The sequence below is a fragment of the Cryobacterium sp. M15 genome (assembly GCF_002929675.1).
In the GTDB taxonomy this organism is placed as follows: domain Bacteria; phylum Actinomycetota; class Actinomycetes; order Actinomycetales; family Microbacteriaceae; genus Cryobacterium; species Cryobacterium lyxosi.
Map to the genome: position 1 here is coordinate 228,351 of NZ_PJJW01000038.1, position 56,780 is coordinate 285,130.

Below are 56,780 nucleotides of genomic sequence, written 5' to 3' on the forward strand. Positions count from 1 at the left end.
CCGGGCGCGTACGAGGCGAGCCACGGCCGGTGCGTGAAGGTCACGACAACTCCCGGGTGATCGCGGCCACGAACATGTCGACGTCGTCTTCGGTGGTGTCGAAGCCGCACATCCAGCGCACCTCGTTTTTGGTGGCGTCCCAGTCGTAGAAGCGAAAATGTTCGCGCAGCCGGTCGGCGACGCCGGCGGGCAGGGTGGCGAAAATGGCGTTGGCCTGCGTGGTCTGGCTGAAAGCCAGCCCGGTGATGGTGCCCTGGGAGATTGCGCTTTCGAGCGCGTCGCGCAGACGGGCGGCCATCGCATTGGAATGGGAGGCGTTGTGTAACCACAGGTCCCCGTCGAGCAGCGCGATGAGCTGCGCCGAGATGAAACGCATCTTGCTGGAGAGCTGCATGTTCGACTTGCGCAGAAACTTCAAACCAGTGGATGCAGCCGGGTTCAATACCACGATGCACTCACCCAGCATCATGCCGTTCTTGGTGCCGCCGAAGCTGAGTACGTCGACGCCGGCATCGCGCGTGAAGGCACGCAGCGGCACCCCGAGGCTCGCCGCCGCGTTGGAGATACGAGCACCGTCCATGTGCAGCGTCATGCCTTTGGAGTGCGCGTGATCGGCGATCGCGCGCACCTCGTCGACCGTATACGCGGTGCCAAGCTCGGTGGTCTGGGTGATGGCCACGACGAGCGGCTGGGCGCGGTGCTCATCGCCCCAGCCCCAGGCTTCCTGATCGATGAGTTCGGGGGTGAGCTTGCCGTCTGCGGTGATCACCGGAAGAAGTTTGAACCCGCCGACGTGTTCCGGAGCGCCGCCCTCGTCGTTGTGGATGTGCGCGGTGGCTGTACAGATCACGGCGCCCCAGCGTGGCAGCATCGACTGGAGGCCGGTGACGTTGGCCCCGGTGCCGTTGAACACCGGAAAAGCTTCGACGCCCTCGCCGAACTGTCGGGCGAAGACCTCTTGCAGCCGGGTCGTGTAGACGTCTTCGCCGTAGGCGATCTGGTGGGCACCGTTGGCCTGGACAATCGCCTCCAGAATTTCCGGATGGATTCCAGAGTAATTGTCGGAGGCGAAGCCGCGGGAAGACAGATCATGGAGTTGGGTCACTCGTCCATCCTCCCGCATTCGGCTGGGCGATTCAGGCTCCCGGTATTTTCCCGCGGTTCGTTGCGCATCGACGCCTCGCGCACGAGCAACCTCTATGGTCATGGCCGGTTCATCATTCGTTTGCCGGGCGGACACAGAGTGCGGATAAACCGTAAAGCTATACGCCGTCGCGTAGCTTCCTCCGCTCGGAAAGAGACCCCATGTATTTCAGAGTTGCCGCTTCGGCCCTCATCGCTCTCGTCGCCGTCACAACCGTCACCGGTGCCTCCCCACGTGTGGCGGAGGCGCCGTCGCGTGTCGTCCTTGGCACCCCGCAGGATGCCGCCCATGCTCACAATGACTACGAGCATGACCGCCCTCTCTTCGATGCCCTCGAACAGGGCTTCACCAGCGTGGAAGCGGATGTCTGGCTTGTGGGCGGTGAACTTCTCGTCGCCCACGATCTCGTGGATGTTCAACCGGGGGTCACCCTGGAAAGCCTCTACCTCGATCCACTGTCCGAACTTCTGCGCGGGCACGGCCGCAGCGTCTACCCCGGATGGGATGGCAGCTTCCAACTGCTGATCGATATCAAGAGCGACGGTGAGAGCAGCTACGCCGCAATCGAGAAAGAGCTGGCGGGGCACCGTTCCATGATGACCCGGTACAGCAACGGCAAGACACAAACTGGACCGGTGATCGCCGTCGTCAGCGGCAACCGGCCCCTGGAAACCATGCAAAATCTGAAGTCGCGGTTCGCCTTCTACGATGGGCGTTCCACCGACCTGGCATCCGGGCTACCGGCCGATCTTATGCCGCTGGTCAGTGAGAACTGGAACAAGCTCTTCGCCTGGCAGGGCGCGGGTCCCATGCCGGAGAGCGAGAAGGTCAAGCTGCGCGACTATGTGGAGCTGGCGCATGCCAACGGTTACCGCGTGCGCTTCTGGGGAACCCTGGACGTGCCCGGCGCAGCCCGCGAGGCCATCTGGACCCAGCTGCACTCGGCTGGAGTTGACCACATCAACACCGATGATCTCGCCGCACTGGCGGAGTTCCTCGGGAGTCGAAACTAGCGAGCCGGTGCGCCTCGGCCTCCCGCTAGCTTTTCAGGGCGTCGCGCAGCGACACGCGGGCTCCCATGCGCAGCAGCGCGTTGGAGTAGATGCGCGACCCGATCAAAATCACCACCATTGTCGACAGTGCCAGCACGACCAGGGAGAGCACGGGTTCCCACCATTCGGCCTGGCCCAGAAAGATGCGCACCGGCATCCCGACCGGCGCTGAGAACGGCACATACGACATGATTGCCAGCACGAGCGGGTTGTCGTTGAAGAAGACCACCATGAAATAAGGGATCATGACGAGGAACAGCACCGGTGAAGTCGCTGAGCCCACGTCTTCCTGACGGGACACCATCGAAGCCGTTGCCGCATAGAGCGCGGCGAGCAACACGAATCCGAAGGCGAAGAACACGGCGAACCAGACGATGGCCGGGCCGACGTCGGCCAGGAGCAATCGTTGCCCGGTCACCGCCAGGCCGATCGACACCAACAGGCCGATGGATACGATCTGTCCGAACGCCATCAAGCTGTTGCCGAGCACCTTGCCGGCCAGCAGCGCCCGCACCGAGATGGTCGACAGGAGAATCTCGACGATGCGTGTTTGCTTCTCTTCGACCACACTCTGGGCGATGGTGGCGCCAAAGGTGGTCGCCGACATGAGAAAGATGATGCCAAAGCCGATGGCAACGAGGTAGGCGAGAAAACCGTCTTGCGAGGCCGGCTCGAGAATTTTCACATCGGGGCTCACGCTGAGCGTGCCGAGAACATCGCGCGGCGCCGAATCCAGGGCGATCACCGTGATGCCGAGCAGCGAATCGGCACTGTCCGAGGGCACTACGGCCGCGTCGACGGTGCCGTCACGCACGAGCGCTTCGGCGCCTGTGACAGTGTCGGATTCGACGATATCGAAGGCTTTGGTTTGTTCGACAACGCTGATGGCCGTGCCGACAACGGCCACCTTGGTGAGGCTTTCATTCTGGCTGGCCAGACTGCCGACGATGACCGACGCCACGGAGATGAGCAGCAGAATGCCGGTCGCGATGAGAAAGGATTTGCTGCGCAGGCGTGCCGTGATCTCGCGGTTGGAAACCAGCCAGACGCTCTGGGCGAAGGTGGACGCGGTGTGCACCGGACGTGTCACGTTGCTCATGCGATGACTTCCTTGAAGATGGTGGCGAGCGAAGGTCGCTGCTGGCTGAAGGTGTGTACCGCGCCGAGCGCGATCGCACGCTGCAGAACGGCTTGGCTGGCGGCATCCGTTTCGCTTTCGAAGACGGCGAAGTCGCCGTCGAAGTCGATGACGGTGATGCCGGGTTGTGAGCGGATCCAGCCGGTGTCGCCCGCGGTGCGAATCTCAAAACGAGGGCTGCTGTGCTGCTCGCGCAGGGCCTCGCGGGAGCCGTGCGCGCGAATCTCGCCGTCGGCGATGATGACGAGGTCGTCGCAGAGCCTCTCGACGATATCGAGCTGGTGCGAGGAGAACAGCACGGGCGCGCCCTGGGCGGCGTAGCCGGTGAGCACGCTCATCACCACCTCCACTGCGAGCGGGTCGAGGCCGGAGAACGGTTCGTCGAGCACGAGAAATTCGGGGTCGTGCACGAGAGCAGCGGCGATCTGAGCGCGCTGCTGGTTGCCCAGCGAGAGTGATTCGACGGTGTCACTGGCGCGTTCGGTGAGGCCGAGGCGTTCCAGCAGATCGTCGGTATTGCGCCGGGCGAATGCTGGTGCCAGCCCGTGCAGGCGGGCCAGGTACACCAGCTGTTCGGCAACCTTCATCTTCGGGTAGAGGCCGCGTTCTTCGGGCATGTACCCGAACCGGCGGCGGTCGCTCGCCGTCACCGGCACTCCGTCGATGAGGACGGTGCCGGAATTGGGCGACAGCACGCCGAGAATGATGCGCATAGTGGTGGTCTTACCGGCGCCGTTCGCTCCGACAAAGCCGGTCATGCGGCCATCCCCGACCGTGAAACTCACGTCGGTGAGCACCGCTCTTGTGCCATAGCGCTTGGTGACTCCCCTGATGTCGAGCATTCCCGCCCTTTCGTCGTGCGTGCCTTCACGGTAGCGCGGACCAGCGGGCGAGTAGGTATCAGGTTTCGGGGGCCTCAAGAGCCAGTACAACCCGGCTGGCATTGACGGATGCCGCCGCCTCATCCCAGAGACGAGTCACGCCGGTAGCCAGCTCTATTTCCAGGCCGTCCAGGGAACGTACGACGAAAATCACTGCCGCGGCGGTGTCGCCGGCCTTCGCAAAGCCTTGACCGACCGCGCGCACCCACGTTTCGGCTGCTGATTTCGCCGCCGCGTAATTCGCGCCGCCCGCCGAGGGCTGGTCGACCGACACGCTCGACACGATCGCGAGCCGCCCGGCCGAAGAAGCCAGCAGGTCGGCGTTGAACGCCCGGGTGGTGTTTCGCAGCGTGGTGACCACGTGCGAGTGCAGAAAAGCCCAGTCTTCGTCGCTCTGGCCGACTAGGCCGCCGCCGCCCCGCCAGCCGCCCACCAGATGAATCAAGCCATCGATTGGGCCGGTCGCTGAGGCGAGCGCGGTCACCGCATCAAAGTCTGAAAGATCGCACTCGTAGAGCGCCGCGTCCGGTGCCACGACCAGCACCGACTGAAGGCGTTTGAGATTGGAGCCGACGGCGACGACTCGCGCGCCGGCCTCCGCTAGTGAAGCGGCGACGGCCAGACCGGCCGTGCTGGTCGCCCCGGCGATCAGCACGGTGCGACCAGCGACGGCCAAACTGGCACCCATTAGTCGACCGCGCTGCCGGTGATGCCGGCCGTGGACTCGATGACCGTGCGCATCTTCTTCTCGAGCGCCTCGAAGAACATCGACAGCGGAAATTCGTCGTCAAGAACCTGGTCGGTGTAGCCCTTGGGCGCCCCGGCGAGCACCTCGAGCGGCAGCCCGCGGGCCCAGGCCGAGGCCGGATTCGGTGTGAGGGTCTTCGAGATCATCTCGTAGGCTGCGAGCCAGTGCGCCTTCTTTGGCCGATCGATCGACGCCCAGTACAGCTCGTCGATCTGCGCTCCGAGCGCGATCACGACGTCGGGCACGGCTTCCCAGTCGAAGGTGAGCCGGGTGTCGGTCCAGTGCAGCACGCCGTGCTGGTGCATCCAGGCGAACAACAGTTGACCGCCGAGGCCGTCATAGTTACGCACCCGGTTGCCGGTGATCGCGAACCGAAAGATGCGGTCGAAGATGACCGCGTACTGCACCAGTTTCGCGTGCCGACGTGCCTCTGGGCTCGCCAGCTCACTGCGCTCGATCGTGACCGATTCACGAAAAGCGGTCAGGTCGCAGCGCAACTCCTCGAGCGAGTAGAGAAAGAACGGCATGCGTTGCTTGATCATGAACGGGTCGAAGGGCAGGTCGCCGCGCATGTGCGTGCGGTCGTGGATGAGGTCCCACATCACGAAGGTTTCTTCAGTGAGATGCTGGTCGTCCAGCAGTAGGGCCGCATCGGCCGGCAGCTCGAGCCGGGTGATCTCGGCGGCCGCGCGTACGACCCGGCGAAAACGGGCGGCTTCGCGGTCGGCGAAGATCGCCCCCCAGGTGAACGTGGGAATCTCGCGCATCGCGACCGTCTCGGGAAACAACACGGCCGAGTTGGTGTCGTAGCCGGGGGTGAAGTCGAGAAAACGAATCGGCACGAACAGTTTATTCGTGTACCCGGCTTCGAGTTCGCCGACGAATTCCGGCCAGATGACCTCGATCAGCACGGCTTCGACCAGGCGATTGGCGCTGCCGTTTTGCGTGTACATCGGGAACACCACAAGGTGGCGCAGCCCGTTTACCCGGTGTTGCTGCGGCTGGAAGGCCAGCAGGGAGTCGTAGAAGTCGGGTACGCCGAACCCGTCCGACGTCCAGCGGTCGAAGTCCACGATCAGGGCGGTCAGGTACGCGGCGTCGTGCGCGAAGTGCGGCGCAAGGTTGGTGACGGCCGCGGTGATGCGCGCAACGGATGCCGCGGCATCCGCGTGCCGGCCCACGTCGGTAATGGAGCCGTCTTGCGACTGCACCGCCTGCAGCGAGGTCGCCGCTGCCTTGAGGCTGAGCCAGGAGGGGTGTTGCGCGAGGCCGTCTTCGAGAACCTCGGGCTCTCCGACCAGAGCGTTAGCTACGTGTGTTTTTTCAACAGATATCGACATGGGAACCTCCGATTCGAATGAGTGTCGCGGTTGCGGCGGGCGTGCCACTTCAGAATATCGGGCGATGCCCGGCGTTTTCTTGCGATTTCTCGCAACGAATCGTCGCTTGTGGGGCGTAGCGGCGCGCAAATTCACCGCGACCTGTCGAATGGCGAGCCGAGACACGACGACGCTATTCGATTGTGACTCGCAATCGGCCAACTGATCGAGATGCGCAACCTGAGTAACAAGAACAACATCAACTTCGCCAACACGAACAAGATCACGCGGTTCCAGGTGGAGGCCCCCGGTTTCTCCCGGTGCTTCGCCGACACTCAGCCGTACTCCGTTGAGCAGTGGGCCATCACGAACGAGTCGGGAGGTTGGTTCCACCCGCTACACATTCACCCTATCGACGGCAAGATCATCGGCCGAAACACCAACGGCGGCAAGCCGTTCTCTTGGGAGGGCGGGCCGAAAGACGTCTTCTAGGCGGGAGAGAACGAATCCATCACTGTGCGGATGCAGTTCGACACCGGTGCGCACACTGGCGGGCGGTACATGGTGCACTGCCACAACTAGGTGCATGAAGATCACGACATGATGGTGCAGTTCCCGGTGGGCGACTGGCCAAACAACGACCCGGTCAGCTCGGACTATCCGGTCGTGGTCACCACCGCCATGAATTCGTATCCGCCGGTGCACCGGCCGGGGTTTGCCCCGGGAACCTGAGATGAACAACGCCACCAGAATGGTCACGGCGTTTCTCATTGCGTTCGCACTGAGTGGATGCCCACGCTCGGATGGCCGCTCGGATAGCCGCTCGGGTGGCCTCTCGGCCGTTCAGGAACCGGAGAGCACGACGCCGCTGGTGACGTGCACTGGAATCTTTTCCAGTGGCGAGGGCGCGGGGCCATCGAGTACCTCGCCGGTGGCCGTGTTGAAGCGTGACTGATGGCATGGGCAATCGAATTCACCGTTGCCGGGTTTGACGACACAGCCCTGGTGCGTGCAGATGGCGCTAAAGGCAATGACGCTGCCCTCTTTCGGCTGGGAAACCAGGATCGGTTTCCCGTCCAGGGTGGCTGAAATGGAGCCTCCGACCGGGATGTCGGCAAGTTTGGCGACCTCTTGGGGCGCACTCCCGCCCGCGGGCGTCGGCGTCTGGCTGCCAGCATCCACTCCGGCGGATGCGTCGGTCGAGCAACCGGCAAGCGCAGCAGCGGTACCCGCGCTTCCGATCAAAATAACGGCGCGGCGGGAGAGATCGGTGGCCGGTGTCATGGTCGTCCTCGGATTCGGCATAGTGACTAGATGGTCAATGTTCGGCATAGCAACAAGGTGGATCATATAGCCGGTACCGGCAGTATTGCCCGAAGATGCCCAAATACGGCTTGGTCCTGCTCCACGGTGAAGCAGTTGGACCAAACCGTATCCTTCGCTCCGCGTCGCACGCCGGGCTGGTCGCCCCCGCGTTGGTGACCGCAGTGACCGCGGCCTGACCGAGGTGCGCGGCGCCCTACTCGCCGATCAGCCGTAGCCCGTTGTACCAGCAGACGGCGCGCAGCCAGTCGTCGTCGAGGCGCGGTTCCCGGTCACGCAGGCGTTCGAGCGACTCCAGCTGGTGCGCGTACGGGTACGGAATGTTGGGAAAGTCGGTGCCCAGCACTACCCGGTCGGGCAAGTCGGCCAGCCGTGACAGCAGCGCGGGGTCGAACGGCGCGAGCCGCTCGAAAAAGTCGGTGAATGCCATTGTGGTGTCGAGGTGCACCCACGGATAGCGTTCGGCGAGATCGAGAAACTCCCCGTATTCCGGGGCGCCGAGATGGGCGACGACGGCCGTCAACAGGGGATGCCGCGCCAACACCCCCGCAAGCTTGTCCGGCCCGGTGATCCCCGGCCGCGACACCGGCCCGCTGCCGACATGGATCACGACCGGAATCCCGGCGTCTGCGAGCAACCCCCAGACCGGATCGAGCAGGGGTTCGCGCAGGTCGAATGCGCCGATCTGCGCGTGAATCTTGAATACCCGAGCGCCGCGGTCGAGGGCGGATTGAACCTGCTCGAGCACGCCCTCTTCCGGGTAAAACGTGGCACTCGGCACGCAATCGGCGTTTTCGGCGGCCAGACCGAGCGAGAAATCGGTCAGGGAAGCCGCCATGCCCGGTCGATGCGCATAGGACAGCGCGGTGAATCGGCGCACGCCCAGCCGGCGCATCGTCGCCAGCCGCGACTGTTGATCGTCTCGGTACTGGATCGGCCACTCGTGACCGATCAACGGTTTGATCTCGTCGAAGTGGGCCCACACGCGCCGCAGCATCCGTTCGGGTAAAAAGTGGGTGTGCAGGTCGATTAGTCCGGGCAGGCCGAGGCGACGCCACCAGGCCGGGACATCGTTGTCGGTGAGCATCATTTCGTCCAGTCTGTCAGAACGCCTCGTGCCGAGCGGATGCCCGGGGCTGTCTTCTCGCGCCACTCGATCTTTTTGGGACTGGGCGTGGGGCAGAGGCTATGACCGGCTCGAGGCGGGACTCGCCCAACTCCTGGTGACCCGCTAACTCAGGGCGGGCATGACCTCCCGCTCGAACAATTCAATCCCCGACCGGTCGTAGGCGGCTTCTGGAAAGTAGTGGATCGCGTAACCGAGGCCGCGCTTCTTCATCGCGGTCAGGCGCTCGACGATCTGTTCCGGAGTGCCAACACCCTGTGCGTCACCGTCACGATACTCGGCCATGAACGCGGCGGCCCCCTCAGCCCCGAGATAAGGGGTCACCCGGGTCTCAATCGCCTCGAGTCGCTCGGCAACCTCGGCCTCGGTCGCACCGATCACCGTGTTGTAGTTCGCCGAGCGAACGATGCGATCGAAGTCGGTGCCCTGGGCCGAGCAGTGCTCGGCCAACAGCGCGCTTTTGTGTGAGAAGCCCTCGGGCGAGCCGTCAAAGTTGGTGTAGTCGGCGTACTGCGCGGCAATGCGCAGGGTGACCTTTTCGCCGCCGCCGGCGATCCAGATGGGAATGCCGCCCTCTTGCAGTGGGAGCGGCTGAAAGATGGCGCCGTCCATCTGGTAGTGCGCACCGTCGAGGGTGGCTGTGCCCGTGGTCCAGGCCTGTTTCATGATTTGCACGCCCTCGTCAAGGCGGGCCAGGCGCTCGCCGGCACGGGGATAACCATAGCCATAGGCTCGCCACTCGTGCTCGTACCAACCGGCGCCGATGCCCATTTCGACGCGTCCGCCCGAGATGATGTCGGCGGTTGTGGCGACCTTCGCCAGGTATCCCGGGTTGCGGTAGCTCATACAGGTGCACATCTGTCCGAGGCGCACCCGTTTCGTCGTCGCCGCGAAAGCGGACATGAGCGACCAAGCCTCGTGGGTGGCCTGCTCGCTCGGCACCGGAACGGTGTGAAAGTGGTCATAGACCCAGATCGATTCCCACGCACCGGCATCAGCGTGGGCGGCTAGGCCACTCATTGTCGCCCACTGCGCGGCCGGTTCGATTCCGACCAGATCGTGTCGCCAGCCCTGAGGTACAAAGAGTCCAAATCGCATGGATTCAGCCTAGAGGCCCGTCGGTGCGAAGCTAAACGATACGCTTTAGCCATCGGGGTAAGCGCCGCGAGCAGACGATAGACAACGGACGGCGGTGGCAGTGCACGCTCTCGACTTCGCCGGTATTATGAGCGAGATCCTCACTTTCGTCGGCCTCATCATCGGAGCGCTCCTTTATATGGTCGGCCTGTCCGTGCGCGGCATCAGTGGCCGCTGGACTCGCTCGACCGCCGTGATTGCCGCATCGAGTCCGGCCGCATCGAGTACGGCCGCATCGGGGCCCGCCACGGTCATCCGCTGGTTTGATAACGACGGCGATGTGCACGAGTGCCCGGCCGACACCCACGAGACGCAGCATCTCGTGGCGGGCGATGACGTGCGCGTCTGGTTTCGCGATCGCCGGCCGGAGAAGTGCCGCACGCACGACCCCGACCTCGATGGCAAGGGACTGCGCCTGATCGGCCTGGTACTGCTGGGCATTGGCGTTCTCGCCGGTGTGGCCGGCATCGTGCTGATGTTCCTCTAGCCGCCCGTAGGCCCAGAAACGGATGCCGCGCGCGGCTGGGCAGGTCAGGCCGGCGCAACGGATGCTGCGCGCGGCGTGGCCCGTCCGCTCGCCACCGCGGTCACAGCGATGGTCACGAGCGCTCCGAGGAGCAGGGCCGCTGCCTCCCCGGGGGCGAGCACCTGCAGCTTGGTGCCGATGGTCGCGGCCGCGATCGGAATGCCGAGCTGCGCGGCTGAGAGCATTCCAAACGACAGCGGGAGGCCCAGCACGCGCGTGGTCGCGTGGGTGAGCAGGGTGGCGACGCCGAGCACGAGACCGAGCGCGATCATCTGCGGGTGGTCGGCGAGGTCGCCCAGGGCGAGGGAGGCGCCTAACCAGACGAAGAAGAGGGGTCCGAAGAATCCGTCGGCGAGGGCGAAGAGCTGCCGGGCGAGGCGGCGCGGTTCGCCGACGGCCGCGACGGCGAGGCCGAAAGCGAACCCGGCGAGCATGACCGAAACGTGGCTGAACACGGCGACCGCTGACAGGGCGAACAGAATGGCCAGCTGGATGCGCAGTTCGAGGGCGAATTTGCGGTTCGCCGACAACGTGTGCAGTCGCAGGCGGTAGCCGTTTCGTTCCAACCAGGCCAGCACAACGTAGAGCGCGACGGCCAGCAGCGCCACGAGCGCGGCCCCGAGCGCGGCGCGGCCGGCATTCGGCGGGTCAATGGCCAGCGGCAGCGCCACGATCGCAGCAATATCGGCGATCGCGACCTGCGCGGTGAGCTCGAGCACCGATCGGCCACGCAAACCCAGCGAATGAATAAGAGGCAGCACGAGCGCGGCCGACGAGGAGGCGATCAAGACTATATATAGGAGTGCATGATTTGTGCCAAAGATCAACGCGATGGCCACGCCGAGGGCGATCGCCGAGAGGGTCACCAGAATTGCCCGCACCAGGCCGGTCGCCAGTGCTGCGCGAATTGCGCCGGAGCGAACAGGCACGTGCGTGCCGGCCACGAACATGATCAACGCGAAGCCGATATCCGCTAGAAGGGTCAGTGTGGGGTCGCTTGCGTCGACAAAGCCGAAACCGGTGCGGCCGACGATCACACCGGCGCCGAGCTGACCGATCACGACGGGAATGTTCCACCGGCGCGGTGTCGCCAGCAGCGGCCCGAGCAGTGCGATCACGGAGATGATCGCGAGGGTATGAAAGTCCATCGGCACCTCCCCGATTCTGCTGCTAGCCCGAGCGTAGTCCCGCAAGAGAAGGCGCAGGCGGCATGATGGAGGTATGAGTCGAACCGTAGCCGGAGCCCGCGTGCTGATTACCGGAGCTGCCAGGGGAATGGGCCGCTTGTATGCCGAACGCTGCGTCGCCGAGGGGGCGAAAACCGTCATCCTGTGGGACCGCGACGGTTCCGCGCTCGCCGCGACCACCGCCATCCTGACTGAACGTTCCCACGGACGCACGCGGGTCGCCCCCTACGTCGTCGATATCGCCGACCTCGGCGCCATCGCGCAGACCGCTCAGCGGGTGCGTACGGAGATCGGCGACCCCGACGTGGTCATCAACAACGCCGGCATCGTGCGTGGCAAGTATTTCTGGGAGCACGACAACGGTGCAGACACCCGCCCGACCATGCAGATCAATGCGCTTGCGCCCATGTACATCGCTCGCGAGTTTCTGCCGGCGATGATTGCGAGCGGATGGCGTGAGTCACGCATCGTGAACATCGCGTCGGCCGCCGGCACCCTCAGCACCCCGCGGATGAGTGTCTATGCCGCCTCGAAAGCGGCCATGATCGGCTGGAGCGATTCGCTGCGGCTCGAACTGGTGCAGCAGGGGCACGGCTATGTCAAGGTGACCACGGTCTGCCCGAGCTACATCGACACCGGCATGTTCACGGGGGCCAGCGGGCCGCTGCTCACCCCGCTGATGACGCCGGAATACGTCGTTGATCGGGTCTGGCGGGCGATGCTGGCCGGCAAGCCGCAACTGCTGTTGCCGTGGACGGTGAACCTGTCGAAGGTGCTTCGCGGCGTACTGCCATTGGCCGCCTGGGACGCCGTGGCTGGTCGCGTTTTCGGTGTCTACCGGTCAATGGACCGCTGGGTCGGTCGCGGGTAGCTGCCCAGTTTCGGTGAGGGTGACAGGCTCGAGGTAGACCAGCACCGGTGCCGAACCGATTTGTTCGTCGCCAAACCATCGTCCGGCGTCACTTCAGCGTTGACGCAAGCCGAAACAAATGGGGACTCTGGGTTGACCGCCGTTGGCCTGCTCGAGTCGGCCTGCTCGAGTCGGCCTGCGCGAGTCGGCCTGCTCGAGTCGGCCTGCGCGAGTCGGCCTGCGGTTGCCGCCGCCGGTCGAGACTCCGTCAACGAAGGCGAAACGGTCTCAAAACGCGAATAATGTCCCGAATATAACTTCGTATCGAAATCTAAAATACACTGAGATTTCCTCGACTGACAGCCTTGATTTTGGTAGAATTCAAGCATGAGCCAGAGCGGCGAGACCCCCCAAGCGGGCTCAGTCGATTCCGATTCCGATTCCGATTCCGATTCCGATTCCGATTCCGATTCCGATTCCGATTCCGACTTCGACGGCGATTCCGACTTCGACGGCGTGTCCGAGGGAGAATTCGCCGAGTGGTCGTTCTCGGTAGAAGACCGCGCATTCTTTGACGCGTTTCGGCTGCAGTGCCTGTCCGAGTGGCAGGCCGAAGACGAAGTCGAGGCACAATCTGCCGCGACCGTTGCGGTAAAAATCCGGCAGGACTTGCAGCTCGCCGACGGTCCGACCATCCCAGCCGACCTCGACCTGGCTGAAGTGTTCGCCGCCGTCCCGCCCGAGCACCTGTTCGACGAGAACCTCCGCGAGGAGTTTCTCTTCGCCGAGTACAACGCTCGTCAGCTCCGTGCTGACCCGCCCGCGCAGGACTTGCCCGCGCAGGACTTGCCCGCGCAGGACTTGCCCGCGCAGGACTTGCCCGCGCAGGACTTGCCCAGTGACGTGAACCCGTTCCAGCGCCGGCAGGCGCAGTTCGTCGACCGGGTGCTTTATCTCGAGAGGGTCATTGCCTGGGCGCAAGCGAGCAAGGCCGAGGTTCTAACCGAGGCGTGGGATTACACCACCAACACCGCCGAGACCGGCCGACCGCAGGCTGGGCTGCAACACGAACACGACTGGGATGCCACCTTCGCCGCCCAGCAGGGTTTGGTCGCGGAGATGGCGTGTGCGCTGCGCATCCCGTCCGGCACCGCGTCCGGTCTTCTGCACGAGAGCCGCGTGTTGGTCGAATCGCGTCCGCAGACCCTTGCTGCGCTTCGCGCGGGGAAGATCTCCCTGCGTCATGCGCGGCGGGTGCTCGACCAACTCGACTCCGTGCCCCCGCCCGCCCGGACCGAGCTGGAGGCGGTGTTACTGCCGCACGCCTGCACGCTCACTCCGGCACAGTTCGACGGTAAGGCCCGAAAACTGCGTGAACGATTCCACCCCGACAGCATCACCGTTCGCCGTACCAAGTGCCTGGCCGACCGCAAAGTCATGTTTTTTCCGGACAAAGACGGCATGGCCACGCTCTGGCTGCGCGCCGCCGGTGAGGACCTCCACGGCATCTATACCCGCGTCACCGACGTCGCCATCAGTCTGCAGGGCCCCGACGAGCCCCGCACGCTCAGTCAACTCCGCGCCGATGTCGCCGTCGACCTGCTCGCCCAAGGCGTCACCAGCACCGGTCTCGGCGCCGGCCTGACGGCCAACGTCAACATCACTGTGCCGGTTCTCACACTGATGGGGAAGAGCGAGGAGCCGGGGGAGCTCGAAGGGTACGGGCCGATCGAACCGGAGACCGCCCGCCGGCTGGCGGGAACCGCGACGAGTTTTCTGCGCATCCTCACGCATCCGCACACCGGCATCGTGCTCGACGTCAGCGCAGAACCGTTCCGAGTGCCAGCAAGCCTGAAGAAATACCTGCGCCTGCGTGATGGAACGTGCCGGTTCCCTGGCTGCAACCGCTCCGCCGGGCATAGCGACCTCGACCACACCCGCGACAAACAATTCGGCGGGCCCACCACCGCCACCAACCTGCACTTCCTCTCTCCCGCCCACCACAACCTCAAGCACTACTCGGCGTGGACCGTCATCGCCGACCCCGACGGCACCCTGAATTGGACCAGTCCGGCGGGCAAGCACTACGCCACTGATCCCGCCACCCGCATCAGTCCACCGCGACAACAGACCGACACATCACCACCGCGACCTGGGTCCACCGCCGACCCGACCACCGCTAACCCGACCACACTCGACCCGACTCCGCCCGGTTCTACCCCGCCCGGTTCTACCTCGACCGACTCGACGGCCTCTGCTTGGGACATAGTCGACCCCGACCCGCAGCCGTTCTAGGTGCGGGGCTCGTAGCCCCCGCCCGTTTGGAAGACCGGTCCGATCGTGAACCACGTGCTGGGCGCAATCGCTCGGCACCGTGCGGCACCACACCACACCACACCACACCGAAGGGCACGACCTGGCAGGGCGCAGCACAACAGCACGGCTTGGCAGGGTGCAGCACAACAGCACCGCCCGGAACAGCGCAGCACCGCCCGGAACAGCACCGCCCGGAACAGCGCAGCACTGCCCTGCACCGCACTGCCCGGCACAGCGCAGCACTGCCCTGCACCGCACTGCCCGGCGCAGCACCGGCCGTCTACCGCAGCGCACTGATGCGCAGGGTAACCGACTTGAGGTTCGCGATGCGCTGTTCGTAGCGTGCAGCGAGCACGATAAGCAGAAGACCGCCACCACCGAGCCAGAGGAACCACGGAATCACACTGTAGGCGAGGGCGATCCACGGCCAGAGCTGGGCGACACCGTGGATGAGCAGCACGACAGCACCGATTACGAACGGCGCTTGCAGTCGCCTCGAGCTACCGATCACAAGCACAATGATCGCTGCAATTCCGAGGCTGACGATGCGCCACAGGTCGTTGTACGTGAGATCGAGCAGCAGCGACGGCACCAGCAGCAAAGACAGTCCCGGACCAAACCAGGGCCAACTGCGCGCTCGTGGATTGCTGTGCAGGCGCAGCCAGCCCGATCCGATCAGCGCCAACGCTACCGGTACGGTGACGAGTTCAAACGGGTCGACCTTGCTAGAGCTGGCTACCGTGATAGCGGCCAAGCCGGCCAGCCCGAGTACGCTCCAGGCGGTGATTGCCCCTAACGGCGCTCGGGGCTGCGCGAGGGCGATCACATGCACCGCAGAGAGAGCAAGCACGAGCAGAACGGCCCGGGGTGTTGACAGCCCGGCATCTGCGGGGGCGCTGACAACGGTGAGTTCGACCCAGGTCAGAACGGATGCCCACACCAGCACAAGCGCGATGCCCGTGCCGCGTCGAAGTGCCGTGGTTTCAGCATCCGTTTGGCGAACCAGCAAAACCGCGGTCATAATCGCCGCCATGGTGGGAAGTACCAGCCAGAGCTCGAGTCGCCCATCGGGGGCGCCGGGCGCCCCGACCAGGCGCTGCGTCTGTGCGAAGGCTGTGACGACGAGAGATATCGCGCCGGCCAGACCGGCCGCAGCCAGATACGTTGACGACGGCGGAGCCCATCGCACCAGTGCGGCGCCGATCATGAGGGTCACAGATACGAGGGCCAGCACGATGGGGCGCGCCAGCGACCCCGACTCGGACGACACGGCGAGCGGTACCAGAGCAATGAGCAGCGCGGCGAAAGTCAGCACGCCGGCCACCGGACTTGCTTCGCTCAAGCGATCGGTTGTGCCAAAGCGGCGAATCAGCGCGGCCGTGGTGAGCACGATACCGGCGACTGGCAGCACATACGGTTCGAGTGCCACGATACCTGCCTGATCGAGGCCCAGCCAGAGGCCGGCCGTGCCGAGCAACAGGGCAAGCCAGCCGAAGTGGCGGCGATTGGACCGGGAGCCGAACAGCCCGTCGGCCGCGATCGCCATGATGAGCGCCACGATGCCGGCGAGCACGATCACGAGCCAGCCGAGGGAACGGAACGTGACTACCGTACCTACAGCGGCGAACACGGCAGGCACGAGCACAATCGCGGAGCCGATTTCGAGGGCAATCCGGTCGCGACGGGCCGTCGAATCCACAGCCAGTGTGCCCGTCGCACCGATGGCAGCGGCGCTGGCCGTGACGCGGCCAGCACCGCCGTCACGGTTTGTACCGCGCAACAGCGCGAGTGAGCAGACTACGAGGGCGACAGCCGGTGCGGCGAGTATGAAATCGGAGGTGACGGCAGCCGTTAGGAAGAGAACCTCGCGTGTCAATAAATACACCGCCGGGGCCAAGGCGATGGCAGCGATTGTACGTTCCAAGTGCAGCCCGCCATGGTTGGCGCGCAGAAAGACCCACGAAGCGCACGCGGCGACCAGGATACTGGCGCGCAGGATGGATCCGAGTGGTTCGGGCTGCAGCAGGGATTCGCCGGCGGCAAGCGACCACATTCGAATCGGAAGGACGAAGACAACCACGCTCGGAACGAGGAGGGTGAAGAATGCCCAGCGCCGATCGAGAAGAGAGAGCGCCGTTGGCCGAAGTGCTGCCGCAGCGACGAGCAGGTGCAGGAGGGCCGTTGCGAGGGCGATGGCTGCCGTGACGTTGGCCAGATTGATCGCGTCAAACCACTGCTGTTCCGGCGCGAGGGCCAGCGGAACGTGACCAACCCCGACCAAGGTGATCACGATCGCCGCGGCCAACAGAGCTCCGCGGGCGTGAGCGTGGGCGGCACTCGCGAGTGCTGGGCTGGTGAGCGCGGGGTTTGTAGCCCTGTGCGTGACCAACAGGCGGGCAAACCAGAGCGCGACTACGAGCGAGACCGTGCCGAACCACCAGGTTGTGGGGTGTGCCCAACTGATGACATAGCCCAACGTCTCGCCGACGACCAGAAACACGATGGTGGCCGGTGCCAGAAAGCCGAGCGAGAACCGACCGGCGTCATTGACTGTGGGCGGCACTGAAGTTGGCTCAGGTGATCGAGCGAGGAGCAGGCTGATGAGTGCGCCGGCGCCCAGCAGCAGGTAGAGCGCGACGATAACCCCGATGGAGGGGGAGAGCGGCACGGCGAGAATGACGACGGTCAGTGCGAGCGCGGTCACGATCTGGCGCCGGGCGCGCAGCAAACCGCCCAGGGCCCAGCCGATGAGCAGTGTCGCGCCGACCCCGCCCAGCGCGAGCACTGCCCAGACGTTGTCGGCGTTGGCAAGGTCAAGGACGACCTCATGGCCGCGTAGCCCGCTTGCTATGGCCTGGATGAGTGGCCAGGCAGCATACCCGGCAGTGAGAAGCAGCAGAATGGCCGCGACCGTGCCGGCCGAAAGGGCTGCCACCAACCCGGCCATGCGTGCGGCTGAGGACGCAGCAAGGTGACGTGCGAACAGTTCGAGTGCTACGGCCAAAGCGGTGGCGACGAGGAGGGGCACGGTGAGTGAAAACGGCAGACTGTCGGAGCGACCGGCAACGACCGGCGCGATGCCAGCCGCCGCGAACGCGGCCAGAGACGCCGCCAGATAGGCGAAAGCTCCGTATTCCCCCATGAGTCGGGCCGGCTGCGCCACGTCGACGCTCTCGACGATCAGCGCGGACCGCGGCGTCCTCAGTACGAGTACGGCGTGGGCCGTGGCAACAAGCGCGACCGCGCCGAGGGACCAGACCGGCGCGATCAGGCTGCCGGACTCTACAAAGACCGCGACGACGGCCGCCGTGACCAGGGCCAGCGCGCCCAGCGCGAGCAGCAGTATCCGCTCGGGGAATCGATCGAAGGCCGGCGAGCGGCGCCCATCCGCGGGCCGGGACAACGTTGCACGATGCAGCAGGGCTGCGATGGCGGCACCGAGAAAGCCGACGAAAACGCGAGTGAGCGTGTTCTGGCCCTGCAAGAGACCGGCCGCGAAGAGCCCGACACCGGGAACCACGACGACGAAACCGGCGATACTGCCCACGCGCAGGTTTGATCGGGCGTGCCAGCCGAGAAAGAGCGTCGCGCACACTATCAGGGCGACTCCCCAGTAGAGCGCCCCATCTCCGGCGGCGAGACCGAAGAGGTTGTTCTGCCGCATGCCCCAGACGTCGAGAAGCACGAGTACCACTGCGAAGCTTCCGATTCCCTCGGCGGTGGATGTCAGCCGCGAACGACGCATCCGGGCGGCGACCACGAGAGCCGCCACGGTCAGCAGCGCGACGACAACAAAGCGGAATCCCAACCCGGCGACGATCCACGCAACGGTGAGAAAGAAGATCGCAGCAACCGAGACCAAGAGCACACCGATGGAGAGAAGTACGACCTGCACGTTGGAACGCCGCGGCTTTGTGGGCAGGGTCGGCAGAACCGGCAGAACCGGCAGAACCGGCAGAACCGGTGACGCCAACGTCGTGGCGACTGAATTGAGGGAGCTCGAATCAGCAGTGACCGAATATGTACTGAAAGGACGGGGTATGGCGACCCGGCCGGTCTTCGTTTCGTAGCGGATGCGCCCGATCAGCTCGGCGCGACGCTGCAGCGCTGCTGCGGCATCCGCTGAACTAACCAATAATTCGGCTGCGGCCCCGTGCTGCAGGTCGAGTCGGCAACTGGAACAGACCGGCGACCTCAGCGGTGTGTGGCAAGCCGGGCACAGCGCCGAGTCGATAAGGTCCCTGGCATTGCGCGGCCAAATAATGCGACCGGCATGCCGGAGGTAGAATTCTCCGCTCTGGACTGGCTCGTGCTCTGACATCGATCTCCCCGCGGTCGGTCACTCTGCCCACAGGGTACCGGGCACAGAAAACCTGGGCAGACCCCGCCGCAGGGTGTGGACAATTGCCGCAGGGTAGGGCGGGGGAGGAGACGGAAGGATCAGAGGCTGTTGGTCGCGAGCCAGCTGACCAGCACGCGCTGGAATTCCAGCGGATGCTCGACGCTCGGCAGGTGAGCGGTGTCGCGGAATGTGCAGCCGCTGGCCTGCGGCAGCATTTCCAACAAAAATTCATAGTGAGCTAGCGACGACGTGACGTCGAGCTCACCCACGGTCACCAGCGCCGGAACGTCGATGTCACTGACCCGGTCCAGCGCGGCTGGCTCGAGCGGAATCGGGATCGGCGCTTCCGTGGCGTGGATGACGTTGCGCAGATTGAGCTCCTGCGCGAGGGCCAGAAAAGCGGGGTCGACGTCGGCCGCCTTGCGTGTCGGCCCGACCGCCCACAGTGCAACTTCGAGCCGCGCCAGCCGCGGCCATTGACGGCCGGCGAAGGCCACATCCAGCTTGTCGAACAGGGCGTCTTCACGTTCGGTGAGCTCCACATCGGGAAATCCGCTGGGTCCTGACCCGATCGTGACCAGGCCCGCGACGCGCTCGGGGCTTTCCACGGCAAGATCGATCGCAATCGTGCCTCCGCGCGAGCACCCGATCAGGGTAGCCCGAGCTACGCCGAGATGATCGAGCAATGCCGTGGCATCCGCTCGGTTGGAGAATTCGACATTCTCGGTCGTCGTCTGGCCAAAACCACGGGTATCGAAGCGGATGACGTAGTGGTGGGCCGAGAGGGCGGCGACCTGCGGGTCCCACATGCGCAGGGTTGCGATGCCCGCGTGGAACAGGAGCAGGGCTGGCGAGTCGGGGTCTCCGTGGGTCTCGTAGTAGAGGGAAGCGCCAGAAACGTCGAGTCGGGGCATGCGTTGAGCGTAGCAACGTCGATCGCGCGGCCGAAAGGGCCGCGCCGGTTACTGCTCGGGCAAGCCTTAGGCTCGTCAGAATGGGCGGTGTTTTGATCGGTTTTTCGATTATCGGGTTTGTGATCCTGATCGGGTACTTTGTTGAGCGGTTCGGTATTGTCGGGGCGGGCGCAGGCCGAATACTCAACCGGATGGCCTTCTTCGTCGCAACTCCCGCGCTGCTGTTCACCGTGCTCTCCCACGCGGACGTGTCGGTGCTCTTCTCTGAATTTCTAGTCGCCATCGTCTGTACCATCGTGGTCGGGGTATTCATCTACCTCGTCCTCGCGCGGCTGTTCTTTCGAACGCCGCTGGCCGAGACTGTGCTCGGTGCGTCGAGCGCGACCTACGTCAACGCCAACAACATCGGTCTGCCCGTGGCCATCTACGTGCTCGGCAGCGCCCAGTATGTGGCTCCCGTGCTGCTGCTGCAGCTAGTGATCCTGGCACCTGCCATCCTGGCCGTGCTCGACATGGCCACCAGGGGACGGGCCTCGTTCGTGTCGATCGTGACGCAGCCGTTTCGAAACCCGATGATTCTCGGCTCGCTAGCCGGCGTACTCGTGGCGGCCTTCGGGATCACGGTTCCAGCCCCGATACTCGCACCGTTCGAACTGATCGGCGGAGCCGCCATTCCCCTGGTGCTGCTGTCGTTTGGCATGTCGCTGCACGGCCAACGACTGCTGAAGGCCGGAACCGGGCGCAAACAGGTCGTGGCAGCCACCCTGATCAAGGTCGTACTGATGCCGACCATCGCGTTTCTGTTCGGACACTTCGTCTTCGACCTTGATGGCGCCGAACTGTTCGCCGTAGTCGCCGTGTCGGCGTTACCGACCGCGCAGAACATCTTCAACTTCGCCTCGCGTTACGATCGAGCCATTGTCGTCACCCGAGACACCGTTTTACTCACCACGATTCTATCGATGCCCGCTTTGCTCGTGATCGCGGCTCTGCTCGCCTGAGTCCCGAAAGGACCGCATGTCTACTTCTGGCCCGTTCATGGCACCCGAACCCACGAGCTTGCCGATCGTTGGCTCGGCTGAGCGCTTCTATGTGCACCGGGTGTACTGCGTCGGCCGCAACTATGCCGAACATGCCCGGGAGATGGGCAATGACCCTGAGCGCGAAGCGCCGTTCTTCTTCGCCAAGCCGGCCGACGCCGTGTTCGCCGTCGACGAGGGCGTTCCCGCGTACGGTGTCGCTCCGCACACGGTTCCTTTTCCGTCAGAGACAGACAACCTGCACTACGAGATGGAACTCGTGGTCGCGATCGGCGTCGGCGGCGCGGATATCGTCAGAGCGGATGCCCTCACCCACGTCGTCGGCTACGGCGCCGGCGTCGACCTCACCCGGCGCGACCTGCAGGATGCCGCCAAGGCACTGCGTCGCCCGTGGGATCTCGCCAAGGGCTTCGATTTCTCAGGACCCTGCACGCCGCTCGTTGCCGCCAGCGCTATCGGCCATCCCGCTTCGGCACGCATCTGGCTCCACGTCGACGGTGAGGCCCACCAGGACGGCGACCTTGCCGACCAGATCTGGCCCGTGCCCGACGTGATCGCCGCCCTATCGCGGTTTGTCACCCTGCGGCCCGGTGATCTCATCTTTACCGGCACTCCCGCCGGTGTCGGCCGAATTGAGCCGGGAAGCACCGTCACCGCAGGCATCGACGGGGTCGGTGACCTCACCTTTCGCGTGGTCTGAGCGCAATCTCGGTCGCAGTCAGCAGGGAATCAATGCCCACCAAATCGGCGGCGTCGGTCGGGTCGGCGTCGATCAAGGCTGCAGCACGCATGAGTCGTCTTTCGGTCGGTGAAGTCCGCCTTCATGCCGGTTTGGGTGGACAAATGGAGAGAAGGAAATGGTAAAAAGCCCGGATTTCTGTGAGACTGACCCCTTTAGCCTGCCCGTACTCCGGGCAATCACGTCCTGTACGTCGGGCATCCCAACAAAGGAATCCCATTGACGGATCAAACATTTCAGATAATCGCGATCGTTCTCTATCTCGCTGGCATGGTGGCCATCGGGTATTTCGCTTTTCGACAGACCAAAGATCTTGACGACTATATGCTCGCCGGCCGAGGCCTCAAACCCGGTACCGCTGCGCTGAGTGCCGGCGCTTCCGATATGTCCGGCTGGCTGCTGCTCGGACTTCCCGGAGCCATCTACGTGTCCGGCCTCGTCGAGGCCTGGATCGCGATCGGCCTCACCATCGGTGCCTGGCTGAACTGGAAGTTCGTTGCTCCGCGGCTGCGCTCGTACACCGAGGTATCGAACAACTCGATCACCATTCCGAGCTTCTTCGAAAACCGGCTGAAGGACACGTCTCGCCTGTTGCGCGTCGCCTCCGGCATCATCATCCTGGTGTTCTTCACGTTCTATGTGTCGTCCGGCATGGTGGCCGGTGGCGTGTTTTTCGAGGAGTCCTTCGGTTCCACCTTCCTCACCGGCATGCTGATCGTTGCCGGCGTCACCCTGCTCTACACGCTGTTTGGCGGCTTCCTCGGAGCGACGCTCACCGACGTCGCCCAGGGACTTCTCATGCTCGTCGCCCTGATTGCGGTTCCGCTGGTGGCGCTCAACGCCACTGGCGGCATCACCGCCACCCTCGACTCCATCCGCGAAGTTGACCCGAACCTGCTCTCCCTCACGGCCGGCGGATCCGTGCTGGGCGTTATCTCGGCCGCAGCCTGGGGTCTCGGCTACGTAGGTCAGCCGCACATCATCGTGCGGTTCATGGCCATGCGCACCCCGCAGGATGCCAAGGCCGGTCGCCGCATCGGCATCGGCTGGATGATTCTCACCGCTCTTGGTGCTGTCGCCACGGCGCTTATCGGCATCGCGTACTTCCAGCAAAACCCCGACCTGTCGCTCGCAAACCCGGAAACGGTCTTCCTGCTGCTCTCGCAGACCCTGTTCCACCCGTTCATCGCCGGTCTCGTGCTGGCTGCGGTGCTGGCCGCCATCATGAGCACCATCTCCTCACAGCTGATCGTGTCATCCTCGGCACTGGTCGAGGACCTGTATCGAATCGTCGGCAAGGAGGCCTCCCCGAAGCAGTTGGTCTCGTTCGGACGTCTCGGTGTACTGCTCGTGGCGGTCGTTGCCGGACTCATCGCACTGCAGCAGAATTCGACGATTCTTGACCTGGTCGGCTTCGCCTGGGCCGGTTTCGGTGCTGCCTTCGGACCGGTCGTCCTCCTCTCGCTGTACTGGAAGAAGCTGTCCACCTGGGGCGCCCTGGCATCCATGGTCACCGGTGCCGTCGTCGTGTTCATCTGGGGCAGCCTGCCGCTCGGCGATATCCTGTACGAGATCGTGCCGGGCTTTGCTGCCAGCCTGATCGTCGCCGTCGTGGTTTCCCTCGCGACTTACAAGCCCAACGCCGACATCGACGCCGAATTCGACGCCGCTGCCGAGCAGGCACGCCCGAAGTACCGGGCGCCGGAGAAGATCTCGGCGTAGCAGGCATCCGGCCGAAGGGTTTAGAAAATCATCGGGCGATCGTCGTCATCGCCCCCGAGGTCGAGGTCGACGAGCACCGGCACGTGGTCGCTCGGGGCGTCGCCCTTGCGTTCGTTGCGGTGGATGCTGGCATCCGTCACAAGGTCGGCAAAGGCTGGTGAGCCGAGGATGAAGTCGATGCGCATGCCCTCGTTGCGCGGAAACCGCAGCTGCTTGTAGTCCCAGAAGGTGAAACCCTCCGGCACGATCGGCCGCACGACGTCGGTCAGGCCGGCCTGCTCGAAAGCGTCGAACGCTGCGCGTTCCTCCGGCGAGATGTGGGTCGAGGTGCCGGGCACGAAGCTCGGGTCACCCATATCTTCGTCGCGGGGCGCGACGTTCCAGTCGCCCATCATCGCCAGGGCGAGCGCGGGGTGCCGGCTGAGTTCCTCGGCCGCATGGGCCTCGAGGGCGTTCAACCAGGCCAGTTTGTAGGAGTAGTGCGGGTCGCCGAGAGCGCGCCCGTTCGGCACGTACAGGCTCCACAGCCGCAGGTCATTCACGGTCACACCGAGCGCGCGCGCCTCGAGCGGCTGATTTGGACCGACGGCACCTTTTTGGAAGCCGGGCATATTCGGAAAAGCGGTGACGACATCCGTCATCGGTTCGCGGCTGGCAAACGCCACGCCATTCCACTGGCTCAGACCGTGAATGGCGAGGTCGTAGCCGGCGTCTTCGAACACCTGGAACGGAAACTGTTCGGGCTTGCACTTGATCTCCTGCATGGCGAGAACGTCGATGTCCTCGCGTTCCAGCCAGTCGACGATACGCCCGGAACGAGCACGAACGGAGTTGACGTTCCAGGTGGCAATGCGCATGCTTCCAGCCTATAAGGCGCCGAGCGGATGCCGCCCCGCGGTATCGAATGCAGTTCTCCTCAGGGTGCGATTGAATGGGGTGCGATCGAATGGATAGAGAATCTTTTGGCGCAGGAAGGGCACAATGACGCAGTTGCAGATTGGCTACGCGGCCATGTTGGAGCAGTTCGCACCGGCTGAGGCGGTCGCGCTCTCGGCGTACGCCGAGGAGCATGGTTTCACCGGCGTCATGGCGGCCGATCACTTTCAACCGTGGGTACCGGCCCAGGGCCAGTCGAGTTTCGTCTGGAGCGTCCTCGCCGCGATCGCCGAGCGCACCACGGGCGACTTCGGTCCCGGCGTGACCGCCCCGACTTTTCGCTGGCACCCGGCCATGGTGGCCCAGGCCTCCGCGACCCTCGCCTCGATGTATCCCGGCCGGCACTGGCTCGGTCTCGGCAGCGGTGAGGCCCTGAACGAGCACATCGTTGGTGGATACTGGCCGGAAGCCCCCGAGCGCATCAACCGCATGTTCGAGGCAATCGAAATCATCTCGAAGCTGTTCGCCGGGTCGATCGCGGGCAAGGATGTCAAGCACTCCGGCCAGTTCTTCAAGCTCGAGTCGACTCGGCTGTGGACCATGCCCGAGGTGGCCCCCGAGATTTTGGTCGCCACCGCCGGCCCCGTCACCGCCAAGCGTGCCGGTAGGCTCGCCGACGGCCTCATCACGGTCGGTGCCCCACTGGAGAAGATCTCGATGCTGTTCGGCAAGTTCGACGACGGTGCCCGCGAAGCCGGCAAGGATCCGTCGATCATGCCCAAGGTGCTGCAGCTGCACATGAGCTGGGCCGAGACCGACGAAGAGGCCATGACCAGCGCGTTGCACGAGTGGCCGAACGGTGGCATGAAGTTTCCGAAGGGCGACATCCGTTCGCCGTTCGAGTTCGAGCAGATGGCCAAGCTGGTACGTCCGGAAGACTTCGAGGGTCGCATGATCATCTCAGCCGACCCCGACGAGCACCGCAAGTACATCCAAAAGTTCGTCGACCTCGGCTTCGATCGCATCTACCTGCACAACGTGGGCCGCAACCAGAAACAGTGGATCGACGTTTTTGGGGCATCCGTTCTGCCGAAGCTCGTTCGGTAGATGGTGCACGATTCGCAGCCCGACGCTGCCGTCGCCGAAGTGGGCGCTATGGAACTGTTCGGCCTCAAGGTGTTCACGCTCGGTGGATTCGGCGAGATCCAGGCCGGCGACGACCTTGCCGGCCTGATCGCGGACGCGGCGCAGTCGCGCCTGCTCGACGGCGACATTGTGGCGATTACCAGCAAAATCGTCTCAAAAGCCGAGGGTCGCGTCGTCGCGGCAGTGGACCGGGAGCAGGCGATCACCGACGAGACGGTGCGCGTCGTGGCGTCGCGGGCGTACCCCGGCGGGGTCACTCGTATCGTCGAAAACCGCCAGGGCCTGGTCATGGCCGCAGCGGGCGTCGACACCAGCAACGCGCCCGATGGCGTGGTGCTGCTACTGCCGGTTGATCCGGATTCATCCGCGCGCATCATCTGCGCGGCCCTTCGTGAGCGCACCGGGCTGCGGCTCGGCGTGCTGGTGACCGATACCGCCGGGCGCCCCTGGCGGGAAGGCCAGACCGACCTGGCCATTGGCGCAGCCGGGTTCGCGGTACTCGACGACCTGCGCGGCACAGCGGATACCTCCGGCCGCCGCCTCGACGTCACCGTCGCGGCCGTCGCCGACGAGATCGCTGCCGCTGCGGATCTGGTCAAGGGCAAGACCAGCGGCAACCCGGTCGCCGTGGTACGCGGACTCGGCCGCCTGGTCGGTGACCTGGCGCTCCCCGGCGCTCGGGCGCTGCAGCGCCCGAGCGACAGCGACATGTTCCGTCTCGGCACGGCGGAGGCCTGTGCCGAGGGGTATGCCGAGGGGTATGCCGAGGGGTATGCCGCCGGGTTCGCGGCCGGAAGGGCCTAGATCGAGATCGTGAGGGCCTCGATCAGGCCGCTCTCGGCGTGCAGCGTGAAACGGTAGTTCAGCTCGACGCTGCGGCCTGGAAAGTTGCCCTCGACGCGGGTGACGATGGTCGACGGATGGAGGCAGTCGACCCTTGAGGCTGTCGCGCGCCGAGTGTGGACGACGCTGCTAGCGTTTTGCTATGGACCAGACCCGCGGCGCAGTCGACCGAAGGCCGTCGCCACTACCCGGCACGGCGAGCTGGGTGATCGTCGTTCCTATAAAGGGCAGCCCGGACGCGAAGAGCCGACTCGGGGCTGGGCCCCAACGGGCAGCGCTCGCCGATGCGTTCGCGCTCGACACGGTGGCGGCACTGGTGGCAGCATCCGCTGTGGAACGCGTGTTCGTGGTGACCCCGAGTGCTCGTGTGGGCGCGCTGCTCGCCGGGCTCGGCGCGGTCATCGTGCTCGAGGCGCCGGGAGCCGAAACAGGGCATGCCCGGTTGAATACTGCGATCATGCAGGGCATCGCTGCCGCCCGACTCAGCCAGCCTGACGCGCACCTGGCCGTACTGACCGGGGACCTGCCCGCCCTGCGCCCGGCCGACCTCGACGACGCTTTCACGCTCGCCGCCTTGCACCCCCGGTCCGTCGTGCCCGACGCCGAAGGCGTGGGAACGACGAGTCTGTTCGCCCGTACTGGCATCTTGTTCACGCCGCAGTTCGGTGTCGGCTCACGCGCCGCGCACCAGGCCGCCGGGCACGTTGTGCTCGACCTGTCGTCCACCTCGACGCTGCGTCACGATGTCGATACCGTCGTCGACCTCGACGTGGCCCGGGCGTTCGGGTTCGGCCCGCACACGAGCGCGCTGCTCGCCGGGCTCTAGTTCGCCGGGCTCTAGTTCGCCGGGCTCTAGTTCACAGGGCGAGCACGGCGGCGGCCATCGCGGTCGTGGCGTTCAGGTCCTTCATCCACAGTGGCGCAGCAGTTGAGCGGATGCCGGCGGCCGCCAGCGCGGGCAGCGCCGCGGCATCCGTTTCATCGACGAGCCAGGCGTCGAGCAGCCCACCTCGATTGCGGGAGCCGTAGTGCAGTCCGACGGCGAGGGCGCTCGTTTCGACTCCGATCGTGCGCAGGCAGGCATCGGCCATACCGCGCACGGCCGCGCCGCCGATGATCGGGGATACCCCGACCACTCGGGCGGTCGTGGAACGCAGGGCGTCGCGAACGCCGGGCACGGCCAGAATTGTGCCGATCGACACGACTGGGTTTGAGGGCGGAAGCACGATGAGGTCGGCCGTTCGGATGGCTTCACGCACGCCGGGGGCTGCGACCGCTTCGGCCAGCCCGCGCTGCTTGAAACCGGTTACGGCCACCTGCGCCCGGTAACGCACCCACCATTCCTCAAAATGAATATAGTCACCGGCTGCGTGCTCATCTACATTCTCAGCGAGGCATACGTAAGTCTCGACGGGTTGGTCGCTCATCGGCAGCAGCCGCACTCCGGGCTGCCAGCGTTGGCAGAGAAACGCGGTCGCTTCGCTCAGGGTTGACCCGTTTCGCAGCAGATCGGTACGCACGATGTGCGTGGCGAGGTCGAGATCGCCGAGGGTGAACCACGACCAGCCCCGGCCATAGGCGGCGATCTCCGAGGAAGTCCGCCGGGTTTCCTCGGGACGGCCCCATCCCTGTTCCTCATTGATGCCGCCGCCGAGGGTGTACATGACGGTATCGAGGTCGGGGCAGATACGCAGCCCGTCGAGCCACATGTCGTCGCCGGTGTTCACGATCACCGTCACGGCTGCGTCGGGGGCGGCTGCGGCGAGGTGGGCCAGTAGCCCGCGGGTGAAGCGCGCACCGCCGACGCCGCCGGCCAGCACGGTCACGTTCCTCATGAGTTGCCTTTCGACGTGGCGGCGGAATACACGATGACCGGGTGCCCGCCGCGCGGGTGTTGCAAAATGAAGCAGTCCACGCCGTAGACGGCGCCGATGATCTCGGGGGTGAGCACCTCGTCGGGGGTGCCCGTGGCTACGAGCCGGCCGCCATCGAGTAGCAGAAGCTGGTCGCAGTACGCCGACGCGAGGTTGAGGTCGTGCAGGGCCATGATCGCCGTCACTGCGAGCTCACGCACCTGCCCCAGCAGAGCGAGTTGGGTGCTGACGTCGAGGTGGTTGGTCGGTTCGTCGAGCAGCAGCAGGCTCGGCTGCTGCGCCATGGCCCGGGCAATCTGCACGCGCTGCTGCTGCCCGCCGCTCAGGGTCTGCCAGTACCGGTCGGCCAACGGTGCCGCGCCGACGGCGTCGAGTGCGCTGAAGGCGACGGCGTGGTCGTCGTCACCGCCGAACGATCCCATCAGCTTGGTGCGGTGGGGGATGCGGCCGAGTAGCACGACGTCGAGCACGGTCAGTTCCACGCTGGGCGCCGCATTCTGTTCGAGCAGCGCGATACGGCGGGCCGCTTCGCGCCGGGACAACGACCCGACCGAGGCGCCGTCGAGGGTGACGGTGCCGGTATCCGCTTTGTCGATGCCGGCGATCAGCCGCAGCAGGGTGGATTTGCCGGCACCGTTCGGCCCGAGCAGACCGGTGACGCTGCCGGTGGGCAGTGACGCCGAGACGTCCCGCAGTATTCTGGTGTCGTCGATGGCGAACGACAGCTGGTCGAGGTCTACGCCCATAGGTGCGACTTCTTTCTCTTGATCAGCAGAATGAAGACCGGCACGCCAATGAACGCGGTGATGATGCCCACCGGAAGTTCGCGCGGATCGAACACCGTGCGTGCGAGCGTGTCGGCGATGACCAGAAACAGCGCGCCGCAGACCGCTACCAGCGGCAGGAGCCGGCGGTGCCCCGGGCCGCTGACGCCGCGCACGAGGTGGGGCAGAATAAGCCCGACGAATCCGATCGACCCGCTGACGGCCACCATCGCGCCGGTCAGCAGCGCGACCGATCCGAGCAGCGCCCAGCGGGTGCGGTTCACGTCGATGCCCAGGCTTGCCGCCGAGGTGTCACCGAAGGCAAAGGCGTCCAGCCGGGTCGCCGACAGCAGGATGCCCGTGCCCACGACGGCCACGGCCGTCGCGGCGATCGCAACGCTCTGCCAGGTGGCGCCGGCCACCGAGCCGAGCAGCCAGTTGAGGATCTCGCGGTAGGAGTCGCCCTTGGCGGCCCAGAAGATGATGAATGACGTCAGGGCGCCGGCGAGCTGCGCGATGGCGAGCCCCGCCAATACGGCTCGCACCGGGGTGATAGTGCCGCCGACCTTGGCGATGCTCAGTGTCGCTACGAGGGCGAGTAGAGCGCCGGCAAAAGCCGCCGCCGGCAGAAAAAAGCCGATTCCGAGAATCACAACGCAGACCGCGCCGACGGATGCCCCGCTCGAAAGCCCGAGCAGGTACGGGTCGGCGAGGGGGTTGCGCGTCACGCTCTGCATCACGGCGCCGCTCAGCGCAAGGCCGGCGCCGACTAGCGCAGCCGTGAGAACGCGCGGCAGTCGCAGCTGCCAGACGATCGAGTCGATGAGGATCGGAACCGGTTCCGTCGCGAAGCCGAGGTGGGCGCCGATGCTGCCCATGACCTGTGCAAAGGACACGGCGGCCGGCCCAATGGTCACCGCCACCCCGCACCCCAGAATCAAAGTGATGGTGGCCGCGAGAAGCCACCCGAGGTATCTGCTCCGGGTCACCGCAGTTCCCGACTGGACCAGATCACTCGTTCAGGTCGGCTAGCTGGGTGATCGTGGAGGACGCCGCTTCTACATTGCGGATGCCGGCCTCGGTCGAGGCAAACGGCAGGATGATGTAGCGCTGGTTCTTCACGGCATCGAGCACTTGGGTGGCCGGGTCCGATTCGAGGTGGGCGATCTTCGAGGCGGCCGTGTTCCACGTGGCGTCGACCAGCACAATGACACTCGGGTTGGCCTCGATGACCGATTCCCAGCCCACCGAGGTCCAGGTGTCGCTCACGTCAGCGAAGATATTGCTCAGGCCGGCGGCCTGCATGATCATTTCCGGCGAGCCGATGCCGGCGCCCACGTAGGGCGTGGTGGTGCCGCTGGAGTACCAGAGGGCGGAGGTGTCCGTGGAGGTCGGTTCGAGCGCAGCCAATTCGTCCTTCAGGGCGTTGACCAGGTCGGCAGCGACGGGCGCTGCCCCAAAGATTGCGCCGGCCTCCTCAATTTCGGTGAACACGGTGTCGAAGGTGAGGGGGTTCGGCATCCGCTCGCCCTTGCAGGCCGCGGGGGAGACGTAGGTGCTTACGCCGAGCGCCGTGAGGGCGTCACGTTCTCCCGCACCGTCCGCAGTGAAGTTGGATTCCCAGCCCCCGTAGATGAAGTCGGGGTTGAGCGCGAGCACGGCCTCCTGACCCGGCAGGAAGTCGCTGATCACGTTGAGGTCGGCGCCTGTCGTTTCGAGCGACTCTGGCAGCGGGCCGTCGAGAAAGGCTGAACCCACGATGCGGTCACCGACGCCGAGGGCCAGTAGCAGTTCGGTCGCCGACGATTTGATCGACACGATGCGTTCGGGGGCGGCCGTGACGGTAACGCTCGTGCCGCAATTGTCGACCGTGATCGGGTAGTTCGCGCTGGCTGCCGGCGCGTCAGTGCTGGTGGCGGCGGGGGCGACCGTGGCGGCGCATCCGCTGAGCAACAGGGATGCGGCGGCCAGCGCAGCGAGGCGCACGACAATTCGTGGCATGGGGTTTCTTTCGACTCTGTGCGGCCCCATGCTCCAGGCAAATCAGGCGCAAACTGGCACGCTGTTGGTGACACAGCAGTGATGGACCTCAGCCCAAATCCAGGCCAGCAGAACCGGTCAAAGCAAACCGGTGGTCTGCCTCAACCCTAGGCCCCCGGCAGGGCTACGACCAGCGCGCAGCGACCGGGTGCACAGCGGCATCACGCGGATGCGCCGCGGCGAAGAGGGCCTCGGCCACAGGTCGTATGTCGTCGGGCAGGGCGCCGGCGGTCACTCGAATGAACTCGGGGCCACCGGTGTTCGCCAGAAACGGCGAGCCACCGGCCACGCGAATGCCCGACGCGGTGAGACGCACCATGGCGTCACGTTCGCTTGGCACCGGCAGCCAGAAGCCGAGACTCATGTCGGGGGCGATGCTGATTTCGGCGGAATGGTCGTCTTCGATCACGATGGTGTCTGCGCTCGCCGCAGTCGTGCGCAGCAGCTGGGCCAGTTCTTCGGCCCGATGCGCCGTCATCGACGCTCCGGTGGGGTTGTGCGCGCGCGGCTGCAACAGCACAACCGCCGGGCCGAGCTCCAGTGCTGCAGTGAAGCCGGCCGGCAGCCACGTGGGCGCGGTGTCCTGCACGAAGGTGCCACCGCGTCCGCGTGACGTGATCAGGCCGACCGCAGAAAGCGCCTGCCAGGCGTGACTGACCGTGGCGGGGCTCACGCCGAGCTCGCCGGCCAGCACTCGAACGGTGGGCAATCGGTCGCCCGGTGCGAGCCGACCGGAGGCAATCAGCCGACCGATGGCCGCGGCAATCCCTGCGGGGAGCGCTGCTCGATCTCGCCGATAAAGTCCTGCATTGCCCTTGCCTCCGGGTGCCCTGGCCGACAGGATAACTAATGCGTGCGATACACAGAAAAACACATTTGAAATGTTTACGTCAATGAATAACAACACGAACAGCGCGGTTCGTCTTGCCCCTTGACTAACGAAAGCAAGTGGAGGGCACAGCATGAGTGTTGACAGTGGAAACATCGTTCGAACAGCGATCACCCAGGCGACCTGGACCGGCGACGAAGAATCCATGATCCAAAAGCACGAGGGTTTCGTGCGTACCGCGGCCACCCAGGGCGTACAGGTCATCTGCTTTCAGGAACTCTTTCATGGCCCCTATTTCGGCATCGTGCAGGACGCCAAGTACTACGACTACGCTCAGGCCGTGCCGGGCCCTATCGTCGAGCGCTTTCAAAAGCTCGCCGCCGAATTCACGATGGTCATCGTCGTGCCGATATACGAAGAAGAACAGCCCGGTGTGCTCTACAACACCGCAGCGGTCATCGACGCCGACGGAACCTACCTCGGCAAATACCGTAAGCACCACATCCCTCACCTGCCGCAGTTCTGGGAAAAGTTCTACTTTCGCCCCGGCAACACCGACTACCCGGTCTTCGACACGAAGTACGGCAAGATCGGCGTCTACATCTGCTACGACCGCCACTTTCCCGAGGGCTGGCGCGCACTCGGCTTGAACGGCGCCGAGATCGTATTCAACCCCTCGGCCACCAAGCCCGGCCTGTCCAACCGCCTGTGGGAGCTCGAACAGCCGGCCGCAGCCGTGGCCAACCAGTACTTCATCGGCGCCAACAATCGCATCGGCAACGAAGAGGCCGAGTTCGGCGCTGAGGCCGTGACGTTCTACGGCAGCTCCTACTTCGTCGACCCCACGGGCAACTACGTGGGCGCGATCGCGTCCACTGACATCGAGGAGATCGTCGTGCGCGACCTCGACCTCGGCGTGATCCGTGAGGTGCGCAACTCCTGGCAGTTCTACCGCGACCGCCGCCCCGACTCCTACGAGACGCTCGTCGCGCCCTAGCTGCGACTGATTAGAGCGGATGCTATGAAGACTTTGATCAAGAATGGCACCGTGGTCAACGCCACGGGACGAGGGCTCGCCGATGTGCTGATCGACGGTGAGAAAATCGCCGCGGTGCTCGCGCCGGGCGCGAACCTGCTCGGCTTCGATGTGGCGGCCAATGTCGACCGCGTCATCGACGCCGGCGGCAAATACGTCATTCCGGGGGGCATCGACGCCCACACCCACATGGAGATGCCATTCGGCGGCACCCAGGCCAGCGACACCTTTGAAACCGGCACACGCGCCGCTGCCTGGGGCGGCACCACGAGCATCGTCGATTTCGTCGTGCAGTATGCCGGCGAGAGTGTGCTTGAGCGCTACGCCGCCTGGCAAGAGAAGGCCTCCGGCGAGTGTGCCATCGACTATGGTTTTCACCAGATTCTCTCCGACGTGCAGGACAGCTCCCTCACCGCTATGGACGAGCTCGTGAACGAGGGCGTCTCGAGCTTCAAACTGTTCATGGCCTACAAGGGCGTGTTTCTCAGCGACGATGGCCAGATCGTCAAGGCCATGCAGCGGGCCGCCCAGAACGGCAGCATGATCATGATGCACGCCGAGAACGGCAGCGTCATCGACCTGCTCGTGCAGCAGGCGGTCGCTGCCGGCAATACGGGTCCGCTCTACCATGGGCTCACCCGACCCTGGCAGGCCGAGGAAGAAGCCACGCACCGGGCGATCATGCTCGCCGACCTCACCGGAGCACCCCTTTATATAGTGCACGTCTCAGCCAAGCAGGCCGTAGCCCAAATCGCGTCGGCCAGGGACAACGGTCAGAACGTGTTCGGCGAGACCTGCCCGCAGTACCTCTACCTCTCGCTCGAGGACAACCTGGGTGCCGAGAGCGACGAGTGGGGCCGTTTCGAGGGGGCCAAGTGGGTCTGCTCCACACCGCTGCGCGCCAAGGCCGAGGGGCACCAGCACCACATGTGGCAGAGCCTGCGCACCAACGATATCCAGATGGTCTCCACCGACCACTGCCCGTTCTGCATGAAGGGTCAGAAAGACCTGGGACTGACCGACTTCTCCAAGATTCCCAATGGCATCGGCTCGGTCGAACACCGCATGGACCTCCTGTACCAAGGCGTCGTCGATGGCAAGATCTCGCTCGAACGCTGGGTCGAGGTGTGCTCAACCACCCCGGCGCGCATGTTCGGCATGTACGGCCAGAAGGGTGTCATCGCGCCCGGCGCCGACGGCGACGTGGTGATCTACGACCCGAACGGGCACACGTCCATCGGTTTGGAAAAGACACACCACATGAACATGGACTATTCCGCCTGGGAGGGTTACGAGATCGACGGCCACGTCGACACCGTGATCTCCCGCGGCAAGGTCATCATCGACGATTCCGCCTACCTCGGCACCAAGGGCGACGGTCGTTTCATCAAGCGCGGCCTGAGCCAGTATTTGATCTAGTGACAGTCTGATCTGAGGCGATGACATGGATTTTGGAGCAGTGCTACAGACCAACCCGCCGTCGGCGCGCACCGTGCAACTGGCCAAACTGGCCGAGGCACACGGCTTCAGCCATGTCTGGACCTTCGACTCGCACCTGCTCTGGCAGGAACCCTATGTGATCTACAGCCGTATCCTGGCCGAGACCAGCAGGATCATCGTCGGTCCCATGGTCACCAACCCGGCCACGCGCGACTGGACGGTTACGGCGTCGACCTATGCGACCCTCAACGAGATGTACGGAAACCGCACCATCTGCGGCATCGGCCGCGGAGACTCGGCCGTGCGCACCACCAATGGCACCCCGACCACACTGAAGACCCTGCGCGAGTCGATCCACGTCATTCGGGAGCTCGCCAACTCCCGCCCGGTCGAATACAACGGCGCCACGGTGCAGTTTCCGTGGAGCCGCGGCTCCAACCTCGACGTGTGGGTCGCCGCTTACGGTCCGCTCGCGCTCAAGCTCGCCGGAGAGGTCGGCGACGGCTTCATCCTGCAGATGGCCGACCTCGATGTCGCCGAGTGGATGATAGCCAGCGTGCGCACCGCTGCCTCCAATGCCGGCCGGGACCCCCTGTCGATCAAGTTCTGCGTCGCCGCCCCCGCCTACATCGGAGAGGACTGGGAGCACATGCGCAACCAGTGCCGCTGGTTCGGCGGCATGGTCGGCAACCATGTGGCCGACATCGTGGCCAAGTACGGCGCCGATTCGACCGTGCCGACGGCGCTCACCGACTACATCAAGGACCGTGAGGGCTACGACTACAACGAGCATGGCAAGGCCGGCAATGAGCACGCCGCTTTCGTGCCGGACGAGATCGTCGACCGGTTCTGCCTGCTCGGCACCGCAAAAAACCACATCGAGAAGCTCGAGGCGCTCAAAGAACTCGGTGTCGACCAGTTTGCCGGGTACCTGCAGCACGACAATAAAGAAGAAACGATGCGCGTCTACGGCGAAACCGTGATTCCGGGCCTGACCGACACCATTACGGCCAGAAAATAGCATTCATCATCTCCACCACCAATACAGAAAGCCAGCGATATACGTGACTGACACCAGCACCAAAAGCCTCAATACGCACACCAGCGAACTCGACCGCGCGCACGTTTTCCACTCCTGGTCGGCGCAGGCGGCGCTGAAGCCGCTCGTCATCGCCGGTGGGCTCGGCTGCCGCGTCTGGGATCACGACGGACGTACCTATCTCGATTTCTCCAGTCAGCTGGTGAACGTGAATATCGGCCACCAGCATCCGGCTGTCGTGAAAGCCATCACCGAGCAGGCCGCCGTGCTGACGACCATCGCGCCGTCCACCGCCAACCTCACCCGCGGTGAAGCGGCCAGGCGCATCACCGATCGTGCCCCGGCCGGGTTCAACAAGGTCTTCTTCACCAGCGGCGGAGCGGATGCCAATGAGAACGCCATACGCATGGCCCGCCTCCACACCGGCCGCGACAAGGTGCTCTCGCTCTACAGGTCGTACCACGGCAACACCGGAGCGGCAATCGTCGCCACCGGCGACTGGCGCCGCATGCACAACGAGTATTCGCGCGGCCACGTGCACTTCTTCGGCCCGTTCCTGTATCGCAGCGAATTCTGGGCGGCCAGCGAGGCCGAGGAATGCGCGCGTGCCCTGCACCACCTCGAACGCGTCATCCAGAGTGAGGGCGTTGCCTCGATCGCCGCCATTCTGCTCGAGTCCATTCCCGGCACCGCCGGCATCATGATGCCGCCGGCCGGTTACCTGCCCGGTGTGCGCGCGCTCTGCGACAAGTACGGCATCATGCTCATCCTCGACGAGGTCATGTGCGGCTTCGGCCGTACCGGCCACTGGTTCGCGTTTCAAGCGTACGACGTCGTGCCCGACCTGATCACCTTTGCGAAGGGTGTCAACTCCGGTTATATACCCACCGGTGGTGTGATCATTTCCGATGCCATCGCGGATACCTTCGACGAGACGGTCTTTCCCGGCGGGCTCACCTACAGTGGGCATCCGCTCGCCATGGCGTCGATCGTCGGCGCGCTCGACGCGATGGAGGCCGAGGGCATCGTCGAGAACGCCGCCCGCATCGGCCGCGACGTGCTCGAGCCGGGCCTGAAGGCGCTGCAGGCGAAACACCCGATTATCGGCGAAGTGCGCGGTGTCGGCGTCTTCTGGGCGCTCGAACTTGTGGCTGACCCGGCGACCCGAGAGCCGGTGAGTGCCGCCGTCATGACCCGGGTGAAGGGCGAACTGCTCGGCCGCGGCCTGCTGTCGTTCCTCGTGGAGAACCGCATCCACGTTGTGCCGCCCTGCGTCGTCACCGATGCCGAGGTGGCTGAAGCGCTCGCCATCTATGACGAGGTTCTCAGCCTCGCCCTGCTTTCCTAACCGATCCACGGAAAGGCTCAACCATGACCGACGTCCCCACCATTTCGCACTACATCAACGGCGCAGCAGCCGTCGGTACCTCTTCGCGCACCGCGCCGGTGTTCAACCCGGCCACCGGCACAGTCGCCAAGAACGTGTTGCTCGCGAGCACTCGCGACCTCGATACCGCCGTCGCGGTCGCCCAGGCGGCCTACCCGGCCTGGCGCGATACGAGCCAGGCCCGTCGGCAGAGCATCATGTACAACTTTCGCGAGCTGCTCAATGCGCGCAAGGGTGACCTGGCCGACATTCTCACCGCCGAACACGGCAAGGTGACCTCAGACGCGCTCGGTGAGATCATTCGCGGGCTCGAGGTCGTCGAATTCGCGCTCGGCATGCCGCACCTGTCCAAGGGCGAGTATTCCGAGAACGTCTCGACCGGCGTCGACGTCTACACGCTGCGCCAGCCGCTCGGCGTCGTGGGCATAATCAGCCCGTTCAACTTTCCGGCGATGGTGCCGCTCTGGTATTTTCCGATCGCCATCGCGGCCGGCAACACTGTCGTGCTCAAGCCGAGCGAGAAAGACCCGTCTGCGGCGAACTGGCTCGCCGCACTGTTCACCGAAGCCGGGTTGCCCGCGGGAGTGCTCAACGTCGTGCACGGTGACAAAGAAGCGGTCGACGCTCTGCTCGTGCACCCCGACGTGCAGGCGATTTCCTTCGTCGGCTCGACGCCCATCGCCCGTTACATCTACGAGACGGCGGCCAAGCACGGCAAGCGTGTGCAGTCCCTCGGCGGCGCGAAGAACCACATGCTTGTGCTGCCAGACGCCGATCTCGACCTCACAGCGGATGCCGCCGTCAACGCCGGTTTCGGATCCGCCGGTGAGCGCTGCATGGCCATCAGCGTCATCGTGGCTGTCGAGCCAGTCGCCGACGACCTCATCGCGAAGATCGCCGAACGGGTCAAGGGCCTCACGGTCGGAGACGGCACCCGCGGCTGCGACATGGGCCCGCTGATCACGAAGGTGCACCGCGACAAGGTCGCCGGGTACATCGACATCGCCCAGAAAGACGGAGCTGACATCGTCATCGACGGTCGGGATATCACAGTTGACGGTGACCCCAACGGTTTCTGGCTCGGCCCGACCCTGTTCGACAAGGTCAGCGTCGACTCGGCCGTCTACCTCGACGAGATCTTCGGACCCGTGCTGTCGATCGTGCGCGTGGCGACGTACCAGGAGGGCCTCGACCTCATCAACGCCAGCCAGTACGGAAACGGCACCGCGATCTTCACCAACGACGGCGGCGCCGCTCGCCGGTTTCAGAACGAGGTGCAGGTGGGCATGATCGGCATCAACGTGCCCATTCCCGTGCCGGTCGCGTACCACTCCTTCGGAGGCTGGAAGAACTCGCTGTTCGGTGACGCCAAGGCTTACGGCCCCGCCGGGGTCAACTTCTTCACGCGCGAGAAGGCCGTGACGAGCCGTTGGCTCGACCCAAGCCACGGCGGTATCAACCTGGGCTTCCCTCAGAACCAGTAACGCCGAGGTAGCCGACCTATTTCACCGTGTGAGACTGTTGCACCTGCAACGCTTGGGCTCGAAGGGCGTCAAGTACGGTGCGCACCGCTAGGCGCTCCGCTCGGTCGGGGCGCATGAGCGCCACGATCTGGCGCTGGGATTCGATGCCCCGCAGGGGCTTCAACACGAGTCGGCCCGGCTGGCCCCCGCTGGAGGTATAGCGCGGTACGAGGGCGATGCCGAGCCCGGCAATCACAAACGACTCGATCAAGGCGAGGTCGGCAAAGCGCTGCGCCATTGACAAGTGAGCGCCGGCTTCCTGCTCGATCGCGTGCAGAATACGCTCGAACGGGTAACCGTCGCTCACCCCGATCCAGGTCTCCCCGATGAGGTCGCTCGGGCGCACCCAGGCGCGATCAGCAAGCGGATGCCCCACCGGTAGCCCCACATCCAGCGGCTCGGTCATCAGCGGAACGACCGTGAGGCCCCGGCCGGCCCAGGACAGCTGCCCGCTCATCGAGTGGGCCAGCACAATGTCATACTCGGCGGTGAGGGCGGGAAAGTCGCTCAGTTCGGGATCTTCGTCGGCGCAGTTGAGTACGAGCCCGGGCCCCAGGTCTTTAATGACCCCGGGCAATAGCATCTGACCGGCCGTTGGAAAGGTGACGAGGCTCACTTCGCCGGTGGCGTTGTTGCGAAATTCGTCCCAGAGCGCGGTCGCCTTCGCGAGCGACACCGCGACATCCGTTGCACTGCGAGCCAGGGCGCGGCCAGCATCGGTGAGTACGAGGCCACGCCCGTGCCGCTGGGTGAGCGGCAGGCCGGCTTCGCGCTCGAGCACCTTGAGTTGCTGGGAGACGGCCGAGGGTGTGCGGTGCGTGGCGAGGGCGACGGCCGTGATGCTGCCGCGGTCGGCGAGTTCACGGAGCAGTTCCAGTCGCTGCACGTCCATGTAGCTAGTCTAAATAATCCATGCAGAAAAAAGCGATTGTGCTGCACGGTCAGGGGTGGTCAAATAAGAGAGTCTTACACGAGCAGTGTCGCCTCCGTGCCGGGCCAGTCCACTTCTTGTGAAAGGCACCTCGTGTTCATTCTCCTCGCCATCGTGCTCGTTGCCGTTGCTTCAATCATTGCCCTCGTCATCGAGGTGCACCGCGACGGCTACCGCCAAGTCGAGCGTCGCAACCTCGTGCGCATCTTCTAGCACGGGGCGCCGGCTGGGCATGCCCTAAACTGAGATTTGTGACTGATACACGGCAGAAACTCATCGACTTCATCTCGGCCGAGGCCGTTTTTCACGGAGATTTCGTTCTCACCAGCGGTAAGAAGGCCACGTATTACGTGGATCTGCGCAGGGTGAGCCTCGACCACCGGGTTGCCCCGTTGATCGGGCAGGTCATGCTCGACCTCATCAAGGATGTTCCGGATGTGGTTGCCGTTGGAGGCATGACCATGGGCGCCGACCCGATCGCCGCTGCGGTCCTGCACCAGGGTGCCGCCCGCGGCGCGACCTATGACGCGTTCGTCGTGCGCAAGGAGCCCAAGGACCACGGTCGCGGCCGCCAGGTTGAGGGCCCCGACCTCGCCGGCAAGCGTGTGATCGTGCTCGAAGACACCTCGACCACCGGTGGCTCTCCCCTCGCCGCCATCGAAGCCCTTCTCAAGGTCGGTGCCGAGATTGCTGGCGTCGCCGTCGTGGTCGACCGCAACACCGGTGCCCGCGAAGTGATCGAGGCTGCCGGCTACCCTTACTTCGCCGCGATCTCCCTTGAGGACCTGGGGCTCAACTAGTGCCACCAGACGACGACGAGCGGGGAATCGACTGGCTCGCGTCGCAATTGGGGCAAAGCTCCGAAGACTCAGCTCACGATGACTCAGCTGGCGATGACTCAGCTGGCGATGACTCAGCTGACGAGATGTCGGTTACTGACGCAGTGGATGCCGCCCCGCTGGTGACCCGGTTCGGCCGCCGCTCCCGTCGCGCCAAGCCGGTGCCGGCGCAACCGGAGGTCTCCGAGCGTCCGGAACCGTCCATCCCGGCAGCGCTGGCTGGATCGGCTCCGGCTGGACCAGCACCGGCTGGACTGGCACCGGCTGGACCAGCACCGGCTGGACCGGCTCCGTGGTGGACGACACCGCTGCCGCAACCGGCCGACGCCCCGGTCTCTGAGGCTCTGCCCTCTGCGCACTCGGAGTCATCAGACAATGTCGTGTCGGTCGTTGACGTCGGGCACGAAGTTGTCCCGTCCGACGAGGTTGAGCCAGAATTTGCCGCGACGCCCGGTGCCGAGACCGCGCCCGCCCCGGCGTCGAGTGACCGTTTAGCAGAAGCAGAAGCAGAAGCAGAAGCAGAAGCAGAAGCAGAAGCAGAAGCAGAAGCAGCAGCAGCCGAAGCCGACCGGCCGACGGAGATTGTGCCGGTAGCGGGAGTGCTCGCCTCACCAGACGGTACCGAGGCAACCAGCGCCGAGGCGCCGAGCCGCCACCGGTCCAGGAGCCGTGCTCCCGGAAGCACGCAGGCCGCTTTGGTCTGGACCGTCGTCGGATTACTCGCACTCATCGTGCTCGCGGGATTGTTCTATCTCGGCCAGCGGCTGGTCGCGAGCCCGGTGGCGGCGCCGGCACCGACCCAATCCGCGACGCCGACACCAACGCCGACCCCCACACCAACGCCGACCCCGGAGATCACGGCGGCGCAGCCTGCCGGGGTAAACGAGTGGAACACCCTGTTCGGTGGCGAGTGCCTCGAACCGTACGAGTCCCCGTGGGCGGAGGACTTCACGGTCTTCGATTGTGCAGCCGCACACACGGCCCAGCTGGTATATCGCGGCAATTTTGGCGGCGATGCGACCACAGCCTTTCCGGGGGAGGCCGCGTTGGCCGCCCAGATCAACCTGCTCTGCACGGCGCCCGGCATCCTCGACTTGAACGCGGCCGGCGCCTACCCGACGCTGCAGATGCAGGGGAGCTATCCGATCAGCGAAGAACAATGGACCGATGAGCCGCGCTACTACTACTGCTTCGCGAGCAGCGCCGCAGCTGAGCCGCTCACGGCGAGCATCATGGGCGCCGGTCCGACCGCCTGAAGCCGGCGCGAGCCTGGCGCACAGACGGATCGCTCGACAACCGGCGGGGAGGAGTTAGCTAGATCTCGTCACTTTCGATCGGATCAGTCGAGAGCAGCTCGTGCACGCCGGCCACGATCTCGTCGGGACGAAACGGGTACCGGTTGATCTCGGCCGCGTCGCTGATGCCGGTCATCACGAGAATCGTGTGCAGCCCGGCCTCGATGCCGGCAACGATGTCGGTGTCCATGCGGTCACCGATCATGCCTGTGTTCTCGGAGTGCGCACCGATCTTGTTCATCGCCGAGCGGAACATCATCGGGTTGGGCTTGCCGACGACGTAGGGCTCCATGCCGGTGGCCTTGGTGATCAGCGCCGAAATAGCGCCGGTCGCCGGCATCGGGCCGTCCTTGCTCGGTCCGGTCGCATCCGGGTTGGTCGAGATGAACCGCGCTCCGCCGAGGATCAGCCGGATCGCCTTGGTGATCGCCTCGAACGAATAGTTGCGGGTCTCGCCGACCACCACATAGTCGGGGTTGGTCTCGGTCATGATGAACCCGGCCTCGTGCAGCGCTGTCGTGATGCCGACCTCCCCGATCACGAACGCAGTGCCGTTGGAGACCTGAGACTTCAGAAAGTCTGCTGTTGCGAGGGCGGAGGTCCAGATACGGTCCTCGGGCACGTTGAGCCCGCTTGCGCGCAGCCGGGCACTCAGATCGCGCGGCGTGAAAATAGAGTTATTGGTGAGCACCAGAAACGGCGTGCCCGCGTCGGTCCACTGCTGCAGCAGCTCGGCCGCCCCCGGGAGGGCTTGGTTCTCGTGCACGAGCACACCGTCCATGTCGGTGAGCCAGCATTCGATTTCGTCGCGTCGTGCCATCAGGCGCTCCTTTTCGTCGTCTTCAGCCTAGCCTCGCCAAGTTTCACCACGGTAACCGGCAGTACACAAATAAGCGGATGCCGCACTCACTCAGGCGGTCACCCAGATCGACGCTGCCGCAGCCGTCGTCAGCAGCCGGTTCTGGCCATCCGCTAGAACGATGGTCAGCGCCGCTGCCAGAGTGAACTCGGTGCCGGGTCCGATCAGATCGGCGGCGAGTTCGCGCAGCACGGCCGGGTCGCGGTCGCTGATGCGCAATACGGTGCCCGTATACCCGACCGTGACCCCCGCCAGCAGCACGGCCGGCGGTCGAAGCACGGTGCCATCGGCGAACGGAATCGGATCGCCGTGCGGATCGTGCGCCGGAAACCCGAGCCGCGCATTGATGGCCTCGAGCAACCGGTCCGAGATAGAGTGCTCGAGAATCTCGGCCTCGTCGTGCACCTGGTCCCAGTCGTAGCCCATCTCGCCGACCAGCCAGGTCTCGATCAGGCGATGCCGCCGCACGACGGCGGTGGCGCGCAGCCGGCCGGCATCCGTCAGCGCCAGCGGACCGTAGGGAACGTGGGTGATGAGCCCGCTGGCGGCGAGCTTCTTCACCATTTCCGTGACGGATGACGGTGCCAACCCCAGCCGTAGGGCGAGCGCCGAGGGAGTGATCAGGTCGGGCTGCCACTCGGTGTGGGCATAGATGGTTTTGAGGTAGTCCTCGGCCGCGCCGGTCGTGTGCGTCATGTCTATTTCAGGCTACCGGTCAAGCCCCGGTGAAAACGAGTACGAGCAGCACGACGTTCAGACTGACGAGGGCGAGGGCACAGACGACCCCGGCGGCGGTCGTGAACCAGCGGTTGGTGAAGGTGCCGAGGAGGCCATGCTGCGCGGTGAGCCAGACCAGCGGAATCAGGGCGAACGGAATACCAAAGGACAAAACCACCTGGCTGAGCACGAGCGCCTGGGTCGGGTCGAACCCCACACCGAGAATGAACAGCGCCGGAATCAGCGTGACCAATCGGCGCAACAGTAGAGGGATGCGCACGTGCAGCAGGCCGTGCATGATCTCGGCTCCGGCGTAGGCACCAACCGAGGTCGAGGCCAGGCCCGAGGCGAGCAGCCCGATAGCGAACGTTGTCGCAATCGCTGGCCCGAGCGTGTCTTTCAGGGCGGCGTAGGCCCCTTGCAGGGTGTCGGTTCCGTCCACACCCTGCAAAGCGGATGCCGCCAACAGCAAGATCGCCAGGTTCACCGTTCCGGCGATCGCCATGGCAATCGTGACGTCCCACTTCGTGGCCCAGAGCAGGCGGCGAGTAGCGACGACGCCTTGCCACTCTGGAAACCGGTCGCGGGCGAGCGACGAATGCGCGTAGATGGCGTGCGGCATGATCGTGGCGCCCAAGATCGATGCGGCGAGCAGTACCGAGTTGGAGCCCTCGAACCGCGGTACCAATCCGGAGAGCACCCCGCCGGCCTCGGGCGGCGAGAAGAACACACCAGCGGTGAAACCCACGGTGATGATGAGCATGAGCGCGATGATGACGCGTTCGAAAATGCGGGGGCCGCGACGAGTGTGCACCATGAGCACGATCATCGAGACCGTGCCGGTGATCACGCCGCCCCAGATCAGCGGCAGGTTGAACAAGAGGTTGAGCGCAACGGCACCGCCGATGATCTCGGCCAGGTCGGTGGCCATGGCGACCAGTTCGGCCTGAATCCAATACAGGCGCCGCGCCGTGGGCCGTTTCATGCGCACCCCGAGAATCTCGGGCAGGCTCGCCCCGGTGACAATGCCGAGTTTGGCGGACAGATATTGGATGAGCCAGGCCATGACGTTGCCGGCCACGACCACCCAGACCAGCAGATAGCCGTAGCGGGCACCGGCGGTCATATTGCTCGCGACGTTTCCCGGGTCGAGGTAGGCGACCCCGGCAACGAGAGCCGGGCCCAGAAGCCAGAGCAGCCGGCTGGAGGCGACCGTAGTCGGAGCTTGGGAGAGCAGGCGATCGGTAGCGGCAGCATCCGTTTTAGTCATGCCGAAACCATAGCTAGACTTTCGGCCAACCGAAAGCCCAAATGTGAGGGCTGTGGGCAGGTTACGGTTAAGTAGTGACCGAGCCAGCCGCCCCAACCTTCGCCGCCGACAACTCCACGCCCGAGCGATCCACCTACGGCGTCGGCCCGTGGCCGGGGGAGTGGCCGAGCGAGGAGCGCTACGACGCCGACCTGCTCGAGCACGGTGACACCCGAAACGTGATCGACCGCTACCGCTACTGGAACATGGCGGCGATCGTGGCTGACCTGGACGAGCACCGGCATCCGTTTCACGTAGCCATTGAGAACTGGCAGCACGACATGAACATCGGCTCCATCGTGCGCAGCGCCAACGCGTTCGGCGCCGACACCGTGCACATCATCGGGCGTAAACGGTGGAATAAACGCGGCGCCATGGTCACCGACCGCTACCAACACGTTTTGCACCACAGTGATGTCGCTGCCTTCGTCGGATGGTGTGCCACTGAATCGCTGCCGGTGATCGCTATCGACAACGTGCCCGGCAGTGTCATCATCGAGACCTTCACCTTTCCCGAACGCTGCGTTCTGCTGTTCGGCCAGGAAGGCCCCGGACTGTCGGATGAGGCTATCGCCGCCGCTGATTCCATCGTCGAAATAAGCCAGTTCGGGTCGACCCGGTCGATCAACGCTTCGGCCGCCGCGGCCGTCACCATGCATTCCTGGGTGGTTCAGAACCGGTTCTGACCTTTTCTGCATTCGGTGACGGTTTGGGGCTAGCGTGACGGTATGACTGCGATCACTGACGATCTTCCCGCCCGGCTCCTTCACGAAGAAAACGCCGGCTGGCAGGCCATCCTGGGTGGGCAGGGCGGCGCGTACTATCAGCGCGAAATGACCGACGACGCCCTGATGATCGTGCCCGGTGCCGTCATCACTCGCGACCAGGTCACCGCATACTTCGACCAGGCGGCTCCGTGGGAGAGCTACGGCATTCACGAGCCCGCCATCATCCGCCTCGGTGAGCACGCCGGTGTCGTCGTCTACAAGGCGATCGCCCGCCGGGGCGAGGTGGTCGCCGAGTTGAACATGTCGACGACCTACCTGTTCGTGAACGGCGGCTGGCGCGTCGCAGCCCGGCAGCAAAGCCCGGCCTAGCGTTTTCGGCCCACCGGGCCCGTCGCCGGGGTGAGGGCACCTGGGCCTTGGTAGGATTCAGTGTGACCGGCGACAATTTGATTTCTGAGCCCGAGACCCTTCTTCCCGCGGAACCGGAGGTGCTCGAGGCCCTGCGCCGAACCGCGAGGAGCGAGATCGCCGCGGTAGCGCAGGTGCACCCGACCTCTCCGCTGGCCTGGGCTGAACTGGCCGATGCCACCCACGCTGAGGGTCGACTCCTGGAGTCGTACGCCTACGCCCGGGTCGGCTACCACCGCGGACTCGATGCCCTGCGCAAGGCCGGCTGGCGCGGCCACGGTCCCATTCCGTGGCGTCATGAACCCAACCGCGGCGTGCTGCGCGCCCTGTTCGCGTTGCGCCGGGGCGCCGAAGAAATCGGTGAGTCCGACGAGGTCTCCCGCCTGACGGCTTTTCTGACGGATGCCGATGCGAGCGCTATTTCCATCATCGCCACCCTGTACACCGGCAGCCCGGGCTTCGACCCGGCGCCGCCCACCGAAGCTTTCGTTATTCGAGGAGAAGACTAGATGCCCGCGATCGTACTCATCGGAGCCCAATGGGGCGACGAGGGCAAGGGTAAGGCCACCGACCTGCTCGGCAGCCGGGTCGACTATGTCGTCAAGTTCAACGGCGGCAACAACGCCGGCCACACCGTCGTCGTCGGCGACGAGAAGTACGCGCTGCACCTGCTGCCGTCGGGCATCCTGAGCCCCGGAGTCACCCCGGTCATCGCCAACGGCGTCGTCGTCGACGTTGAGGTGTTGTTTGAAGAGCTCGATGCATTGTCGGAGCGCGGCGTCGATGTCTCGCGGCTCAAGGTCAGCCTCAACGCGCACGTCATCACCGCATACCACCGCACCCTCGACAAGGTCACCGAGCGTTTTCTCGGCAAGCGCCAGATCGGTACCACCGGGCGCGGTATCGGCCCCGCCTACGCTGACAAGATCAACCGTGTCGGCATCCGCGTACAAGACCTGTTTGACGAGAACATTCTGCGCCAAAAAGTGGAGGGTGCCCTCGACCAGAAGAATCACATGCTGGTCAAGGTCTACAACCGTCGCGCCATCGAGGTCGAGGAGATCGTCACCGAACTGCTCAGCTACGCTGAACGCCTGCGCCCCATGGTCATCGACACCGCCCTGCTCCTGCACCAGGCCTTGAATGCCGGCAAGACCGTATTGTTCGAAGGTGGCCAGGCCACCATGCTCGACGTCGACCATGGCACGTACCCTTTTGTCACGTCATCGAACGCTACCTCGGGCGGTGCCGTCACCGGTTCGGGTATCGCTCCGAACCGCATCGATCGGGTCATCGCCGTCGTCAAGGCCTACACGACCCGCGTGGGCAGCGGTCCGTTCCCCACCGAACTGTTCGACGAGTCGGGCGATTACCTGCGCGCTAACGGGTTCGAGTTCGGCACCACCACCGGGCGCCCGCGCCGTTGTGGCTGGTACGACGCTCCGATCGCCCGCTACACCGCGCGCATCAATGGCGTCACCGACTTCGTGCTGACCAAGCTCGATGTGCTCACCGGTCTGGCCGAGATCCCGGTCTGCGTGGCGTACTCGGTTGATGGTGTGCGCGTCGACGAAGTGCCGGTCTCGCAGAGCGACTTTCACCACGCCGTTCCGATTTACGAGAACTTCCCCGGCTGGACCGAGGACATCACCGGCGTGCGCACGTTTGACAAGCTGCCGCAGGCCGCGCAGAACTATGTACTCGCGCTCGAGAGCATGAGCGGATCGCGCATTTCGGCGATCGGCGTCGGCCCCGACCGTGAAGCCATCGTGGTGCGTCACGACCTGATCGACTAGATCTGAATCGCCAACCGGGCCCGTAATGTGCCCGGTTGGCGCGGTGAGTGAAAATTCCTCACTTTGACCTGTCACACTAGTTGTGTGAGCGCCGTGAGACCCCATTCCCTGACCCTGACCGGTCGTTTTGTGCAGCTTCAACCGCTCGGCAGCGCGGTGTTGCCCGACTTGGCGCGCGCTATCGCGCACCCCGAAGTGTTCGCGGCCGGTTACGGTGGCGGCCCGGCCGCCTTGAAGCGCGATGTTGACGGCTTCATCAAGTGGGCGCACGATTACTTTCAGTGGGAGGCCCTGCCCTACGTGATCAGACTGCTCGGCGGCCCGAACGACGGTGACGTCGTTGGAACGACTACCCTCGGCGACATCGACGTCGTCAAGGAAGCCATCCACCTCGGCTGGACCGCCTACGACCCGCGCGTCTGGGGCACCCCTGTCAATGCCGAAACCAAACTGCTCGTGCTCGGTACAGCTTTCGACAATGGCTTCGGCCGGGTCAAGATTCAGGCGGATGCCCGCAACGAGCGTTCCCGCACCGCCATCCTGGGTATCGGCGCCACGTTCGAGGGCATCGTGCGCCGTGATTGCTCGCGGGCCGACGGCACCTGGCGGGACAGCGCCGTCTACTCGATCCTCGCTGACGAATGGCCGGCCGTGCGCGCCGGGCTGAAAGCTCGCCTCGACGCCTTCGTGGGCCGGTTCGTGACCTATCGCGACCTGCGTCCCGCCGGGGCGAGCGGCACAATCCTGGGCGGCGGGCCACGCGGCGGCTTTGGTCAGGCCGCCGGGAATGCGCCGGATGCGCCGGATGCGCCGGATACGCCTGATACGCCGGATGCCGAGCGCAACGCTGGAGCTGACGCGTCTTCGTAGGAAAGCGGCATCGGTTCCTGTCAGTGGATGATGATTCTGGTGGCGAAGTCAGGAAAACCTGGTGGTCAGGCGCCTGCGTCCCCAAACCCAGCGACTTTCCGGCGGCCCGCCGGGTGGATTTTCTGAATCGGCTCCGGCCAGGGCGCGCCGGTGTGAGCATCCGCTGCCATTGTTCGGCGCTTGTGAGACGTTGAGCCCCGCCGGGCCCGTGCTGGTCCGTGGCCGCTATAGGCTCGGGGAGTGCCCTCGACGACTGCCGCCAGTAAAAGCCTCATCGTGCTGCAGTTTCTTGGCATGGGAGTGATCTGGGGCTCGAGCTTTCTCTTCATGAAGGTTGCGCTCGATGGCGTCAGCTTCGGGCAGATCGCCTGGTCGCGACTCGTGCTCGGCGGGCTGACCCTCGGGCTGATCGTGCTCGTGACCCGTCCGCGCATCAGGAGCGGGCCGGTGCTGCCGCGGGAGGGCGTGGTCTGGCTACATTTCCTGGTCATCGCGATCAGCGGATGCGTGATTCCGCACCTGCTCTTCGCCTGGGCCGAACAATACGTCTCATCGAGCCTGGCGAGCATCTATAACGCGGTCACCCCGATCATGACGGCGTTGATGGCGACGCTCGCCTTTCGAGTGGAGAAACTCGTGCGCGCGCAGGTCGCGGGCGTCGTGGTCGGCATCGTCGGTGTGGTCGTGATCATCGGCCCGTGGCAGTATTCCTCGCTCACAGGCGATCTCTGGGGCCAGCTTGCCTGCCTTGGCGCGGCCGTCTGCTACGGCTTCACCTTCGGCTACACCCGCCGGTTTCTGAGTGGGCGGCCGATCGCGGCATCGACGTTCGCTTTTCTGAACATCGGCATTGCCGGCGGCATCATGCTGCTTCTGACGCCGGCGCTGGCCTGGAGCCCGGTGGCGCTGACCGTGCCGATCGTGCTGTGCCTGTTTGCGCTCGGTGCGCTCGGCACCGGCCTGGCCTACATCTGGAACATCAACGTGTTGCGCGCCTGGGGTCCGACCAATGCGTCTACGGTGACCTACGTGACGCCCGTGGTCGGCGTGGCGTTGGGGGTGCTCGTGCTCGCGGAAACATTCTCCTGGCACGAGCCAACCGGGGCGCTGTTGGTGCTGCTTGGCATACTCCTGACGCAGAAACGATTGCGGCTGCGGTCGTTCGGGGCGCGCAGCCGGGCGGCGGCGGCATCCGCTTGACCGCGTGGCCATGCATTATCGTAAAAGGATGGCCGTACACGAGGAATCACCCGCCGACGCCGACGCGGCTGCGACGCTGCAGCTGCACAGCATTCGCGAGAGCATCGACAACATTGACGCCGCGCTCATTCACCTGCTGGCCGAGCGGTTCAAGTTCACTCAGCAGGTCGGGCGGCTCAAGGCGGCCCACGGGCTGCCGGCCGCCGACCCGGCACGTGAACTCATGCAGATCGACCGCCTGCGCGGCCTCGCCGAGGACGCCCATCTCGACCCGGCCTTCGCCGAGAAGTTTCTCAACTTCATCATCGCCGAGGTGATCCACCACCACGTTCGAATCGCCGGCGGCGAGCCGGTGGAGCCGGGGCGCTCTGCCGGGTCGGAACCAGCATCGTCGCCGACTTCAGCGTCGTAGCCGGGTGAGCTGGAACCCGAGTTCGCTGCCAGACCAGTCCGGCAAGACCTTCGTCGTGACCGGCGCCAACGCCGGACTCGGTTACTTCACGAGCGAGCAGCTCGCCGGCACCGGTGCCCACGTTGTGCTTGCCTGCCGCGACCTCGCCAAAGCGGATGCTGCGGCGGCGGCCATCCGCGCCCGCGTCCCGGGGGCATCCGTTTCTGTGTTGCAGCTCGACGTGGCCGACCTACAGTCCGTTCGAGAGGTGAGCGAGACCTTGCGCGCACTGCCGCGCCTCGACGGTCTGATTCTCAACGCCGGAATCGTGCATCCGTCCAGGGATCGCCAAGTGAGCCTCGATGGCAACGAGTTGATCTTCGCCACGAATTTTCTCGGGCACTTCGCGCTCACCGCTGGCAGCCTCATGGCGCTCCGCCGCACGCCCGGTAGCCGGGTGGTGTCGCTCGGGTCGTTGATCTCCCGGCTGATGGACTCCTCGCTCGACGACCTGCAGCTGGCGACCACGTACAACGGGTGGAAAGCCTACGCGCAGTCCAAGATTGCCATGCAGGTGTTCGGGTTTGAGCTCGACCGGCGCCTGCGGGCCAATGGTGCCGGAATGGTGCAGTCGTTGGTGGCGCATCCGGGATATTCCATTTCGGGGCTGACCCCTGGCATCCGTTCGATCAATGAGGTGTCGCGCGGCAAACGGGTGATCGACGGCCTGCAAACCGTGATCGGAGCCCAGGGCAAGCACCACGGCGCCTGGTCGACCGTGCGCGCGGCTATCGACCCGGATGCCCAGGGCGGCGACTACTTCGGCCCGCGCCTGTTGACCCGCGGCGCCCCGACCCGCCAGTCGGCCACCCAAACCTCCCGCGACCGTGCGGTGGCCGCCCGCCTCTGGGAGCGAGCCGAGACCCTGATCGCCGAACCGTTCCTCTAACCATTTCCATCTGCTCCACCTGCCTTCCGGCGCATAACTCCTGCAATTTGAGCACCGGTGGTGACAGTGCCGCGTGTTTCCGGGACCGAGCTCGGTGCGCTGCAGAAATTGCAGGAGTTATGCGCGGGTCGACGCCTCGAAAACCGGGGAGGGTCAGGCGAAGGCGTCGGGGAGGGTGGCGCGGTGTCGATTGTGCATCTCGGGCAGCGAGGCCGAGAAGACGTCCTGAATCTCGAGGGCGTGTAGCGTGGCGTCGGTCACGCCGATGCGCAGCACAGGAATGTAGCGACCGGCACACAGGCCGAGAAACTTCACGTCGTCTTCGCGCGGCACGCTTACGATGACGCGACCGGCCGACTCGGAGAACAGGGCAGTGGATGCATCCACCCCGTCCCGATCCAGAATGTCACCGAGCCAGACCCGAGCGCCCACACCGAAACGCATCACGGCTTCGGCGAGGGCCTGGGCGAGCCCACCCTCGCTGAGGTCGTGGGCGCTGTCGATGAGGGCTTCCTTCGACGCGGCGTGCAGCAGTCCGGCGAGGGCCTTCTCCCGGCCGAGATCCACGACCGGCGGACGACCACCGAGGTGGTTGTGCACGACACCGGCCCAGGCCGAGCCGTCGAGTTCGAGGCGGGTGTCGCCGAGCAGGTAAATGTTGTGCCCGTCGTCCTGCCAGCCGCTCGGAATGCGGCGGGCGACGTTGTCGATCACGCCGAGCACGGCCACGACCGGGGTGGGGTGAATCGGCTGGTCGCCGGTCTGGTTGTAGAACGAGACGTTGCCGCCGGTGACGGGAATCTCGAGCTCCAGGCATCCGTCGGCGAGGGCCGTGACGGCCTCACGGAACTGCCACATGACCTCGGGGTTCTCGGGGGAGCCAAAATTGAGGCAGTCGCTGACGCCGGCCGGGATCGCGCCGGTCGTGGCGACGTTGCGGTAGGCCTCGGCAAGGGCGAGTTGCGCGCCGCGGTAGGGGTCGAGCTGGCAGTAACGGCCGTTCGCGTCGGTGGCGATCGCGAAACCGAGTCCGCTTTCTTCGTCGACGCGGATCATGCCGCCGTCGTCGGGAAAAGCCAGCGCCGTGTTGCCCTGCACGTAGTGGTCGTACTGGTCGGTGATCCAGCTCGGGTCGGCGAGGTTGGGCGAGCCGAGCAGGTCGAGAAACTGCTCGCGCAGGGTCTCGCCGTCGAGCGCGCGCGGCAGCACGGAGGCAGTGTCGGCCTGCAGGGCGTCGATCCAGGTCGGGTAGGCGAGCGGACGCTCGTAGACCGGGCCGTCCACGGCAACGGTGCGCGGCAGAACGTTGACGATTTCTTCGCCGTGCCAGTTGATGATCAACCGGCCGGTATCGGTGACCTCGCCGAGAACGCTGGTCTCTACGTCCCACTTCTTGGTGACGGCGAGAAAGCCCTCGAGCTTTTCGGGCGTGACGATCGCCATCATGCGCTCCTGGCTCTCGCTCATGAGAATCTCTTCGGCGGTGAGCGTGGGGTCGCGCAGCAGCACCTTCTCGAGTTCGATGAACATGCCACCGTCGCCGTTCGAGGCGAGTTCGCTGGTCGCGCACGAGATGCCCGCAGCCCCGAGGTCCTGGATTCCCTCGACGAGCTTGCCCGCAAACAGTTCGAGGCAGCACTCAATGAGCACCTTCTCGGCGAACGGGTCGCCGACCTGCACCGCGGGGCGCTTGGTGGGGCCGCCGGCGCTGAACGTGTCCGAGGCAAGAATGGATGCCCCGCCGATGCCGTCGCCGCCGGTGCGGGCTCCAAACAACACGACCTGGTTGCCGACGCCGCGGGCGTTGGCGAGGTGCAGGTCTTCGTGGCGCAGCACGCCAACCGAGAGAGCGTTGACGAGCGGGTTGCCCTGGTAGACCCGGTCGAACACGGTTTCGCCACCGATGTTGGGCAGGCCGAGGCAGTTGCCGTAGAAGCTGATGCCCGAGACCACGCCGTGAACGACGCGGGCAGTATCGGGGTCGTTGATGTCGCCGAAGCGGAGGGCATCCATTACGGCGACCGGGCGGGCGCCCATCGAGATGATGTCGCGCACGATGCCGCCGACGCCGGTCGCGGCGCCCTGGAACGGTTCGATATAAGAGGGGTGGTTGTGCGATTCGATCTTGAACGTGACCGCCCAGCCCTCGCCGACGTCGAGCACACCGGCATTTTCGCCCATGCCGACCATGAGGTTTTTCTTCATGGCGGGGGTGACTTTGTCGCCGAACTGGCGCAGGTACATCTTTGAGCTTTTGTAGGAGCAGTGCTCGCTCCACATCACCGAGTACATAGCCAGCTCGCCTGACGTTGGGCGGCGGCCCAGAATGTCGCGGATCTGCGCGTACTCGTCGGCTTTGAGTCCGAGCGCCCCGTAGGGCTGCTCCTTTTCGGGCGTCGCAATAGCGTTGGAAACGGTGTCGGCGACGCCGCGGGAAGAGGTTTTGGAAACAGCGGTCACGTGTGGAATTCTCCCCGAGATAGCGGATGCTTGACCCGGCAAGTCTACCGGTCGCCCCGACCCCGCCCGCAGGCGGTGAATTGGCGTGTGTATTTGAGTGGATGAGGTCGTGGTGTCGCCGACACATTGGCTGTCGCGGTAACCCGTGAACCTGGCGGCGCGGATAAGTTCAGTGATTCGGAAGCATTCTTTGGGTGGTGAGGTCGCGGTTGTGTACAAATACGCGTGCGTAGCCCTCAGCATCCGGCCGTGCTTCTGGAGTGCCCCGTATATCCCCCGCGGGATTCTGCGGATCGTCGCTGGCGTTCCTCATACGTTCGGGTGTCCCGGTCGCCGTCCCTCTTGCAGGCACTGAGCGCCAGTTGAGCACCGGCACCCGAGATCCGACGCGCGCGGTCATAGAGGTGAGTAGAGTGCACCGTCCGCATTTGCCACGATAGAAGTGCTGGCGAGCGATCACGATCACCTCCGGGACTATGCGTGGCCTCAAGGGACGAGTTAGGAAATCGCAGACGAGTCCAGAGTGGTCGAGCTGCCTGATCAGCTCCCGGGCGACCGTGACTAGGCTGGCGTCATGAGCGAATGGCGGGGAATCGGTGACGTTGCTACCGTCAGTGACCACGCAACCGCCCCTGCCAAAAGGGGCGGCTTCGACTTGCTTACTCTCGGGTCCGCGTTTGTGACTTTCGTGCTGACCTTCGAGCTCGTACGCCGCGCGTTTTCAGCAAGCTTGAGCCCGCAGCCGCCGGCCTCGGACATCGTGGGCTACTGGGTGACCGCCGGAATCATGGTCGCCCTTCAAGTCGGGCTCCTCGTGAGGGCAATCGTGCGGCGTCGGGTCGGCCTCGTGTTCATCGCGAGCGTCGCGTTGATCATGGCTCTTGGAGTGGCGCTGTTGATGTCAGTGCCAAGGACCGACTGGCGCCCTGAACCCCCGGCTTCAACGATTAACCCGAATTATCGCCCCTGCTACAGCGGAAGCGGCGACTGCATCGGGGGCTGAGTTCCCGGGCCCGCTGAAGGGGTTTACCGCATGCAGGTCGTCAGGCCTGGGGTTGAGCAACGCGAGCGATTGAAGTCCTTGTGCTCTCGCACCGGTCGAGACCGTGCTCAGTCACCGTTCTTCTTCTTGTTTTGTAGCTGCAGTCCGCCAGCAGGTCGGGTCTCGATGAGGAAGAGTTCCGTCGCTCGAACTAGGTCGGACAGTTTTGTGTATCCCCAGTTTCGTGAGTCGAAGTCGGGCTGTTGCTTGCGCATTAGCTGGCCCACCGTGGCAAGGTTCGACCATCCGTCCTCTCCCGATGCGGTGGTGACACTTATCCGAAGCCCCGAGATGAGCTTCGTGTCGCTGCGCAGCTTCGGGGGTGAAACGCGCGTGAGCGCCGCAGCCGCACTCTCCCCTTCAGCCTCTTCGAGCACGTCGAGATAGGTGAATAGATCGCACGCATTACGGAACGCTGCGGGCGTCTTCCGCTCTCCGAAGCCGTAGACGATAACGCCTTCTTCGCGGATACGGGACGCGAGACGCGTGAAGTCGCTGTCGGATGACACTATGCAGAATCCGCGGAATCGACGGGTGTATAGCAGGTCCATGGCATCGATGATGAGTGCACTGTCGGTAGCGTTCTTGCCGATCGTGTTGGCAAATTGCTGCATCGGCTGAATCACGTGCTCGCTCGCGACTGGCTTCCAACTGCTTAAGTTCGGCTTGGTCCAATCGCCGTAGACCCGCTTGACCGAGGCCGTGCCGAAACGTGCGACCTCGGCGAGAACTGCGCCGATCTTTGCAGGCGGCACGTTGTCAGCGTCGACAAGGACGGCAAGGAGATCATTCGGCTGCACCATGTGACAAGCATGGCAGTCAGCGCCCAATAATTGGTCCCGCCCGCTCAGGGTTCGGCTTGTGGGACGCCAAAGTTCAGGACCGAGAGCACTCTTGAGGTGCAGGCCAGTCGTTGCTCAGAATTCGTAGATCGTGGCGAGCTCATCCGACAGCAGCACTGTGTGCGGAAGATCGCGCAGTGCCTCGGCGTCAACCGCGATTCCCCTCAGCTGGGCGGCCTCCGCATATGCTTCCCACGGAAACGAATCGGGTTTCGCAGCATCATCCCCCCGCATCAGGATGAGAACTTCGGCGATCACGTCGGCCGCTGGGCGTTTCCAGGAGACAGGCCGGACGTGCCCATACTTGGACGAAGCCACTCCACGATCCATGTCGAGACGAATCATCGATTCGTCAGATAGGCGCAAATACTGGGTCATCGTCATGGTCATAGTTGGCCTGACGTTTTCTGGAACCGGATCACCGAGTTCGCAGATGATGACCAGACCAGTCACTGACAGGCTGGAAATATCGAACGGCAGGCGCTGAGCGCGCGCAATACCGACCGATCCTCGTTGCATCGGTACGTATCGACCCCGCTCATTGCCATCCGTCATGCTGGCAGCTTAGGTCCTTCGCTGTTCCCCTGCGACGCAGCTGGCGAGCCACCCTGTGACCTTTCAATGCGACGTTTAACTGTTCCGCTCACCGTTGAGAGCCCCGTCTCATGAGCTCACCCGCACATGTGTGGTTCGATCAGGCATGAACCGAAGCTTCCAAATTGGACTGATCGTGGTCCTCCTCGCCGCAGCCTTGCTCTGCAGCGTGCCCGTTGCCGTTGCCGCCTATCAGGCGCGAGCCCCGGACTATCAGTGCGCCATTTCCCAACAGATACCGGATGGTGCCGTGCGCGAGCTCGGCGCTTCAGGTAGTTTTTCTGTCTGGCCTGTAGGACTGCAATGTCGCTATTTGGATGCAAACGGATTGGAGTTGATTATGTCTCCCGGCTGGTTCGCCACCGGTCTTGGCATCGGCAGCCTGACCGCGGTAGTTGCGCTGACCGCGCTCAGTACCGTCGCCTTGGTGCGATCGCTCCAATCACGCGGCCATGAACTCGACCCGCCTGGTGGACACGAACTGTTTCGGTGAGGGCTCGGCTGCAGGCACTGACTCTGTCAGGCTTGTGATTTCTTCAAACGCATACCCGGTGACTGGCAGCACGTACTCTGTCAGGAAGGGGGGTACACGAAATGCAATTGCAAAGACCGGCTTTTCCCGTGCTCCTCGCCGTGACAGCGCGGTCCTGGATCCTCGGCATTCCGTCGCTCGCCCTCATCACCCTGGCTGGGCTTCAGTTCGCGATCATCTCCCATGCGGGTCTCAGAGAATCCTGCTCTCAGAACCCCGAGCTAGGCAGTCTGCCTCTGCCCCCAGCAGGCTGGACCACGGACGGCGCATTTTCGTTCTTCCCCATTGGGGTCCAATGCTCCTATTTCACAAGCGAGCATGAACTCCTCCTAGTGCATACCCAGACCAGCGTGTGGGACTGGGGAATCACATTCGCCGCGATCCTCGGAGTCCTGGGCTTTGCGCTCTTCCTGACCGCCCGGCTTGCCACTCGGCGAACCTGGCACGCATCGCTCTGAAGAATTAGCCCTGACCGTCCCGATGGGGGGTTCCGCTTACGGGTGTGCAGTCGTTTGGTGGGCGGATGAGGCAGATCGTAGGGCGAAGGTATGGGCGACAAGATAATGGCCAGGTTGGTGCTGTTCGTGGTCATGGTGGGCGCTGGCGTTCTGGTGCTCGGGATGGCGCAGGCTGCAGTCAGCGGACGTCTTGGACGCAATCCGGTTGCTGGCATACGTCTTCCTGTGACGATGGCGAGCGATAGTGCGTGCCTCACCA

General features: G+C 64.7%; 55 protein-coding genes (1 of these 55 only partly in view). 30 read left to right on the forward strand and 25 right to left on the reverse strand.

The genetic code is table 11. The features are described 5' to 3' along the window. Together CXY83_RS10775 and CXY83_RS10780 are read right to left on the reverse strand one after the other, a co-directional pair. A protein-coding gene (locus CXY83_RS10775; RefSeq protein WP_104197338.1) for a long-chain-fatty-acid--CoA ligase crosses the window boundary here: on the reverse strand, positions 1-44 show its 5' end (the start). The gene continues 1,642 nt to the left of window position 1, outside the view; only the first 44 of its 1,686 coding nucleotides appear in the window; it begins with the start codon at positions 42-44; its stop codon lies off the left edge, out of view. Further along, on the reverse strand, positions 41-1,105 hold the full coding sequence (locus CXY83_RS10780; RefSeq protein ID WP_174722164.1) for a low specificity L-threonine aldolase: 1,065 nt from the start codon (positions 1,103-1,105) through the stop codon (positions 41-43). The genes CXY83_RS10775 and CXY83_RS10780 overlap by 4 nt, the downstream gene beginning before the upstream one ends. Before the next feature lie 200 nt (positions 1,106-1,305). On the opposite strand from CXY83_RS10780, the gene CXY83_RS10785 reads away from it, so the two are divergent. Further along, positions 1,306-2,157, forward strand: a complete 852-nt coding sequence (locus tag CXY83_RS10785; protein ID WP_104197340.1) for a phosphatidylinositol-specific phospholipase C/glycerophosphodiester phosphodiesterase family protein — start codon at positions 1,306-1,308, stop codon at positions 2,155-2,157. A 25-nt stretch (positions 2,158-2,182) separates the two neighbouring features. Here the strand turns inward: CXY83_RS10785 and CXY83_RS10790 are convergent, their stop codons facing one another. From CXY83_RS10790 to CXY83_RS10805, 4 genes are read right to left on the reverse strand one after another with little or no spacing between them, the layout of a single operon-like run. Further along, on the reverse strand, positions 2,183-3,295 hold the full coding sequence (locus CXY83_RS10790) for an ABC transporter permease (protein ID WP_104197341.1): 1,113 nt from the start codon (positions 3,293-3,295) through the stop codon (positions 2,183-2,185). Continuing rightward, positions 3,292-4,176: an ABC transporter ATP-binding protein gene (locus tag CXY83_RS10795; protein WP_104197342.1), complete on the reverse strand. Its 885-nt coding sequence runs from the start codon at positions 4,174-4,176 to the stop codon at positions 3,292-3,294. The genes CXY83_RS10790 and CXY83_RS10795 overlap by 4 nt, the downstream gene beginning before the upstream one ends. Positions 4,177-4,234: 58 nt before the next feature. Next, complete coding sequence (locus CXY83_RS10800) at positions 4,235-4,903, reverse strand: SDR family oxidoreductase (protein ID WP_233200797.1); 669 nt, start codon at positions 4,901-4,903, stop codon at positions 4,235-4,237. Continuing rightward, positions 4,903-6,303 (reverse strand): DUF6421 family protein, encoded by a 1,401-nt coding sequence (locus CXY83_RS10805; RefSeq protein ID WP_104197470.1) that lies wholly within the window; start codon positions 6,301-6,303, stop codon positions 4,903-4,905. The genes CXY83_RS10800 and CXY83_RS10805 overlap by 1 nt, the downstream gene beginning before the upstream one ends. 210 nt (positions 6,304-6,513) lie before the next feature. Here CXY83_RS10805 and CXY83_RS18150 point away from each other — a divergent pair, with 210 nt between their 5' ends. Then, positions 6,514-6,774 (forward strand): multicopper oxidase domain-containing protein, encoded by a 261-nt coding sequence (locus CXY83_RS18150; protein ID WP_233200798.1) that lies wholly within the window; start codon positions 6,514-6,516, stop codon positions 6,772-6,774. Between the two features lie 108 nt (positions 6,775-6,882). Then, positions 6,883-7,014, forward strand: coding sequence for a hypothetical protein (locus CXY83_RS18360; RefSeq protein WP_255408762.1), 132 nt, complete (start codon positions 6,883-6,885; stop codon positions 7,012-7,014). 111 nt (positions 7,015-7,125) lie between these two features. On the opposite strand, the gene CXY83_RS10815 is transcribed toward CXY83_RS18360, so the two are convergent. From CXY83_RS10815 to CXY83_RS10825, 3 genes are all read right to left on the reverse strand, one after another. Then, positions 7,126-7,566, reverse strand: coding sequence for a ubiquinol-cytochrome c reductase iron-sulfur subunit (locus CXY83_RS10815; RefSeq protein WP_104197343.1), 441 nt, complete (start codon positions 7,564-7,566; stop codon positions 7,126-7,128). A 235-nt stretch (positions 7,567-7,801) separates the two neighbouring features. Next, a complete protein-coding gene (locus CXY83_RS10820) occupies positions 7,802-8,695 on the reverse strand; it encodes an amidohydrolase family protein (protein WP_104197344.1) in 894 nt (297 codons plus the stop codon). A 141-nt stretch (positions 8,696-8,836) separates the two neighbouring features. Further along, the gene (locus CXY83_RS10825; protein WP_104197345.1) at positions 8,837-9,829 is read right to left on the reverse strand and encodes an LLM class F420-dependent oxidoreductase; all 993 of its coding nucleotides are present in this window, start codon (positions 9,827-9,829) and stop codon (positions 8,837-8,839) included. Positions 9,830-9,923: 94 nt separating this feature from the next. Here CXY83_RS10825 and CXY83_RS10830 point away from each other — a divergent pair, with 94 nt between their 5' ends. Continuing rightward, complete coding sequence (locus tag CXY83_RS10830; protein ID WP_233200799.1) at positions 9,924-10,355, forward strand: DUF3592 domain-containing protein; 432 nt, start codon at positions 9,924-9,926, stop codon at positions 10,353-10,355. A gap of 44 nt (positions 10,356-10,399) precedes the next feature. On the opposite strand, the gene CXY83_RS10835 is transcribed toward CXY83_RS10830, so the two are convergent. Further along, complete coding sequence (locus CXY83_RS10835; RefSeq protein ID WP_104197346.1) at positions 10,400-11,542, reverse strand: cation:proton antiporter; 1,143 nt, start codon at positions 11,540-11,542, stop codon at positions 10,400-10,402. A 73-nt stretch (positions 11,543-11,615) separates the two neighbouring features. Here CXY83_RS10835 and CXY83_RS10840 point away from each other — a divergent pair, with 73 nt between their 5' ends. After that, complete coding sequence (locus CXY83_RS10840) at positions 11,616-12,452, forward strand: SDR family NAD(P)-dependent oxidoreductase (RefSeq protein ID WP_104197347.1); 837 nt, start codon at positions 11,616-11,618, stop codon at positions 12,450-12,452. 366 nt (positions 12,453-12,818) lie between these two features. Continuing rightward, positions 12,819-14,726 (forward strand): HNH endonuclease signature motif containing protein, encoded by a 1,908-nt coding sequence (locus tag CXY83_RS10850; protein WP_146069913.1) that lies wholly within the window; start codon positions 12,819-12,821, stop codon positions 14,724-14,726. Between the two features lie 301 nt (positions 14,727-15,027). Here CXY83_RS10850 and CXY83_RS10860 read toward each other — a convergent pair whose 3' ends face one another. Continuing rightward, positions 15,028-19,068 carry an SCO7613 C-terminal domain-containing membrane protein gene (locus CXY83_RS10860; protein ID WP_233200800.1) on the reverse strand — a complete coding sequence of 1,347 codons (4,041 nt, stop codon included), beginning with the start codon at positions 19,066-19,068 and terminating at the stop codon, positions 15,028-15,030. Positions 19,069-19,187: 119 nt separating this feature from the next. Then, a complete protein-coding gene (locus CXY83_RS10865) occupies positions 19,188-20,003 on the reverse strand; it encodes an alpha/beta fold hydrolase (protein WP_104197352.1) in 816 nt (271 codons plus the stop codon). Positions 20,004-20,083: 80 nt separating this feature from the next. On the opposite strand from CXY83_RS10865, the gene CXY83_RS10870 reads away from it, so the two are divergent. From CXY83_RS10870 to putP, 3 genes are all read left to right on the forward strand, one after another. Continuing rightward, positions 20,084-21,004 carry an AEC family transporter gene (locus CXY83_RS10870; RefSeq protein ID WP_104197353.1) on the forward strand — a complete coding sequence of 307 codons (921 nt, stop codon included), beginning with the start codon at positions 20,084-20,086 and terminating at the stop codon, positions 21,002-21,004. A gap of 16 nt (positions 21,005-21,020) precedes the next feature. Next, positions 21,021-21,743 (forward strand): fumarylacetoacetate hydrolase family protein, encoded by a 723-nt coding sequence (locus CXY83_RS10875; protein ID WP_104197354.1) that lies wholly within the window; start codon positions 21,021-21,023, stop codon positions 21,741-21,743. 258 nt (positions 21,744-22,001) lie between these two features. Further along, the gene (putP, locus tag CXY83_RS10880) at positions 22,002-23,504 is read left to right on the forward strand and encodes a sodium/proline symporter PutP (protein WP_104197355.1); all 1,503 of its coding nucleotides are present in this window, start codon (positions 22,002-22,004) and stop codon (positions 23,502-23,504) included. A gap of 20 nt (positions 23,505-23,524) precedes the next feature. On the opposite strand, the gene CXY83_RS10885 is transcribed toward putP, so the two are convergent. Further along, entirely contained in the window at positions 23,525-24,361 is an 837-nt protein-coding gene (locus tag CXY83_RS10885) for an exodeoxyribonuclease III (RefSeq protein WP_104197356.1), read from the reverse strand. Between the two features lie 124 nt (positions 24,362-24,485). Between CXY83_RS10885 and CXY83_RS10890 the strand changes: the two genes are divergently transcribed. The 3 genes from CXY83_RS10890 (at position 24,486) to cofC (ending at position 27,195) form a co-directional block, all read left to right on the forward strand. Beyond that, a complete protein-coding gene (locus CXY83_RS10890; protein WP_104197357.1) occupies positions 24,486-25,487 on the forward strand; it encodes a TIGR03557 family F420-dependent LLM class oxidoreductase in 1,002 nt (333 codons plus the stop codon). A 48-nt stretch (positions 25,488-25,535) separates the two neighbouring features. Then, positions 25,536-26,330 (forward strand): coenzyme F420-0:L-glutamate ligase, encoded by a 795-nt coding sequence (locus CXY83_RS10895; RefSeq protein WP_104197472.1) that lies wholly within the window; start codon positions 25,536-25,538, stop codon positions 26,328-26,330. Between the two features lie 181 nt (positions 26,331-26,511). Next, the gene (cofC, locus tag CXY83_RS10900) at positions 26,512-27,195 is read left to right on the forward strand and encodes a 2-phospho-L-lactate guanylyltransferase (protein WP_104197358.1); all 684 of its coding nucleotides are present in this window, start codon (positions 26,512-26,514) and stop codon (positions 27,193-27,195) included. Between the two features lie 31 nt (positions 27,196-27,226). Here the strand turns inward: cofC and cofD are convergent, their stop codons facing one another. The 5 genes from cofD to CXY83_RS10925 form a co-directional block, all read right to left on the reverse strand. Continuing rightward, positions 27,227-28,204 (reverse strand): 2-phospho-L-lactate transferase, encoded by a 978-nt coding sequence (cofD, locus tag CXY83_RS10905; RefSeq protein WP_104197359.1) that lies wholly within the window; start codon positions 28,202-28,204, stop codon positions 27,227-27,229. Beyond that, positions 28,201-28,989 carry an ABC transporter ATP-binding protein gene (locus CXY83_RS10910; protein WP_104197360.1) on the reverse strand — a complete coding sequence of 263 codons (789 nt, stop codon included), beginning with the start codon at positions 28,987-28,989 and terminating at the stop codon, positions 28,201-28,203. The genes cofD and CXY83_RS10910 overlap by 4 nt, the downstream gene beginning before the upstream one ends. Continuing rightward, positions 28,980-29,996: a putative F420-0 ABC transporter permease subunit gene (locus CXY83_RS10915; RefSeq protein WP_104197361.1), complete on the reverse strand. Its 1,017-nt coding sequence runs from the start codon at positions 29,994-29,996 to the stop codon at positions 28,980-28,982. Before CXY83_RS10915 ends, CXY83_RS10910 begins: the two co-directional genes overlap by 10 nt. 22 nt (positions 29,997-30,018) lie before the next feature. Next, positions 30,019-31,008, reverse strand: coding sequence for a putative F420-0 ABC transporter substrate-binding protein (locus tag CXY83_RS10920; RefSeq protein WP_104197362.1), 990 nt, complete (start codon positions 31,006-31,008; stop codon positions 30,019-30,021). A 163-nt stretch (positions 31,009-31,171) separates the two neighbouring features. After that, entirely contained in the window at positions 31,172-31,813 is a 642-nt protein-coding gene (locus CXY83_RS10925) for a GntR family transcriptional regulator (RefSeq protein ID WP_255408769.1), read from the reverse strand. A 196-nt stretch (positions 31,814-32,009) separates the two neighbouring features. On the opposite strand from CXY83_RS10925, the gene CXY83_RS10930 reads away from it, so the two are divergent. The 5 genes from CXY83_RS10930 to CXY83_RS10950 are packed head-to-tail and all read left to right on the forward strand — an operon-like array spanning position 32,010 to position 38,262. Continuing rightward, positions 32,010-32,873, forward strand: coding sequence for a nitrilase-related carbon-nitrogen hydrolase (locus CXY83_RS10930; protein ID WP_104197364.1), 864 nt, complete (start codon positions 32,010-32,012; stop codon positions 32,871-32,873). A gap of 24 nt (positions 32,874-32,897) precedes the next feature. Then, positions 32,898-34,331 (forward strand): dihydropyrimidinase, encoded by a 1,434-nt coding sequence (gene hydA / locus CXY83_RS10935; protein WP_104197365.1) that lies wholly within the window; start codon positions 32,898-32,900, stop codon positions 34,329-34,331. A 25-nt stretch (positions 34,332-34,356) separates the two neighbouring features. Beyond that, positions 34,357-35,373, forward strand: a complete 1,017-nt coding sequence (locus tag CXY83_RS10940; protein ID WP_104197366.1) for a TIGR03842 family LLM class F420-dependent oxidoreductase — start codon at positions 34,357-34,359, stop codon at positions 35,371-35,373. Positions 35,374-35,416: 43 nt separating this feature from the next. Beyond that, the gene (locus tag CXY83_RS10945) at positions 35,417-36,739 is read left to right on the forward strand and encodes an aspartate aminotransferase family protein (protein ID WP_104197367.1); all 1,323 of its coding nucleotides are present in this window, start codon (positions 35,417-35,419) and stop codon (positions 36,737-36,739) included. A gap of 23 nt (positions 36,740-36,762) precedes the next feature. Further along, positions 36,763-38,262, forward strand: coding sequence for a CoA-acylating methylmalonate-semialdehyde dehydrogenase (locus tag CXY83_RS10950; RefSeq protein WP_104197368.1), 1,500 nt, complete (start codon positions 36,763-36,765; stop codon positions 38,260-38,262). 16 nt (positions 38,263-38,278) lie between these two features. Here the strand turns inward: CXY83_RS10950 and CXY83_RS10955 are convergent, their stop codons facing one another. Further along, positions 38,279-39,193: a LysR family transcriptional regulator gene (locus CXY83_RS10955; RefSeq protein WP_104197369.1), complete on the reverse strand. Its 915-nt coding sequence runs from the start codon at positions 39,191-39,193 to the stop codon at positions 38,279-38,281. Positions 39,194-39,483: 290 nt separating this feature from the next. Here CXY83_RS10955 and pyrE point away from each other — a divergent pair, with 290 nt between their 5' ends. Together pyrE and CXY83_RS17865 are read left to right on the forward strand one after the other, a co-directional pair. Further along, a complete protein-coding gene (gene pyrE, locus CXY83_RS10960; protein WP_104128650.1) occupies positions 39,484-40,032 on the forward strand; it encodes an orotate phosphoribosyltransferase in 549 nt (182 codons plus the stop codon). A 125-nt stretch (positions 40,033-40,157) separates the two neighbouring features. Continuing rightward, positions 40,158-41,327 carry a hypothetical protein gene (locus CXY83_RS17865; protein WP_199184953.1) on the forward strand — a complete coding sequence of 390 codons (1,170 nt, stop codon included), beginning with the start codon at positions 40,158-40,160 and terminating at the stop codon, positions 41,325-41,327. A 58-nt stretch (positions 41,328-41,385) separates the two neighbouring features. On the opposite strand, the gene CXY83_RS10970 is transcribed toward CXY83_RS17865, so the two are convergent. The 3 genes from CXY83_RS10970 to CXY83_RS10980 form a co-directional block, all read right to left on the reverse strand. Next, positions 41,386-42,186: an HAD-IIA family hydrolase gene (locus CXY83_RS10970; RefSeq protein WP_104197371.1), complete on the reverse strand. Its 801-nt coding sequence runs from the start codon at positions 42,184-42,186 to the stop codon at positions 41,386-41,388. A 90-nt stretch (positions 42,187-42,276) separates the two neighbouring features. After that, positions 42,277-42,921, reverse strand: a complete 645-nt coding sequence (locus CXY83_RS10975; RefSeq protein WP_104197372.1) for a metal-dependent transcriptional regulator — start codon at positions 42,919-42,921, stop codon at positions 42,277-42,279. 19 nt (positions 42,922-42,940) lie between these two features. Next, on the reverse strand, positions 42,941-44,212 hold the full coding sequence (locus CXY83_RS10980) for an Nramp family divalent metal transporter (protein ID WP_104197373.1): 1,272 nt from the start codon (positions 44,210-44,212) through the stop codon (positions 42,941-42,943). A 74-nt stretch (positions 44,213-44,286) separates the two neighbouring features. On the opposite strand from CXY83_RS10980, the gene CXY83_RS10985 reads away from it, so the two are divergent. From CXY83_RS10985 to CXY83_RS11020, 8 genes are all read left to right on the forward strand, one after another. Continuing rightward, positions 44,287-44,937, forward strand: coding sequence for a TrmH family RNA methyltransferase (locus CXY83_RS10985; RefSeq protein ID WP_104197374.1), 651 nt, complete (start codon positions 44,287-44,289; stop codon positions 44,935-44,937). A gap of 42 nt (positions 44,938-44,979) precedes the next feature. Next, positions 44,980-45,348, forward strand: a complete 369-nt coding sequence (locus CXY83_RS10990; protein WP_104128644.1) for a nuclear transport factor 2 family protein — start codon at positions 44,980-44,982, stop codon at positions 45,346-45,348. Positions 45,349-45,410: 62 nt separating this feature from the next. Further along, positions 45,411-45,896 (forward strand): DUF3151 domain-containing protein, encoded by a 486-nt coding sequence (locus CXY83_RS10995; RefSeq protein WP_104197375.1) that lies wholly within the window; start codon positions 45,411-45,413, stop codon positions 45,894-45,896. Continuing rightward, the gene (locus CXY83_RS11000; RefSeq protein ID WP_104197376.1) at positions 45,897-47,183 is read left to right on the forward strand and encodes an adenylosuccinate synthase; all 1,287 of its coding nucleotides are present in this window, start codon (positions 45,897-45,899) and stop codon (positions 47,181-47,183) included. A gap of 84 nt (positions 47,184-47,267) precedes the next feature. Then, entirely contained in the window at positions 47,268-48,053 is a 786-nt protein-coding gene (locus tag CXY83_RS11005; protein ID WP_104197377.1) for a GNAT family N-acetyltransferase, read from the forward strand. Between the two features lie 240 nt (positions 48,054-48,293). Next, positions 48,294-49,253, forward strand: a complete 960-nt coding sequence (locus CXY83_RS11010; RefSeq protein WP_255408763.1) for a DMT family transporter — start codon at positions 48,294-48,296, stop codon at positions 49,251-49,253. Between the two features lie 28 nt (positions 49,254-49,281). Continuing rightward, on the forward strand, positions 49,282-49,665 hold the full coding sequence (locus tag CXY83_RS11015; protein ID WP_104197378.1) for a chorismate mutase: 384 nt from the start codon (positions 49,282-49,284) through the stop codon (positions 49,663-49,665). Positions 49,666-49,669: 4 nt separating this feature from the next. Beyond that, positions 49,670-50,593, forward strand: a complete 924-nt coding sequence (locus CXY83_RS11020; RefSeq protein WP_104197379.1) for an SDR family NAD(P)-dependent oxidoreductase — start codon at positions 49,670-49,672, stop codon at positions 50,591-50,593. A 153-nt stretch (positions 50,594-50,746) separates the two neighbouring features. On the opposite strand, the gene purL is transcribed toward CXY83_RS11020, so the two are convergent. Next, positions 50,747-53,053, reverse strand: coding sequence for a phosphoribosylformylglycinamidine synthase subunit PurL (purL, locus tag CXY83_RS11025; protein ID WP_104197380.1), 2,307 nt, complete (start codon positions 53,051-53,053; stop codon positions 50,747-50,749). Between the two features lie 574 nt (positions 53,054-53,627). Here purL and CXY83_RS11030 point away from each other — a divergent pair. Continuing rightward, positions 53,628-54,056: a DUF6234 family protein gene (locus CXY83_RS11030; protein WP_104197381.1), complete on the forward strand. Its 429-nt coding sequence runs from the start codon at positions 53,628-53,630 to the stop codon at positions 54,054-54,056. Positions 54,057-54,163: 107 nt separating this feature from the next. Here the strand turns inward: CXY83_RS11030 and CXY83_RS11035 are convergent, their stop codons facing one another. Beyond that, a complete protein-coding gene (locus CXY83_RS11035) occupies positions 54,164-54,898 on the reverse strand; it encodes an NYN domain-containing protein (RefSeq protein ID WP_104197382.1) in 735 nt (244 codons plus the stop codon). A gap of 114 nt (positions 54,899-55,012) precedes the next feature. Next, the gene (locus CXY83_RS11040) at positions 55,013-55,492 is read right to left on the reverse strand and encodes a hypothetical protein (RefSeq protein WP_104197383.1); all 480 of its coding nucleotides are present in this window, start codon (positions 55,490-55,492) and stop codon (positions 55,013-55,015) included. A 175-nt stretch (positions 55,493-55,667) separates the two neighbouring features. Here CXY83_RS11040 and CXY83_RS17415 point away from each other — a divergent pair, with 175 nt between their 5' ends. Then, positions 55,668-56,024, forward strand: a complete 357-nt coding sequence (locus tag CXY83_RS17415) for a hypothetical protein (protein WP_146069914.1) — start codon at positions 55,668-55,670, stop codon at positions 56,022-56,024. Between the two features lie 101 nt (positions 56,025-56,125). Beyond that, the gene (locus CXY83_RS11045; RefSeq protein WP_104197384.1) at positions 56,126-56,521 is read left to right on the forward strand and encodes a hypothetical protein; all 396 of its coding nucleotides are present in this window, start codon (positions 56,126-56,128) and stop codon (positions 56,519-56,521) included. Positions 56,522-56,780 lie beyond the last annotated feature (259 nt).

Bases quoted from the DNA above. Each gene is read 5' to 3' on its own strand.
- CXY83_RS10785 (WP_104197340.1), top strand. From the start codon at position 1,306: ATGTATTTCAGAGTTGCCGCTTCGGCCCTCATCGCTCTCGTCGCCGTC.
- CXY83_RS10790 (WP_104197341.1), bottom strand. From the start codon at position 3,295: ATGAGCAACGTGACACGTCCGGTGCACACCGCGTCCACCTTCGCCCAG.
- CXY83_RS10795 (WP_104197342.1), bottom strand. From the start codon at position 4,176: ATGCTCGACATCAGGGGAGTCACCAAGCGCTATGGCACAAGAGCGGTG.
- CXY83_RS10800 (WP_233200797.1), bottom strand. From the start codon at position 4,903: ATGGGTGCCAGTTTGGCCGTCGCTGGTCGCACCGTGCTGATCGCCGGG.
- CXY83_RS10805 (WP_104197470.1), bottom strand. From the start codon at position 6,303: ATGTCGATATCTGTTGAAAAAACACACGTAGCTAACGCTCTGGTCGGA.
- CXY83_RS18150 (WP_233200798.1), top strand. From the start codon at position 6,514: ATGCGCAACCTGAGTAACAAGAACAACATCAACTTCGCCAACACGAAC.
- CXY83_RS18360 (WP_255408762.1), top strand. From the start codon at position 6,883: ATGATGGTGCAGTTCCCGGTGGGCGACTGGCCAAACAACGACCCGGTC.
- CXY83_RS10815 (WP_104197343.1), bottom strand. From the start codon at position 7,566: ATGACACCGGCCACCGATCTCTCCCGCCGCGCCGTTATTTTGATCGGA.
- CXY83_RS10820 (WP_104197344.1), bottom strand. From the start codon at position 8,695: ATGATGCTCACCGACAACGATGTCCCGGCCTGGTGGCGTCGCCTCGGC.
- CXY83_RS10825 (WP_104197345.1), bottom strand. From the start codon at position 9,829: ATGCGATTTGGACTCTTTGTACCTCAGGGCTGGCGACACGATCTGGTC.
- CXY83_RS10835 (WP_104197346.1), bottom strand. From the start codon at position 11,542: ATGGACTTTCATACCCTCGCGATCATCTCCGTGATCGCACTGCTCGGG.
- CXY83_RS10840 (WP_104197347.1), top strand. From the start codon at position 11,616: ATGAGTCGAACCGTAGCCGGAGCCCGCGTGCTGATTACCGGAGCTGCC.
- CXY83_RS10850 (WP_146069913.1), top strand. From the start codon at position 12,819: ATGAGCCAGAGCGGCGAGACCCCCCAAGCGGGCTCAGTCGATTCCGAT.
- CXY83_RS10860 (WP_233200800.1), bottom strand. From the start codon at position 19,068: ATGTCAGAGCACGAGCCAGTCCAGAGCGGAGAATTCTACCTCCGGCAT.
- CXY83_RS10865 (WP_104197352.1), bottom strand. From the start codon at position 20,003: ATGCCCCGACTCGACGTTTCTGGCGCTTCCCTCTACTACGAGACCCAC.
- CXY83_RS10870 (WP_104197353.1), top strand. From the start codon at position 20,084: ATGGGCGGTGTTTTGATCGGTTTTTCGATTATCGGGTTTGTGATCCTG.
- CXY83_RS10875 (WP_104197354.1), top strand. From the start codon at position 21,021: ATGTCTACTTCTGGCCCGTTCATGGCACCCGAACCCACGAGCTTGCCG.
- CXY83_RS10885 (WP_104197356.1), bottom strand. From the start codon at position 24,361: ATGCGCATTGCCACCTGGAACGTCAACTCCGTTCGTGCTCGTTCCGGG.
- CXY83_RS10890 (WP_104197357.1), top strand. From the start codon at position 24,486: ATGACGCAGTTGCAGATTGGCTACGCGGCCATGTTGGAGCAGTTCGCA.
- CXY83_RS10895 (WP_104197472.1), top strand. From the start codon at position 25,536: ATGGAACTGTTCGGCCTCAAGGTGTTCACGCTCGGTGGATTCGGCGAG.
- cofC (WP_104197358.1), top strand. From the start codon at position 26,512: ATGGACCAGACCCGCGGCGCAGTCGACCGAAGGCCGTCGCCACTACCC.
- cofD (WP_104197359.1), bottom strand. From the start codon at position 28,204: ATGAGGAACGTGACCGTGCTGGCCGGCGGCGTCGGCGGTGCGCGCTTC.
- CXY83_RS10910 (WP_104197360.1), bottom strand. From the start codon at position 28,989: ATGGGCGTAGACCTCGACCAGCTGTCGTTCGCCATCGACGACACCAGA.
- CXY83_RS10920 (WP_104197362.1), bottom strand. From the start codon at position 31,008: ATGCCACGAATTGTCGTGCGCCTCGCTGCGCTGGCCGCCGCATCCCTG.
- CXY83_RS10930 (WP_104197364.1), top strand. From the start codon at position 32,010: ATGAGTGTTGACAGTGGAAACATCGTTCGAACAGCGATCACCCAGGCG.
- hydA (WP_104197365.1), top strand. From the start codon at position 32,898: ATGAAGACTTTGATCAAGAATGGCACCGTGGTCAACGCCACGGGACGA.
- CXY83_RS10940 (WP_104197366.1), top strand. From the start codon at position 34,357: ATGGATTTTGGAGCAGTGCTACAGACCAACCCGCCGTCGGCGCGCACC.
- CXY83_RS10950 (WP_104197368.1), top strand. From the start codon at position 36,763: ATGACCGACGTCCCCACCATTTCGCACTACATCAACGGCGCAGCAGCC.
- CXY83_RS10955 (WP_104197369.1), bottom strand. From the start codon at position 39,193: ATGGACGTGCAGCGACTGGAACTGCTCCGTGAACTCGCCGACCGCGGC.
- CXY83_RS17865 (WP_199184953.1), top strand. From the start codon at position 40,158: ATGTCGGTTACTGACGCAGTGGATGCCGCCCCGCTGGTGACCCGGTTC.
- CXY83_RS10970 (WP_104197371.1), bottom strand. From the start codon at position 42,186: ATGGCACGACGCGACGAAATCGAATGCTGGCTCACCGACATGGACGGT.
- CXY83_RS10975 (WP_104197372.1), bottom strand. From the start codon at position 42,921: ATGACGCACACGACCGGCGCGGCCGAGGACTACCTCAAAACCATCTAT.
- CXY83_RS10980 (WP_104197373.1), bottom strand. From the start codon at position 44,212: ATGACTAAAACGGATGCTGCCGCTACCGATCGCCTGCTCTCCCAAGCT.
- CXY83_RS10990 (WP_104128644.1), top strand. From the start codon at position 44,980: ATGACTGCGATCACTGACGATCTTCCCGCCCGGCTCCTTCACGAAGAA.
- CXY83_RS11000 (WP_104197376.1), top strand. From the start codon at position 45,897: ATGCCCGCGATCGTACTCATCGGAGCCCAATGGGGCGACGAGGGCAAG.
- CXY83_RS11015 (WP_104197378.1), top strand. From the start codon at position 49,282: ATGGCCGTACACGAGGAATCACCCGCCGACGCCGACGCGGCTGCGACG.
- CXY83_RS11030 (WP_104197381.1), top strand. From the start codon at position 53,628: ATGAGCGAATGGCGGGGAATCGGTGACGTTGCTACCGTCAGTGACCAC.
- CXY83_RS11035 (WP_104197382.1), bottom strand. From the start codon at position 54,898: ATGGTGCAGCCGAATGATCTCCTTGCCGTCCTTGTCGACGCTGACAAC.
- CXY83_RS11040 (WP_104197383.1), bottom strand. From the start codon at position 55,492: ATGACGGATGGCAATGAGCGGGGTCGATACGTACCGATGCAACGAGGA.
- CXY83_RS11045 (WP_104197384.1), top strand. From the start codon at position 56,126: ATGCAATTGCAAAGACCGGCTTTTCCCGTGCTCCTCGCCGTGACAGCG.